Source organism: Streptomyces sp. NPDC058051 (genome assembly GCF_042885475.1).
Classification (GTDB): domain Bacteria; phylum Actinomycetota; class Actinomycetes; order Streptomycetales; family Streptomycetaceae; genus Streptomyces.
Genome location: NZ_JBHVRW010000025.1, coordinates 1 through 57,671 on the forward strand (window position 1 = coordinate 1; position 57,671 = coordinate 57,671).

Here is a 57,671-nt window from a genome sequence, read left to right on the forward strand (position 1 = left end):
TCACCGAGATGCTGCCCACCCCGGAACACGCCTGGCTCACCGACGACCAGGGCAACGCCTACACCTCCGAACTCCGCTTCGTCGCCGTCGACCAGCACGACTGAGAGCGGGAACACTCCCTGACGGGGTGCCCGGCCGCCGAGGCCGGGCACCCCGTCCGTCATGTCCGCCCTCGTTGACGGGGCCGGACCGGACCTCCCTCCGGTCCGGCCCCGTCAACGAGGGCTTCGGCGGAACGGGCCAAGGCCCCGAGGACCTCCCCGTCCGACGGCATCCCGGCCGGGCCCATCCCGGCCGGGCCCATCCCGGCCGGGCACCGAGGGAGCCGGTGGCGCGGACCGCACCTCCCGCCGTGTCCGGGCAGCAGTGAGCCCGGCCGGGGGCGCCGGCCGGGCTCTGTCGGTGCTCCCGCGAGGGTCAGCCGAGCAGCCTGGCCAGGGTGTCGGCCAGGGAGGTGACGTGCGGGAGGCGCATGACGCCGAAGTGGTCGCCGGGGACTCGGTGGGCCTCGACGGAGGCGTTCAGTTCCCGCCAGCGGTCCAGATACTCCTGGTAGGTCTGGCCGAGGGCCACCTCGTGTTCCCCGCGGGCGAGTTCATCGCTGATGACCAGGTGAAGGGTGCCGGGGTAGTAACGGTGCCGGTAGGTGAGCGTCATCTCCATCACCTCGCGCCACATCCGGGCGGACGGCAGCCAGACGTCGGCGCCGTTCCGCTCGGGGAGCACGATTCCGGTCGCCGGGTCGACGTCGTCCACCAGGTGGTTCAGCAGCTTCAGGATCTCGTCGCGCAGCGGACCGGTGTCCTCCTCCGGTCCGGCCGCGGCCAGTTCCTCCAGCTTGGCCGTGCAGCTCTCGATCAGCCGGAACTCCTCCCACAAGCCCTGCCGTTCATGGCTGTCCAGGCCCGGGTCGAGCAGGATGAAGGTCACCTCCTCACCGTCCGCCTTCAGCCGGTCCGCCACCTCGGCGGTGATCCCGCTGCCGCCGCACCAGCCGAGCAGCCGGTAGGGGCCGTGCGGGCGTGCCTGCCGGATCTCGGCGAGATACCGCCCGGCCATCTCGGCGGCGGTGGGCACCGGCCGGCCCGGGCCGGACTGGAGTCCGGGCCACTCCAGGGCGGCGACCGGCAGGTCCTCGTCCAGGTGCGGGACCAGCCGCTGGTACCAGTGGGCGCTGCCGCCGCCGGGGTGGACGCAGAACAGCGGGGCCTGTCCGCCCTCCTTGCGCAGCCACATCAGCGCACTGCGCGCGCCGTCGCCGGTCGCGCCACGTTCCGCCGCGGCGGCGATGGCATCCAGCGTCTGGTGCTCCACGAAGGCCCGTACGGTCAGTTCCAGGCCATGGCGTTCGCGCAGCAGCGCGATGGCCCGCAGGATCAGCAGGGAGTGCCCGCCGAGCAGGAAGAAGTCGTCGTGGGCACCGACCCGTTCGATGTCCAGGACCTCCTCCCAGACCTCGGCCAGAGCCCGTTCGGCGGCGGTACGCGGTGCCACCACGTCGTCACCCGTGCTGATGCCGCCGGGAGCGGGCAACGCGGCGCGGTCCACCTTGCCGTTGGCGTTCACCGGAAGTTCGTCCAGCCGGACCCAGGCGCTGGGCACCAGGAAGGCGGGAACCCGCTGCCGCAGCGTGGATCGTAGGGCCGCCGGGTCGAAGGCGGTGCGTTCGTCCAGAGCGACATAGCCGACCAGCCGCTTGTCGCCGTCGGGCCCCGGATGCAAGGCCGCCGCCGCGCCGCGCACTCCGGGCAGCCTGTTCAGGCCGGCCTCCACCTCGCCGAGCTCGATGCGGTGGCCGCGCACCTTGACCTGGTGGTCGCGGCGGCCCAGGAAGTGGATCACGCCGTCCGGGTCCTGGCGGACCATGTCCCCGGTCCGGTACAGCCTGTCGCCCGGCCAGGTGCCGGTGGGGTCGGGAACGAAGCGGTCAGCGGTCAGCGCCGGCCTGCCCAGATAGCCGCGGGCGACCCCCGGCCCGCCGAGCAGCAGTTCCCCGGCGACGCCGTAGGGCACCGGATTCAGGTCCTCGTCGGTGACCAGCGCGGTGGTGTGCGCGACCGGCGGGCCGATGGGGATGGGCCGGGCCGTCTGCTCCACGGTGATGGCGTGCTGTCCGGTGCTGAAGGTGGTGCACTCGGTCGGCCCGTACATGTTGCTGACCGGCAGCCCGTGGGCGAGCGCGGTCCGCACCCGGCCGGGGATGAGCACATCCCCGCCGGCCAGCAGCGCGCGCAGCCCGGTCAGGGCCTCGGGGCAGCTCTCCACCATCAGATGGAAGAGGCCGGCGGTGAGGAACGCGACGGTGACCCGCTGCTCGCGCAGGACCTCGGCGATGCCCGCCGTGGTGGGAGTGCCGGGCGGGGCGAACGCCAGCCGGCCGCCGTTGCCCAGCGCTCCCCACATCTCGAAGGTGGAGGCGTCGAAAGCCAGGGGAGACACCACCAGAACGGTGTCCTGCGGCCCGAGCCGGGCGTGGCTCTCGTCGTGCACCAGCCGCACCACGTTGCGGTGCGTGACCTGAACTCCCTTGGGGCGTCCGGTCGATCCTGAGGTGTAGATGACATAGGCGGTGTTGTCCGGGGAGAGCGCCGACTCCGGCTCGGTCTCCGGCTGCGCCTCCAGCTCGGCCCGGTCCGTGTCCAGCAGCACGGTCGAGGGGCCGTCCGCGAACAGTCCGGTCAGGCGGTCGGCCAGATCGCTGCGGGTGACCAACAGCCCGGCGCCGGAGTCGGAGAGCAGAAGACTGATCCGCTCCTCGGGGTACTCCGGATCGATCGGCACGTAGCAGCCGCCCGCCTTCATCACGCCGAGCAGGGCGATCACCGTCTCCGGGCCGCGTTCCAGGCACACCGCGACGGGGTCCTCGGCGCGCACCCCGCGGGCACGCAGCAGGTGGGCGAACCGGTTGGCACGGGACTGGAGTTCGCCGTAGGTGACGGTGGAGTGCGCGTCGGCCAGCGCGATGTCCTGCGGCCGGGGGTGACGGGAGATCAGCTCCGGCAGGGTCACCTCGGGCGGCAGCGGCCGGGTGCCGGGGGCGACGGTCGGCGCCGTCAGCAGCGGCGCGCGGAAGGCGGCGGGGGAGGTCTCCGGCCGCTCGGCCATGGTCCGCAACACCTCGATGAACGTGGCGGCCATCGCCTCCAGCCGTGCCCGGCCGGCCCAGCCCGGACGGCAGGTCATCCGCAGTTCGCCGGGGAACGTCCACACGTCGAGGGTGAACTCGTTGGGGCTGCTGTCGGTGACGGTGTCCGGGGCGGTACCGGGGGTGTCCAGCACATGGAAGTCGAGATAGCCGAAGACCACGTCGATCAGCGGGACACCGGTGCCCCACTCGCGCTGCATGGCGGGCAGGGGATAGCGGCGGTGCGGCCAGAGGGCCGCCTCCTCGGCGAAGACCGAGCGCAGCAGCTTCTCCCAGCTGGGCCGGTCCAGATCCACCGCGAACGGCACGGTGTTGAGGTACATACCGCGCACCTCGTCACCGTCCGGCAGTTCGGGACGGCCGTTGCAGACCGCGCCGGCGAAGAAGCGGCGCTGCCCGGAGATCAGGCCGAGCAGCTTCAGATGGGCGGCGTACAGCACCGTCTTGAGGGAGGTTCCGGTGCGGGCGGCGAGCCCGCGCAGCGCGGGATCCAGAGCGGCCCAGGAGACGCGGATCTCATGGGCGGGGCCGCCGGACTCGTCGGCCGCGGTCGGCGCGGGCAGCTCCAGCCGGGGGTAGTCGCTGATCCGTCCCTGCCAGAAAGCCCGGTCCTCGGGGGAGTCGACTGCCTGCCGCTCCAGCGCGACGAAGTCGGCGTAGCGGGCGCGCGGCGGCCGGCTGACGGGGCAGTCGGCGTCGTCCCGGATGCGGCCGTAGTCGGAACGGATCTCCTGGATCACCGAGTGGTGGCTCCAGCCGTCCAGGATCGCATGGCACTCGGTATGGGTGAGCGTCCAGGTGCGCTCGCCGGTGAGGTGCACGTGGTAGCGCAGCAGCGGAGCGTGCTCCAGATCGAACGGCAAGCGCTGCTCGGCGGCACGGAACTCCGCGAGGGCGGCCCGCCGGCCGTCCGGTGTCAGGCCACGCAGATCGGTGAACCCGACCTCTGCCTGCGCCCGCAGGTGCACCAGCTGCAGCGGCCCGGAGAAGCCGGACAGCCGGAAGGAGGTGCGCAGGATCTCGTGCCGGTCGACGAGCCGCCGGACCGCCTCGCGCAGCGCGGGCAGGGAGAACGGTCCGTCGTCGGTGAAGTCGAAACTGCAGACGTTCTGGTACGTGTTGCTCTCCGGGTCGGCCAGCAGCTCGTAGACCATGCCGGCCTGGACCTCGCCCAGCGGGTAGGCGTCGGCCAGTCCGTCCGGCAGCCGCTCCCGGTCGGCCGGGTCCAGTTGGGTGAACGGTTCCACCAGCTGGTGCCGTTGTCCCGTGGCGGAGGACTCGGCGGCCACGGTGGCGAGCCCGGCGACGGTGGGGTGGGTGAACAGATGCTGCACGGACAGGGTCAGACCGCGGCCCTGGAGGGCTCCGACCGCGCGGATGGCACGAATGGAGTCGCCGCCGAGGTCGAAGAACCGGTCGTGGACGCCGACCCGGTCCAGATCGAGCGCGGCGGCCAGCTCCTCGGCGATCGCGTGCTCCACCGGGGTGCGGGGGGCGGTGTACTCCCCGGTCCGGCTGTCGCGACTGAGGTCGGGGGCGGGCAGCGCCTTGCGGTCGGTCTTGCCGCTGGCGGTCAGCGGCAGCGTGTCCAGCACCATCCAGTCGCCGGGCACCATGGCGTCCGGCAGCCGCTCCCGCAGCCAGGTCCGGATCTTGTCGGTGTCGGGTGCGGTGGCGATGCCGGCTGCGGGGGCCGGTGCGGGACGGGCGGTGAGATAGGCCACCAGCCGCTGGTGGTGCACGGCGACGGTGGCCATGGCGACTGCGGGGTGCTCGCGGAGCACCGCCTCGACCTCGCCCAGCTCGATGCGCTGGCCCCGGATCTTCACCTGGTGGTCCAGACGGCCCAGGTAGTCGATGGAACCGTCCGGCAGATAGCGGGCCAGGTCGCCGGTGCGGTACAGCCGTTCGCCAGGTGTAGCGCCGAAGGGGTCGGGGACGAAGCGGTCGGCGGTCAGTGCCGGCCTGCCGAGGTAGCCGCGGGCCAGCTGGACGCCGCCGAGCAGCAGTTCGCCCGGGACGCCGACCGGGACCGGGCGCAGCGCCGCGTCCACGATGTGGGTGCGGGTGTTGGCGATGGGCTTTCCGATGGTGACCCGCTGTCCGGGGACGCAACGGGCGCTGGTGACGTCCACGGCGGCCTCGGTCGGGCCGTAGAGGTTGTGCGGGGCGACGCCGAGGCGCTCGGCCGAGGCGGTGACCAGGTCCGCCGGCAGCGCCTCGCCGCTGCACATGACGCGGCGCACCGAGGGCAGTCGGGTGCCGGGGCCGGAGAGGAAGGCCCGCAGCATGGACGGGACGAAGTGCAGGGTGGTGATGGACTCCTCGGCGATGATCCGGGCCAGGTAGTCGGGGTCGCGGTGGCCGCCGGGGCGGGCCATCACCAGGGTGGCGCCGGTGGCCACCGGCCAGAAGAACTCCCAGACCGAGACGTCGAATCCCATGGGTGTCTTCTGGAGCACCCGGTCGGTGGCGTCGAGGCCGAACTCCTCCTGCATCCAGTGCAGTCGGTTCACGATCGCCCGGTGCTCCACCAGCACGCCCTTGGGGCGGCCGGTGGATCCGGAGGTGTAGATGACATAGGCGGCGTCGCCGGGGCCGGGCGCGGCGCCGGTGCGCGTCCCCGGCCGGGACGGGGGGCCGTCCGGGAGCAGTCCGTCGTGGCCCAGCGGCAGTACGGTCACGTCCGCCCGGGTGTCGCCGGCCGGCCCGGCGTCGGTGCCGGTGCCGGTGCCGGTGAGCAGGATCCGGGCGCCGGAGTCGGCCAGCATGTACTGACGCCGCTCGGCGGGGAGTTCCGGCTCCAGCGGCAGGTAGGCGCTGCCCGCCTTGAGTACCCCGAGAAGCGCCACCAGCAGACCCCGGGAGCGGTCCAGGCACACTCCGGTGACGGTGCCGGGGCCCGCGCCCAGGGCGCGCAGCGCGTCGGCCACCGCGTTCGCCCGGCGGTCCAGCTCCGCGTAACTGAGCACGCCCGCCTCGTCGGTGACCGCCACGGCGTCCGGGGTGGCCGACGCCCGCGTCTCGAACAGGCCGTGCAGGGTGCCGCCCGGATAGCGGACGGAGGTGTCGTTCCAGTCGTGCAGCACCTGCTGCCGCTCCGGCCCGGACATCAGTTCCAGTCCGGCGACCGGCGCATCCGGCTCGGCGACGGCGGCGGCCAGCAGCCGGGAGAAGTGGCCGGCCATGCGTTCGGCGGTCGCCGGGTCGAACAGCGCGGTGGCGTAGTTGAGTCCACCGGAGAGCGAACCGTCCGGCCGCTCGGTGACGCTCAGCGTCAGATCGAACTTGGCGGTGGTCTCGCCGATCGCCGCCCGATCCACGGCCGGCATCCCCCCACCGCAGTCATCGGTCCGGGCGGTGTCCTGTCCGTCGACGCCCTCCCAGAGGAACATCGTGGCGAAGAGCGGGGTGCGGGACGGGTCGCGTTCCGGGGCGAGGGCGTTGACCAGCCGCTCGAAGGGCACCTCCTGGTGGCCGTAGTCGTCCAGCGCGCCCTCCCGCAGCCGGGTCAGCACCTCGGCGAATCCGGGGTCGCCGGACAGATCCGTGCGCAGCACCAGGGTGTTGAGGAAGAGCCCCAGCATCTCCTGGGTCTCCGGCCGGTCCCGGCCGGAGACAGGGGTGCCGACCGCGATGTCGCTGCTGCCGGTGTACCGGCTCAGCAGCACCTGGAAGGCGGCGAGGCAGGCCATGAACGGGGTGGCGCCGTGCTCGTGCGCCAGCCGGGTGAGAGCAGCGGCCACCTCGACGGGCACGGTGAACGGCGCGACCGCCCCGGCCTCGTCGCGGACCGCCGGGCGGGGCCGGTCGGTGGGCAGCTCCAGCGGGGCGAGCCCCGCCAGCCGCTTCCGCCAGTGGCCGAGCCCCTCCTCCACCCGTTCCTCGGTGAGCCGTTCGCGCTGCCACACCGCGAAGTCCGCGTACTGGAGGGCCGGCGGTACCGGCGGCGGCGCATCCTCGCCGGCCAGCCGCCGGTAGTGCTCGGTCACCTCGCGGACCAGCAGGTCCTCCGACCGGCCGTCCGCCGCGATGTGGTGCACGGTCACGAAGAGCATGTGCTCCTCGGCCGCGCACCGGGCCAGTACCGCCCGGAGCACCGGTCCGGCGGCCAGGTCCACCGGCTGCCGCTCCGAGGTGCCCAGCGCGGCCAGGCGGCGGGCTCGGTCCGCCGCGTCCAGCCCGGCCAGATCCGTCTCGGTGATCTCCACCGGCGCGGGCGGGTCGATCACCTGAGTGGGTTCGCCGTCGATGACCGGGTAACGGGTGCGCAGCACCTCGTGCCGTGCCACCAGGGCGTCCAGCGCTCCGCGCAGTGCCCGGTCGTCCAGGGGGCCGCGCAGCCGCAGTGCGGCCGTCATCAGGTAGGTGGTGGTGCCCGGGCTCAGCCGGTCCAGTACCCACAGCCGCTGCTGGGCGAAGGAGAGCGGCAGTGGGCCGCCGCGCGGGGCGGGGGAGATCCCGTCGGCCGGGGACGATGCTGCGGTGCCTCGCAGCCGCTGGTTCAGCAGCCGGGCGCGGAGTGTGGCGGGGTCGAGAGTCTGGTGCGTCATCGTGCGCCTTCCCGGGTCAGTAGTTCTGCGACCTCGGCGTCGGAGAGCTGGGCGATTGCGGCCTCGACGGCCTCGGTCACGGCCGCCGCGAGGGCGGCGACCGTGGTGTTCTCGAAGAGCCGGCGCAGAGGGAGATCCACCGCGAACGTCTCCCGGATCCGGGCGAGCACCCGGGTGGCCAGCAGCGAGTGGCCGCCCAGAACGAAGAAGTCGTCCTCGACGCCGACCCGTTCGAGGCCGAGCGTCTCGGCCCAGATCGCGGCCAGCACCTCCTCGGCCGGATCCCGGGGCGCCACGTGGGCGCGTTCGGCGGTGGCGGCCGGCGTGGGCAGTGCCTTGCGGTCGATCTTCTGGCTGGAGGTCATCGGCAGCGTGTCCAGGATGCTCCACAGCGCCGGGACCATGTACTCCGGCAGCCGGTCCCGCAGATGATCGCGGAGCTGGGCCGGGTCCGGAGCGGCGGCGCCGTCCCGGCCGGTCACATAGGCGGCCAGCTGACGGTTGCCCGGCGTGATCTCGGGTGCGGTGACGGCCGCCGCTCCGACGCCGGGGTGCCCGGTGAGAGCGGCCTCGATCTCGCCGAGTTCGATGCGCAGCCCGCGGATCTTGACCTGCTGGTCGATCCGGCCCAGGAACTCCAGGGTGCCGTCCGGGCGGTACCGCACCAGGTCGCCGGTCCGGTACAGCCGCTCGCCCGCCCCGCCGAACGGGTCGGGCACGAACTGCTCGGCGGTCAGCTCCGGCCGCCGGTAGTAGCCGCGGGCCAGTCGGACGCCGCCGACGCAGAGTTCGCCGGGGACGCCGAGCGGAACCGGGCGCTGCCCGGAGTCCAGAACGTAGGCGCGGGTGCCGGCGAACGGGCGGCCCAGCGGCATGGAGGCGGTGTCCCGCTGCCCGTCCTGCTCGCCGGTCTCGGTGTGCAGCAGGCAGGTGACGGTGGCCTCGGTGGGGCCGTAGCAGCAGACGAACCGGCCGGGCAGCCCGCTGTCCTTCCACAGCCGGGCGTCGGCCACGGTGACTACGTCGCTGCTGAGGTTGATCAGCTTCAGGCCGGTGAGCATGCCGGTGTCGTAGCTCATCGCCTCCCGGTAGTAGGCCGGGGTGGTCTCCATGACGGTGACCCCGTGCTCGGCGAGCCGGGCCGGGAGTTCGGCCGGGCTCCAGAAGAGCGGGTCGGCGATCACCACGGCGGCGCCGGTCAGCAGCGGGGCGGCGATCTGCTCCATCGAGACGTCGAAGGTCAGCGAGGAGAGCTGGACCACCCGCTCACCGGGACCGATGCCGTAGGCGTCGGCGGCGATCCGGCAGTGGTGGGCGTAGGCGCGGTGGTCGATCATCACCCCCTTGGGACGGCCGGTGGAGCCGGAGGTGTAGATGATGTAGGCGAGATGGTCCGCCGCCGCCGGGAACTCCGGCGTGCCCGCGGGTACGTGAACGTCGTCGTCTGCGGCGTCCACGGCGTCGACGACCAGCAGCCGGAAGTCACCGGTGAAGGCGTCCGCACGGTCGGCGGTGGTGACCACGAACCGCGCCCCGGAGTCCTCCAGGGTCTGGGCGAGGCGCCGCTCCGGATGCCGCGGGTCGAGCGGTACGTACACCGCGCCCGCCCGCAGTACGCCGAGCAGCGTCACCACGGCGTCGATGCCGCGTTCCTGGCAGGAGGCCACCACGGTCTCGGGGCCGGCGCCCAGCGCGCGCAGCCGCCGGGCGAACCGGGCGGTCCGCGCCTCCAGCCCGGCGTAGCTGAGCTCTTGGGCGCCGAAGACCAGGGCGGTGGCGTCGGGGGTGCGGGCGGCCTGCCGGACAAAGAGCTCCGGTACGGTCAGGGCCCGCTCGGCCTCGGGAACGATCGCCGGCAGCCGCGCCGCGTGCGGGTCGGGCCAGCTGTCGAGCAACTGCCGCCGCTCCGCCTCGGACATCAGCTCCAACTCGGCCACGGCGGCTCCGGGCGCGGTGGTCACGGAGTCCAGCAACCGCAGGTAGTGGGCGGCCATCCGCTCCACCGTGGCGCGGTCGAAGAGCGCGGTGGCGTACTCGAACCAGCAGTGCATCCGCCCGTCCGGGCGCTCCTTCACCGTCAGAGTGAGGTCGAACTTCGCGGTCGACGGCCCCGCGTTGAGCGGCTCGGCGGTCAGCCCGCCGAGGGTGGCGGTGAGCCCGCCCATGTGCTGGTGCTCGAACATCACCTGGAACAGCGGGTTACGGGACAGGTCGCGGTCCGGTCGCAGCTCGTCCACCAGATGCTCGAACGGCACGTCCTGGTGCGCGAACGCCTCCAGGCAGGCATCCTTCACCTGGGACAGCAGTTGCCCGAAGGCCGGGTCGCCGCCCAGATCGGTGCGGATCACCAGACTGTTGACGAAGAGGCCGAGCAGCCCTTCGGTCTCCTCCCGGGGACGGGCGGCCACCGGGACACCCACCGCGAGGTCCGTGCGTCCCGTGTAGCGGCCCAGCAGCACCTGGAAGGCGCTGAGCAGGGTCATGAACGGGGTCGCTCCGTGCCGGGCGCCCAGCTCGGTCAGGGCACGGCCGGTGGCCTTGGGCACATCGACGATGACGGTGTCGCCCTCGGGGTCACGCGTGGCCGACCGGGGCCGGTCGGAGGGGAGTTCGACAGGGGTGAGGTCGCGGAGGCGGCCCAGCCAGTAGTCGAGGTGGCGCCGGGTGTCGGGGCTGTCCTCCCGGCGGCGCTGCCAGGCGGCGAAGTCGGCGTACTGGACGGGCCCCGGGCGCAGCGGCGCCGGCTGTCCGGCGGCGAGCGCGGTGTAGGCGGTGTCCAGATCGCGCAGGAACACCTTGGTGGACCAGGCGTCGAAGGCGACGTGATGGGCGGCGAGCGCCACCCAGTGGTCCACGGGGGAGGCGCGGATCACGGTGACCCGCAACGGGTGTTCGGCGGACAGGTCGAACGGGGTGCTCAGCGCCTCGTCCAGCAGCGTACGGGCGCGGCCGGCCAAGGTTTCCGCGGTGTCGCCCGTGCCGTCGACGAGGTCGATCAGCCGGAACGCCACCGGGGCCGGCGGGTCGATGAGCTGGACGGGACCGCCGCCGTGGTCCACGTACCGGGTGCGCAGCACCTCGTGGACCCGGACCACCTCGTCCAGCGCGCCTCGGAAGGCGGCGGTGTCCAGCGGGCCCCGCAGCCGCAGCGCCAGCGGGATCAGATACTCCTGGCTGCCCGGCTCCAACTGGTCCAGGAACCACATGCGCTGCTGGCCGAAGGAGAGCGGCGTCTCGCCGTCCCGCGGCACCGGGACGATGCCGTCGCCCGTGCCGCCCGTGCCGCCGGTGCCGTCCGTGCCCTGCCCGGCCTCCGCGACCACGGCGGCGCCGGTGGCCCTGTCGATGCGGGCGGCCAGGGCGGCGGGGGTGCGGTCGGCGAAGAGCTCGGCGACCGTCATCTCGATGCCGAAGGCGCGGCGCAGCCCGAAGACCAGCCGGATGGCGAGGAGTGAGTGACCACCGAGGGTGAAGAAGTCGTCGTCCAGGTCCGGTTCGGGGATCTCCAGAACTGCGGCCATGGCCTCCACGACGGCCTGCTCGGTCGCCGTACGTGCGGCCGTGCGGTCCGCTCCCGACCCGGCCGAAGGCTGCGCGGCCTCCTCCGGCCCGGGCAGCGCGCGCCGGTCCACCTTGCCACTGGCGGTCAGCGGCAGGGTGTCCAGCAGCACCAGCCGGGACGGCACGACCGCGGCGGGCAGCCGTGCGGCGAGGTGGCCCAGCAGCTCCGTCCGCAGCTCCGCGTCGGCGGCCCGCGGCGTGGCGGGCACGGCGTAGGCGGTCAGTTGCAGATCGCCGTGCGCGCCGGGCCGGGCGACGACGGCCGCGGCGGCGGCCCCGGGATGGGTCAGCAGCACCGCCTCGATCTCGGCCGGTTCGACCCGTACGCCATGGATCTTGACCTGGTCGTCCGCCCGGCCCAGGAACTCCAGGGTGCCGTCGGCCCGCCAGCGGACCAGGTCGCCGGTGCGGTACCACCGTCCGCCGGGCGCGGTGGCGTACGGGTCCGGCGCGAAGCGTTCTGCGGTCTGCCCGGGGCGGCCCAGATAGCCGCGAGCCAGTCCGACGCCGCGGACGCAGAGCTCACCGGGGACACCGATCGGGACCAGCAGGTCTCCCGGGTCCACCACGGAGACCCCGACGCCGGGCAGCGGTCCGCCGATGGCGACCGTGCCGGAACCGGGCAGGCCACTGCCCGCGTAGCGGTGCGCGGTGGAGTCGATGGAGCACTCGGTGGGGCCGTAGGTGTTGGAGATCTCCACCCCGGGCACGGCGGCGTGCGTCTGCTCGCACAGGTCGGCGGGCAGCGGCTCGCCCGCGGAGCTGATCAGTCGCAGTGCCGTGCATCGGGCCAGCGCCGGTTCCTGGACCAGCAGCCGCAGCACCGAGGGCACCAGTTGCAGCAGCGTGACCCGGTGGCGGGCCATGGCAGCCACCATCACCGAGGGATCCCGGTGTGCGTCGGCCGGGGCCATCACCACGGTGCCGCCGGAGACCAGCGGGGAGAGGAACTCCCACATGGCGGCGTCGAACCCGATGGTGGTCTTCTGCAGCAGCCGGTCGGCAGCGGTCATGGCGTACCGCTCCACCGACCACAGCACCCGGTTGCGCAGCCCGCCGTGCGTCACCACCACGCCCTTGGGAGTGCCGGTGGAGCCGGAGGTGTAGATCAGGCAGGCCGCGTCGTCCGGGCCGGCCGGGTAGGGGAGGACAGCGGGCGGCGCCGTGGTGGCGGCCACGGCCGCACCGGACCATGCGCCGTCCAGTGACAGCACCACGGCGGTCTTCGCGAAGCGACCGCGCAGCGCCTGTTCGGTGAGCACCAGGCCCGCCGCGGAGTCCGTCAGCAGGAAGTCCCGCCGGGCGTCCGGGAGATCGGGGGCCAGCGGTACGTACACACCGCCGACGGCCAGGACCGCCAGCACCGCGGTCACCAGCTCCGGGCCCCGGTGGAGGCTGACCGCGACCGGGTCGCCGGGGCGTATCCCGGCCTCGTACAGACGGTCGGTCAGATGCCGTACCCGCTCGGCGAGTTCGGCGTAACCGAGCTCGCCGCCGTCATGGACGACGGCCACCGCGCCGGGGGTGCCGGCCGCGCGGTCGAGCACCAGCCGGACCAGGCCGCGCCCGGAATGGTCCTCCCCGGCGGGGCGTGCCGCACCGTCGCCCCAGGCGGTGAGCGTGGTGCGCTCCCCGGGGGCCGTCAGCTCCAGCCGGTCCACCGGCGTGCCCGGGGCGGCGACCACCTGGCCGAGAAGGTGCAGGAAGTTCTCCGCCATCCGCTCGATCCGGTCCCGGTCGAAGAGCGCCGTGGGGTAGATGAACTCACCCCCGACGCTCCCGTCCGGACGCTCGGTCAGGTTGAGGCAGAGGTCGAAGGCGGAGCTGCGCGCGCCGCTGTCGGCCCGGCTGACTTCCAGACCCGGCAGCGAGAACGGGCGGCGGTGTGCGTTGTGCAGCGCGAAGCTGACCTGGAAGACCGGGTTGCGGCTGGTCTCCCGCTCCGGGGCGAGGGCGGCGACCACCCGCTCGAAGGGCACTTCCCGGTGGCTGTAGGCGTCCAGGGTGGTGTCCTTCACCCGGGACAGCAGCTCGTGGAAGTCCGGGGCCCCGCTCAGATCGGCGCGCATCACCACGGTGTTGAGGAACATGCCGACCAGCTGCTCCAGCCGGGCGTCGTTCCGGTCGGCCAGGGAGACGCCGACCGCGATGTCGGGCCTGCCCGAGTAGCGGGCGAGCAGCAGCTGATAGACGGCGAGCCCGGCCATGAAGAGCGTGGCGCCCCGCTCCTTGGCGAGCGCGGTGAAGCGGGAGGCCAGTGGAGCCGGCACGGTGAAGCCGACCGTGTCCCCGGCCGCGTCCCACAGTGCCGGACGCGGCCGGTCGGTGGGCAGCTCCAGGGGGGCGGTCCCCGCCAGTTGTCCCCGCCAGTAGCCGAGCTGCCGCTCCGTCTGCTCCGGCTGCGCCCGCCACCATTCGCGCTGCCACTCCGCGAAGTCCGCGTACTGGAGCTCCAGCGGCTCCAGCGGGGAGGCGGCACCGGCGGCGAACGCACCGTACAGCGAACGTAGTTCGTCGGCGAGCAGGCCCCAGGACCAGCCGTCGAAGGCGATGTGGTGGAAGGTGAGCAGCAGAGCTGTCTCCTCCGGCGCCAGCCGGACCACCGCCACCCGCCAGGGATGGTCCCGGCGCAGATCGATGGCCGTCCGGGCATGGGCGGCGCAGAGCGAGCGCAGGCTCTGTTCCCGCTGGTCGTCAGAGACGCCGCTGAGATCGGTGAACTCGGGCTTCAGCGGCTCGGGTTCGTCGATGACCTGGACGGCGCGGCCGTCCTCGTCGACGTACCGGGTGCGCAGTACTTCGTGCCGGGCGGCTATCTCGGTGAGCGCGGCGGTCAGGGCGTCGGTGTCCAGCGGGCCCCTGATCCTGAAGGTTTCGTGCATCAGGTACTCGGCGGCATCACCCGACCTGAGCTGGTCGAGCAGCCACAGCTGTTCCTGTGCGAAGGACAGCGGATAACCGCCGTCGACGGTTGCCATCGGTCGTGTCTCCCTGAGCGAGTGGTGGTGAGGGCCAGTGCAAGGGGTGATGAGCGGCGGGGGGACGAGTCCGGTCGGGGCAGGAGTGCGGACCTGCCGGGGCGGGGGCGGTCAGCCCTGCTCGACCGGTCCGCCGGAGGGCTCGGCCATCGCGACGGCGATCTTCCGGGGACCGGTGAACGGCTCCCGGGCGTGTGCGGCAAGCATGTTGTCCACGACCAGTACGTCGTCCTGCTGCCAGTCGAAACGCCGCAGTTCGGAGCGGTAGCAGTCCCGCAGATGGGCCACCACCTCGTCCGGCACCGGGGCGCCGTCGCCGTAGTAGGTGTTGGTCGGCAGATCCGCCTCGTCGTACATCTCCCGCAGCGCGGCGCAGACATCGGGCTGGAGCGTGGTGACGTGGAAGAACGTCAGGTGGTTGAACCACACCCGCTCCCCGGTGACCGGGTGGTGGTGCACGGCCTCGCGGCGGGCGCGGGTGCGCAGGCCCCCGGCAGTCCACTCGGCGCTCACACCGTTGCGCGCGCAGTACGCCTCGACCTGCGCGCGATCCTCGGTGTTGAAGGCGTGCTGCCAGGGAACCCCGAATCCCTCGGTGAAGTTGCGCACCACCATCCAGCCGCGGGCGGCGAACTCCTCCCGCACGTGCGGATCGATGGCGGCCAGCACCCGCCGGGTGTCGGCGAGCGGAGTGGAGCCGAGAGTGTCGGGCGGGGTCACACAGAGGAAGAACAGCGTCAACGGCCAGGTGGCCTGGTAGGAGTTCTCGTTGTGAAGGAAGATCTCCTCCGACGGCGGATAGTCGGTCGAGGTGTAGACCTGGCCCTTGATGGTGGAACGGGGCGAGGAGCGCTCGGCATAGGTCAGCGGCTCACCGCCCACGGTGCGCACCGTCCGTTCGAAGCCGTCCACCCCGTCCTGCCCGAAACCGCGCAGCAGCACCGCGCCGTGCTCACGCAGCCGGGCGCGGATCTCGGGGCGGGCGGTGGCCAGCCGGGCCGTCGGGGAACCCCGGCCCGGCACCGCGGTGATCAGATGGGGAAGCGTCTGTCCGGGCGCCGGCCGCTCGGCGGCCGGCGGCGCTGAAGGGTGAGCAGTCATCCCGTCAGGGTCGGCGTACCCGGCTCGCCCCGGCAGAGAACATCCGGCGGAGTCTTTGGCAGGGCGGGGGTGTCCCTTTCTGCGCGTCCTTCCCTGGGCCGGTCCGCCGGTGCCGGGCACGCTGACGGCACCGTGCGGCTCGTCCGTCCAACCGGTGTGGCGAGCATCCCGTGCGGCTGTTGAGAGGACTGCCATGTCGGAGCGAAGGGATGAGCCGATGAGCACGGCTGCCGACGACGCCCGTGCCGTTCCCAAGGTGCCGCCGCTGCGGCGCAACCGGGATTTCCTGCTGCTGTGGAGTGGTTCAGCGGTGGCGATCATCGGTTCCACGGCGTCCACGGTGGCCTATCCGCTGCTGGTGCTGGCCGTGACGGGCTCGGCGTCCGCCGCGGGGGTGGTCGGCTTCGTGGTGCTGCTTCCGGCACTGCTCCTCCAGCTTCCGGCCGGCGTGCTCGTCGACCGCTGGAACCGCAAGCGGGTGATGATCTGGTGCGACGCCTTGCGTGCGGTCGGCGCGGCGACCGTCGTGCTGGCGTTGCTGGCGGGCGAACTACGTCTGGTTCATGTGATGGTGGTCGGCTTCGCGGAGGGCACGCTCACCGTACTCAACGGTCTGGCCTCCACCGCCGCGGTGCCCAACGTGGTGCATCCGAGCCAGCTTTCGGTGGCGCTCGCCGGGAACGAGGCGCGCGGCCGGGCAGCCACCATGATCGGTACCCCGCTGGGCGGCATTCTCTTCGGCCTCGGCCGGGTGGCGCCGTTCGTGCTGGAGACCTTCGCCTATCTCGTGTCGCTGATGTCGTTGCTGTGCATCCGGAAGGACTTCCAGGCGGCTCGCCCCGGCGATGTGGCGCGCGCGGAGGCCGTTTCGGACGACGGCGCGGCAGCGGGCAGCCGCCGTACCCGGATCCTGCGGCAGGCGGGCCGGATGGTGGAGGGGCTGGTCTGGCTCTGGAAGCGGCCGTTGCTGCGCACCACGGCTCTGCTGGTGGCCGGGAGCAATCTGGTCTTCCGCGCGCTCTTCCTGGTGATGATCGTGCTGCTCGCCGAGGAGGGCGCCGGTCCCGCCGCGGTCGGTCTCCTGATCGGCGTCGCCGGAGCCTGCGGAATGCTCGGCTCGCTGGTCGCCGGGTGGTGCGGGCGCCATCTGAGGATGAACGCCCTGGTGATCAGCGCCAACTGGATCTGGGCGCTGCTGATGTGCGTGCTGGCCTTCGGCGGCGGGCTGTGGCCGGCCGCGATCGCCTACACGGCGATGTGGTTCGTCGGACCCATCTGGAACGTGGCGGTGGGCAGTTACCAGCTGGCCGTCACCCCCGACGAGCTGCGCGGCCGGGTGCTGAGCGCCTCCAGCCTGCTCGCCAACGGAGCGCTGCCGCTGGGCGCGCTCCTCGGCGGCCTGCTGCTGGACGGCCTGGGCGTACGAGCGGCGGCGACGGTGCTGGCCGGGTGGATGGTCCTGATGGCGCTGGCCGCCACCCTCGCCGGGCCGGTACGCCGGGCCACCATGACCGTGATCGCCGACCCGTCCGCTCCGTCCACGGCCCCTTCGCCCCCCGAACCCGACACGGTCCCGTCCCGACCGTCCTCCCCGTCCGAGCCGTCCGTGCCCGTCGCGGCGGCGGACTCGCGCTGAGCGGCCGGGCACCTGCCCGGCCCCAGCGGTGCGGCCGTGTCCGACCTGACGGCGGTGCGTCCGAACATCCCCCTCCGTATCAGAGTCATCTGGAGACAAAGTCATGCTGCGCACCATGTTCAAGTCCAAGATCCACCGGGCGACCGTCACTCAGGCGTGTCTCCACTACGTCGGATCGCTGACGATCGACGAGGACCTGATGGATGCCGCCGATCTGCTCCCCGGGGAGCAGATCCAGATCGTCGACATCACCAACGGCGCGCGTCTGGAGACCTATGTGATCCCCGGGGAGCGCGGCAGCGGCATCATCGGAGTCAACGGCGCGGCGGCCCGGCTGGTGCAGCCCGGCGACCTCGTCATCATCATCTCCTACGCCTCCGTGGCGGACGCCGAGGCCAAGGCGCTGGTGCCCCGCGTCGTCCATGTGGACCAGGACAACCGCCAGGTCCAGGAGACCGGTTCGGACCTGGCGGAGCCGGCCCCGGGCAGCGGCACGCTCCGCGGCGATCTCGTCCAGCCGCGGCACTGAGGCCGGGCACCGGTCCCAGGGGGTGGTTGCCTCTGGGACCGGTACCCGGCCGGAGGCACCGGACGGTGACCGGTGCCGGTTCCCCCGGACAACGGCAAGGCGCTGTCCGGGAACGGGCGGGAGGCGGGCGGTGCGGACCGGTCAGATCAGACCGGTCCGCACCGCGCGTGCGACCGCGTGGGCGCGGTTGCGCACCTGGAGCCGGGCCATCAGCTCGTAGATGACGTTCTTGACGGTGTGTTCCGAACAGGACAGCAAGCGGGCGATCACCGCGTTGCCGTGACCCTCGGCGACCAGAGTCAGCACCACCGCCTGGCGCGGGGTGAGCGGGGCCGCCGCGTTCGGCACCCGGCCCGCGTCGAGAGCCGGTGCCACGGGCCCCCCGCCGACGTGCTGGGCGCCGCCCAGCAGACGGACCAGTACGCCGTAGGGCACCCGCCCGTCGCCGTGGTGGGCGGAGTGCACGGCAGCCATGAGTTGCACCGGGCTGGCGTCGGCGGCCCGCAGGATCGTCCGGGCGCCCGCCCGTACCGCCCGCAGCACGCTGTCCGGGGACACCAGATGGGCGGCCACCAGAACGCCCTGCCGGTCCTGATCCCGGGATCCCGGAGCCGGGCAGGACTCCACCGCCTCGTCGACGGTGCGGCCGGCGGCCAGCAGCACCAGCCCGGGGCGCGGCTCGGCCCGGTCGGCGAGCGGGATCCCGGCACCGGCGAGCCGCTGGTGCCAGGACTGCCGCAGGCCGTCGTCCGCGGCCCGCACATGGACGCTCACCGGTGCGTGCGGATGCGGTACGCGACCGCCCGGAAGGGCGCCGGTCGGAGGTCTGCCGGGGAGCCGCGTACCGGCCGGGGCGGGACGGTCCGGTGAGCGGACCTCCTGGGCCGGGCGGCCGGTCAGCGTCGCGGCGTTCACAGCAGACCCGCCCGCAGTGCGTAGGCGACCGCGTGGGCGCGGTTCTTCAGCCGGAACCGCTGCGTGATGTCGTGCAGCACCGTGGTCACCGTCCGCACCGAATAGCAGAGTTCGTTCGCTATCTCGCTGGTCTCACGGCCGTCGGCGACCAGCCGCAGCACCGCGTGTTCACGGTCGCTGAGTCCGGCCGCGCCCCAGGCGTCCGGGACCTGCGCGGCGGAGTCCTCCGCGCGGTGCTCCAGCAGTCCGTCCAGCAGGTCGGGCGGCACGGTGCAGTCACCACCGGCCGCGGCCAGTACGGCGTGTGCCAGCCGTGGGCCGCTGGTCTCGCGGCGGCGCAGCAGGCCCCGGGCACCCGTGGCGATGGCGTGCAGCGCTTCCGCCGGGGCCAGTTCGGCGGCCACCAGGACGACCTGCGGGCGGTGTTCGGCGGCCCGGGTGCGGCGCACCAGATCCAGAACCGGGTCGGCCACCCGGTCGACCACCACCACCGTGACGTCCGGCCGCTGCCCCTCGGTGACCGGACGCACTTCCGGACTGTCCTCCAGTGCGCTTCGCGTGCCTGCCTCCAGCACGGGATCCAGCGCAATGACGCTTACTCGCACCGGCTCTTGCATAGGTTCTCCCTCTCGGTTCTGCTGGCCCTCGCCAGTGACACCGATCATGGGAACCGTGGCTGCGCCCGGCATCGGTGCGCCACACCCAGATTTGCGCCATCCCGTCGGTCCGGGCGCCGCCGGGCATCTCACCGCCGGGCGAAGGACGGGGCGATGCGGGGGCGGAACTGCCCCCGCATCGCCCCGCACGTCCGAGCCGTGGATGGTGTACGGCCCCGGCACCGTCCGGTACCGAGGTCGCCCACCGCCTCGACCTCCGCGCTGACCTGCCCGGGAGTGATCTTGAGGGGAGGGGTGGGTAGGACCTGCAGCCGTATGGGGGATCGTCCCCCATACGGCCCTCGCCGGAGTCCGGTCGGCGTACGCGATGCGGCGCGCGTCGCTGCTGCCCGTACGTACGGGCAGAGCCCGGTCTGCGCGTGCCGGCCTCGCGGTGGGCGCTCGCCCGCGCCGGGGCGTCGGTGCGGCCCGTCCGGCGGGCGGTCCACCGGCGGGCCGCACCCGGTCAGCTCGCGGCGGCGGCCCCGGAGGTCCGGGGCTCCGGGAGAAAGCCGGTGACCTCGGTGCCGATGCCCGCCGCTCGGGCCTCGCTCAGCACCAGTCCGGCCAGCGCCAGATCCAGCACCCCGAGCCCGAAGGGCGAGAAGAGCGTGGGGCGTCGCTCGTCGCGATGGCCCGGCGACTCCTCCCGTAGCAGCTCCCCGAGGGTGCCGTGGATGAAGGAGCGGTCGCCCACATGGGTCTCCGCCAGATGCACCGAGGTCGCGGCCCGGCAGACGTGGTCGGGGTCGTCCACCACGTTGACGGCTCCGAGTACGCCCTCCACCGTGACGTCCCGCAGCGAGACATGGAGCACCAGCGTGCCGGGCCGACAGTCGCTCAGGTCCAGGTGGGGCACGCCCGCCGTGGTCGCCAGGCTCACCAGTCGATGCGCGCGCAGGGCCGCCCCGGCGCTCTCTGCGACCCGCACCACCCGCCCGTCCCCGCCGAACTCCGCGGCGCAACGGTCGCGGAAGGCCTCCGCCCGGCCTGCGTCCAGATCGAAGACGGTGACGTCGGTGAGTTCGGGCCGGACCGCCAGCAGGAAGCGCAGCACCTCGAAGTTGATCACACCACAGCCGATCAGCGCGACGCCGGTCTCCCGGCCGTCCTTGGGCGGCAGCGCGGCGGCTGCGAGGGCGGCACTGGCCGCGGTACGCCGGGCGGAGATGGTGGAGCCCTCCACCAGCGCCACCGGCTGGCCGGTCCGCATCGAGTTGAGGATGATCGCGGCGGACGCGCGTTCCAGGCCGTCCGCGACATTGCCGGGGAAGGAGGCGATCCACTTCATACCGGCCAGCGGCCTCGGTCCGCCCAGATAGGCGGGCAGCCCGATGATCCGGTTGCGGGTGTCGTCGGGGAATCGGAGGAAGACCGAGTGCGGCAGCGAGGTCTGCTCGTCGGCGTGGCGCAGGTACGCCTCCCGCACGACGTTCAGCACCTCCTTCTCCCGGCCGTCCAGAATCCTGCGGACGTCTGCGTTGCCGAGTGTCAGCATGGTGCCACCCCGGTCGTCTCGCTGTTCTCGGTCGCCTCGGCCACTTCGGCCACCTCGTCCTTCCACAGATGGGTGACCTCGCCGAACTGAGCCTTCACCCATGCGTCGTTGTAGATCGTGTTCAGATAGCGCTCGCCGCGGTCCGGCATGATCAGCACACACGAGGCGCCGTCGGGGATACGGCAGCTCAGCTGTTCCAGAGCGGTGGCCACCGCGCCGGAGGAGCCGCCGAGGAGCAGCCCCTCGCGCAGCGCCAGACGGCGGCATCCCACCAGACTGTCCAGATCGCTGACATGCAGTACGTCGTCGGCGAGCCCGCTCCGGTAGAGCTGCGGGCGGACCGCCGCGCCATGGCCCGGAATCAGCCGGCGCCCTGTCGGCGGTCGGAAGATGGCGCTGCCCTCGGCGTCGACGGTGACCACCCGGGTCGGCAGCCCGTGTGCGCGAATCCAGTCGCCGCAGCCGCGCAGGGTGCCGGAGGAGCTGATGGTGCAGAACAGGTAGTCGGGCGCCCGGCCCAGATCCTCCGCGATCTCCTTCATGGTGATCCGGTGCGCCCAGGCGTTGCGGGGGTTGGCGTACTGGTTGGGCCAGTACGCCCCGGGCAGCGCGGCCACCAGCTCCTGCACCCGGGCGATCCGCACCGGCTGGAACTCGCCCGTGACCGGGTCGCCTTCGGTAACCGTGTGCACTTCCGCGCCGAGCGCCCGCATGATCGCGATGTTCTGCGGATTGGTACGCGGGTCCACCACGCAGATGAACCGCAGCTCCAGGGCGCGGCACGCCTGTGCCATGCCGACGCCGAGGTTTCCGGAGCTGGACTCGACCACGGTGCCGTGGCCGGGCACCACCGCGCCGGTGGCGACGGCGTGGCTCAGCATGGTGTACGCGGACCGGTCCTTGATGCTGCCGCCGGGATTGGCCGACTCCAGCTTGGCCCACACCCGGAAGCGGGCGCCGGGCAGCAGCCGGGTCAGTTCCACCAGCGGCGTCCCGCCGACGGCGGACAGCGCCCCGGTACGGTCCGCGCCGTACTCGCTGGGTGCGGGACCGGACAGGTCGGTGGCGTCGGGCGGTACGGCTTCCTCGTCCTCGGGCTGGTCCGCCCTCGTCACGAGGGCCGGCCGGAATCTCGGCTGGGAGACGGAGTTCATCGCCGGGCTTCCCCTCAGTGTCGGTAGGCGGATCAGACCGAGGTGCTCTGTCGTCCGCTCTGACCGGCCGCCGCCCCGGCGGCCTCGCTCTCCATCCGGCGGCGCAGGCCGGCCGGACGCATGTCCGTCCACACCCGGCCGATGTGGTCCAGGCACTCCTGCTTGGTGCCCTTGGTGCCTTCGGCCCGCCAGCCGGCGGGCAGCTCCCGTTCGGCCTGCCAGATCGAGTACTGCTCCTCGTCGTTGAGCACGACGTGGAAGACGCTCTCGGTGTGGTCGGACATCGCCGTCTCTCCTCGGTCGGTGGGGGCGCCGCAGTCGGTACCGGCGCCAGCCCGAGCGTGCCCGTCGTCGGCGGCCGGCCGTAGAGACAAACGGGCAGCGGTAAAGGCGGCGGAGGGCCGCCGTTCCTTCCCCTGACACCCGGACAACGAGATCCGGAGGCTTCCGGGCCGCACGTACCGTGCCGCTGAGCCGCGTCGACTGTGGTGGACACGGTGATTCCCGTGCGGGGGCAAGAGGTGATGTCAGGCTTCGGGGATGGCACGGCCGTAGTCCGCGAGGGTGATGCTCGAAGGCTCGGGGCCGCCGCGGCGGCCGGTCTCCAGGGCGTCGAGGGCCTTCATCTCGTCCGTGGTCAGCTCGAAGTCGAAGACGTCGATGTTCTCGGCGATGCGGTGGCGCTTGGTCGACTTGGGGATCACGGAGCGGCCGTGCTGCAGGCCCCAGCGGAGCAGCACCTGGGCGGGACTCTTGCCGTGCGCCTCGGCGATGCCGGTGACGACGGAGTCCTCCAGGACGCTCCTGCGGTTCTCGCCGTACCCCGGGTAGAAGGTGATGCCGCCGATGGGGGACCACGCCTGGTTGACGATGCCGTGCTCGTCATCGAAGCCGAGGACGGCGCGCTGCTGGAAGTAGGGGTGGATCTCCAGCTGATTGACCGCGGGGACGACGCCGGTGGCGTCGAGCAGCGCGGTCAGGTGGTCGACCATGAAGTTGCTGACGCCGATGGCCCGGACCTTGCCGTCGGCCAGGAGCTTCTCCAGGGCGCGGTAGGCGGCGAGGGTCTTGTCGAAGTCCGACGGGAGGGCCTGGTGCAGGATGAGCAGGTCGATGCGGTCGACGCCCAGCTTGGCGGCGCTCTTGTCGAAGCCGTGCAGGGTCTCGTCGTACCCGTAGTCGCTGATCCAGATCTTCGTCTCGACGAAGATCTCCTCGCGGGGTACGGCGGATTCGCGGATGGCTCGGCCGACCTCGCGTTCGTTGCCGTACGCGGCGGCGGTGTCGATGTGCCGGTAGCCGAGGTCGAGCGCGGCCGTGACGGCGGCCCGGGTCTCGTCGGGTGGGGTCTGGAAGACGCCGAGTCCGAGGGCGGGCATCCGGACGCCGTTGTTGAGGGTCAGGGTCTGCATTACAGGAACCTTTCGGTACGGGTGGCCCGCGAGGGCACGATGAGGATCAGGACGGCCAGGACCGCCAGCGCGAGCAGAACGGCGGAGCCGGTCAGGGCGGCCCCCGAGCGGGCTGCGATGTCGGCGGCCTCGTGGCCGGTGGAGACGGTGGCGGCCACGGCGGTCAGGATGCTCAGGCTCAGCGCGCTGCCGATCTGGTGCACGGTGTTGACCAGGCCCGCGCCGGCGCCCGCGTCCGCCGGCGCGACGCCGTCGACACCGCTGGAGGTCATCGGGGCCAGGGCCAGCCCCTGTCCGGCGCCGATGAGCACCATGGGCAGTGCTACTCCCGTCACGTAGGGGGTGTGCAGGTCGAGGCGGCTGAGCCAGGCCATGCCGGCCATGGTCAGGGCGACCCCGGTAAGCAGCACTTTCGGCCTGCTCACCCGCTCCAGCAACCGCGGGACCTGGACCGCGAGGACGAAGTTGACCAGCGTCATCGGCAGGAAGGAGAGCCCGGCCTGCAAGGGCGTCCAGTGGTAGACGCTCTGCACGAACTGCGCGGTGAAGAAGAAGAAACCCATCATCGCGCCCATGTAGAGCATCCGGGTGATGTAGGCGCCGCTGCGCTCCCTGCTCGCGAACAGCCGCAGCGGCACGATCGGCTGTGCGGCCCACCGCTCCACCCGGACGAACAGGCCCAGCATCACGGCCCCCGCCACCAGCGGAATCAGGGTGGCCGGGGCGGTCCAGCCGAGGTCGGCCGCGTCGACGATGCCGAGGACCAGAGCGGTCGAGCCCAGCGTCGCCAGCAGCGCGCCGGGAACGTCGAAGCGGCCCCGCCGACGGTCGGTCTCGGGCAGGAACCGCAACGCCGCCACCATCATCACGACGCCGACCGGCACGTTCAGGAAGAACCCGGCCCGCCACGAGATCAGATCCGCGACCAGACCCCCGACGACCAGGCCGAAAGCGGCACCGAGACCTGCGACAGCGCTGTAGGCGGCCATCGCCCGGTTCCGGGCCCGGCCCTCGGGGAAGCTGCGCGTGAGCAGCGACAGGGCGGAAGGAGCCAGAACTGCGGCCCCGACGCCTTGCAACGCCCGGGCCCCGATCAGCCACCACTGACTCTGCGCGGCTCCGACCAGGAGCGAGGTCAGCGAGAAGACGATCAAGGAAAAGAGGAACACCCTGCGGTGTCCGAACAGGTCACCGGCCCGGGCACCCAGGAGCAGCAGACCGCCGAAGACCAGGACGTAGGCGTTGGTGATCCAGGACAGACCTGTCTCGGAGAACCCCATGGCGGACCGGATCTGCGGCAGCCCGGTGAACACGATCGAGTTGTCCAGGATGACCATGAAATAGCTGACGCAGATGACCGCAAGGATCAGCCTCGCGTGGACCGGGGCCCTGTGCGGCTGCGCCGCCGGGCGCGGTGCGGTGGCCGTCAGGTCACCTGGCGCCCCGGCGGCTGCCCGAGGGCTCGGGCCGGCGGTACGCCCGGCGTGGACGTCGCCGGTTCCGGACAAGGGTGCTGAGCGCACGGTGCTCCTTCAGATCGGTCTCTGGTTCGGCCCCGGTCGTGGTCGGCCGGGACTTCGGCCGTTTCCAGAGAACCGCGCCCGAGCACGCAGGGGGAGTCACTGCTCTTCCGGGTAATGGCAGTACCTCGCAGGCATGCGTCGTCGGATCTACCGTGAGGAGACCGGCACAGGATTCACGACGATCAGAAGGAGCCACAGCATGTCCGCCCTCACCGCCACGGAAGAAGCTGCAGGGCTTGAGCATGGCTGACACCGACAGGAAGGCTCTGGCCGCCGAGGTCCGCGAGTTCCTGAGCACCCGGCGGGCTCGGATCACCCCGGAGCAGGCCGGTCTGCCGGTCTACGGCGGGAACCGTCGTGTCGCCGGCCTTCGCCGCGAGGAGGTCGCCCTGCTCGCGGGCATGAGTGTGGACTACTACATCCGGCTGGAGCGTGGGAATCTCACCGGCGCTTCGGACTCGGTGCTCGACGCACTCGCACACGCACTCCAGCTGGACGAGGCCGAACGCACCCACCTCTACGACCTCGCCCGCGCTGCCACGCCGTCGGGCCGACGGCCCACGGTGACCGCGTCCCGCGTGCGGCCCACGATCCTGCGCCTGCTCGACTCGATGACCGACGTGCCGGCGTACGTGCGCAACGCGCGCTTCGACATCCTGGCCGCCAACACGCTGGGACGGGCGCTGTACGCACCCGTCTTCGACTCGCCGCTGTTCACCCGGAGCGGCCCGGTCAACAGCGCCCGCTTCATGTTCCTCGACCCGGCCAGCCAGGAATTCTGGATCGACTGGGACAAGGGCGCGAGCGACGCGGTCGCCTTCCTGCGCACAGAGACGGGCCGGGCACCCCACGACAAGGCGCTCACCGATCTGATCGGAGAGCTGACGACCAAGAGTGACGACTTCGCCCGCCGGTGGGCCCGCCATGACGTGAAGTTCCACCGCTCCGGCGTGAAGAACCTTCACCACCCGTTGGTCGGCGATCTCGCGCTGCCCTACGAGGCGATGGACCTGCCGGCCGATCCCGGCCTGCGCCTCAACTTCTACACCCCGGAACCGGACTCCCGGGAACGAGAGGCCCTCGGCCTCCTCGCCAGCTGGGCGAGCACCGGCACCGTCGTCCCCACCGCGAGCGACTGACCACCACACGATCGAGGAGAACCGTTTCATGCACTATCGACCGCTCGGCCGCACCGGCGTCCAGGTCAGCCCGCTCTGCCTGGGCGCGATGATGTTCGGCCCCTGGGGCAACGAGGACGAGGCCGACTCCATCCGGATCATCCACCGCGCACTCGACGCAGGGCTCAACTTCGTCGACACCGCGGACGTGTACTCCGCCGGCGTCTCGGAGGAGATCGTCGGCAAGGCCCTGAAAGACCGCCGCGAGGACGTGTTCCTGGCGACGAAGTTCTTCATGCCGATGGACGGGGACGACCCCAACCAGCGAGGTGGCTCGCGGCGCTGGATCATCCGCGAGGTCGAGAACTCCCTGCGGCGCCTCGGCACCGACCACATCGACCTCTACCAGGTCCACCGCCCCAGCCCCGACACCGACGTCTCCGAAACCCTCGGTGCCCTCTCCGACCTCGTCCACCAGGGCAAGATCCGCTACATCGGATCCTCGTCCTACTCCGGCTCCGAGATCGTCGAGGCCCAGTGGGTCTCGCGCGAACGGAACCTGGAGCGGTTCGTGACCGAGCAGCCGCCGTACTCGATCCTGGTCCGCGGCATCGAGGAGGACGTGCTGCCCACCGTGCGCCGCCATGGCATGGGCACCCTCACCTACAGCCCGCTCTCCGGCGGCTGGCTCTCCGGCCGCTACCGCAAGCACGCCACCGAGGGGCCCGCCTCTGCGGCCCGCCCCCAGGCCCGCTTCGACATGAGCACCCCTGCCAACCAGCGCAAGCTCGACGCCGTCGAACAACTCGCTGTCCTGGCGGAGAAGGCAGGCCTCACGCTCATCGAGCTCGCCGTCGCCTTCGTGATCAACCACCCCGGTGTCACCTCGGCGATCATCGGGCCCCGCACCATGGAACAGCTGGAGGCGTTCCTGCCCGCCGCCGATGTCACGCTGTCGGCCGACGTGCTCGACGCCATCGACGAGATCGTCGCCCCCGGGGTCACGGTCAACCCGGTCGACAACAGCTACGGCGACTTCGAGCTGCGCGCCGAGCAGCGGCGGCGGTGACGCGAGTCGGCTCGGCGGGGCACGGGCGGCCGACCCGCCCGGCGCGCCGCTCATCCGAAAATTCACGTTCCATATGCACGTGAGTTGGCGCCGGCCGACATATTGATCCGGTGCTGCCGCGAGGCTGATGCTTTACGGCGCGGGTGAAAATAGTTCGGATGTCTCTGCCGTGCTAGACTCGTGTTGTAGTTGCAGTTGTGGTTCCCGAAACTTCAAATGCCTTGGCGGTTGTATGTCGTTGGGCATTTTTGTATCTCCGGTGCTTATCCGGACGGGGTTCATTGTGGCAACGCAGGGGTTCACACGGTGTGGGCCCGCGGGCACTGCCCCCAAGGAGATGTGACATGGCTACTGGCACCGTCAAGTGGTTCAACTCGGAAAAGGGCTTCGGCTTCATCGAGCAGGACGGCGGCGGCCCGGATGTCTTCGCCCACTACTCGAACATCGCCGCGCAGGGCTTCCGTGAGCTTCAGGAAGGCCAGAAGGTGAATTTCGACGTCGTGCAGGGCCAGAAGGGTCCGCAGGCGGAGAACATCACTCCCGCCTGACGTCGAGCGTATGAGACAGCCGGGGTTCCGCCTTTCGGCGGGGCCCCGGATTTCTTCTTTCTGAATTCCGGTGGAATTCTTTTGGTGTCGCATTCGGCTCGTTCTTGCAATTCATCCGGCTCATCCTGTCGGGAATTCCTCGATGCGTGCCCCGTTGAGGAAGGTTCTCCATGAGCCGTTCAGCTCGCACGAACGACCGTTTCCGCTCACAGGACCAGAGGCGCTCCGGCGCCGGCCCGGGCGATACCGGGCGCCGCTCCTCCGCGCCACAGGGAGAGTTCGCGCTGCCGGTCACCGTCACCCCGGCCCTCCCCGCGGCCGCGACCTTCGGTGAGCTGGACATGCCAGTCGAGTTGCTGAAGATGCTCACCGACCTCGGCCTGAACGAGCCGTTCCCGATCCAGGCCGCCACGTTGCCGAACTCCCTCGCAGGGCGTGACGTCCTGGGCCGCGGGCGCACCGGATCGGGCAAGACGCTCGCCTTCGGCCTGGCGCTCCTCGTACGCACGGCCGGGCAGCGTGCCGAGTCGCGGAAGCCACTGGCCCTGGTCCTCGTCCCCACGCGCGAGCTGGCCCAGCAGGTCACCGACGCCCTCGCCCCGTACGCCCAGTTGCTGAAGCTGCGGCTGGCCACTGTGGTCGGCGGCATGTCGATCGGCAGGCAGGCCGGCGCACTGCGTGCCGGGGCCGAGGTGGTCGTTGCGACTCCTGGCCGCCTCGCGGATCTCATCGAACGCAAGGGCTGCCGCCTGGACCAGGTGAACATCACCGTCCTGGACGAGGCCGACCAGATGGCGGACATGGGCTTCATGCCGCAGGTCACCGAATTGCTGGACCAGGTGCGTCCCGGCGGCCAGCGCATGCTGTTCTCGGCCACGCTGGACGGCAACATCGACCTTCTGGTCCGTCGTTACCTCCATGACCCGGTGGTCCATTCGGTCGACCCGTCGGCGGGAGCGGTCACCACGATGGAGCATCACGTGCTGCAGGTGCACGGCGCCGACAAGTACACCACCGCCACCGAGATCGCTGCCCGCGACGGAGGCGTGCTCATGTTCCTGGACACCAAGCACGCTGTCGACCAGTTCACCAAGCACCTGCTGAGCAGCGGCGTGAAGGCCGCGGCGCTGCACGGCGGCAAGTCGCAGCCCCAGCGCACCCGCACCCTGGCACGGTTCAAGGCCGGCGACGTCACGGCGCTCGTGGCCACCAACGTCGCGGCCCGGGGCCTCCACATCGACGACCTCGATCTCGTCGTCAACGTCGACCCGCCCGGCGACCACAAGGACTACCTGCACCGCGGCGGCCGTACAGCCCGCGCCGGCGCGTCCGGCCGCGTCGTCACGCTCGTCCTTCCCGGCCAGCGCCGGGACATGGCCCGTCTCATGTCCGAAGCGGGCATCAGGCCGCAGATCACACAGGTCCGCTCCGGCGAGGCCGAGCTGAGCCGCATCACTGGTGCCCAGGCTCCCTCCGGTGTCCCCGTCGGCGGCAGCGGGCCGGTCGCGGAGAGCCCGAAGCGCGGCGGCGCCCCCTTCCGCGGTCTGGGCACCCGCCCGGGGCGGGCCGGCGGTGGCGAGTCTCGCCGGTCTGCTGAGGCCCGCCAGATCGCCGAGGCCCGGATGGCCGCCCGGGTCCGTCGTGGCGCATAGCTCGGCAACGGTGCTCTCGTACGCTGTGTGCGTGACTCAAGCCGGCTTGCGCCACAGGGAGATGTGCTTCTCGGAGTCGTAGCGGTCGGCGGTCGGCGGTCGCACGGCTCCACAGCTCACTGCTCGTGACGGGCGGCCACTTCGCCGGGCACGGCGGGGCGCTGTCGGCGCATTCACGTGCTGCCGTGTACCGCTCCTCGGCGAGGAACGTGCCGCGGGCCGCGAACTACGCGGCGGCGAACCGTCGACGGGCCGCCGCCGTGGTCGACGCTTCGTCATGTGCGCACGGGAGCAGCCTTGGGCTCCCTGTTCGTCACCCGCTTTGCACTGCCGTACTGCCCAGCGGCTAGTTTGTGTGCAGGACAGGTACGCAGGCCCGTGCGGCAGAGGTGCACGGGGGACGGGAGGTCGGGAAGAGTGTCGCTGCGCGGAGGTGATCCTGCCGAGATCGGCGGTTATCCGCTTGAGGCGCGTCTCGGCTCGGGTGGCATGGGCACGGTCTTTCTGGCCCGTACGAGCTCGGGGCGTCCTGTCGCGATCAAACTGATCCACCAGCAGTTCGCGGGGGACGACGAGTTCCGTATCCGTTTCCGGCAGGAGGTGGCGGCGGCCAGGCGGGTGAGCGGCGCGTTCACCGCCGCCGTGGTCGATGCTGCCCCTGAGGCCGAGCAGCCGTGGATGGCGACGACCTATATCGAGGGGCACACGCTCGCCCAGCGCATCGCGGCCGAAGGCCCGCTGAACGGAGCGGAGCTGAGGAGGCTCGCCATCGGGCTGGCGGAGGCGCTGCGCGACATCCACCGGGTGGGGGTCGTCCACCGTGACCTGAAGCCCTCGAACGTCGTGCTCTCGCCCGAGGGCCCGCGCGTCATCGACTTCGGCATTTCGCGCGCCGCGGACCAGCAGACGCTGACGATGACAGGGCGGGTCATCGGTACGCCGCCCTTCATGTCGCCGGAGCAACTGCAGGCGCCGCGTGGTGTGGGACCGCGGTCCGATGTCTTCTCGCTGGGGACGCTGCTGGTGTACTCAGCGACGGGCCGCGGGCCCTTCGACGCGGACAGCCCGTACATGACGGCGTATCAGGTGGTGCACGAGGAGCCGTCGCTGGATGCCGTGCCGGTGGGTTTGCGCGCGGTCGTCGAGTCGTGCCTGGACAAGGAGCCCGAGGGGCGCCCCTCGGCGGACGAACTCCTCGTGCTGCTGCGGGACCTGCCGGCCGACCTCGGTGGGACCGACGCGAACGGGGTCGGCGTGGGCCGCACCCGCGACGTGATCACCCAGCATCACTTCGCGACGCGGGCCACCCCGGCGCCGACTGCCCCGGCCGGTCCCGATACAGGGAGCACGGGCACCCTCATCGGCCGCCGTCTGCGTCGCCGTTGGCGTCCGGTGCTCGCGGCCGCGGTCGCGGTGGCAGCGATCGGCGGGGGAGCCGCCGCGCTGAAGGCCGGCGGCTTCGGGGGGAACAGCGGCGGCGACAAGGTCAGCGGCGGCGACAAGGGCAACAGCGTTGCGGCCCCGGGTGCCGCACTTCCGGACGGCTTCGGGCCGTGGCACGAGACTGTGCAGGGCGGTCGCGAGGACATCCCCGACGAACTGCGTTGCGTCGCGCGCGGCGACGCGCTGTTCTGCGGGGGCGGCAGTGTGGTCGCGACCCGTATCAGGGCCCAGGACGGCTCGCGGGTGTGGACGGTGAAGAGTCCGGGGGTTCCCGTCCAGGGCATGCACATGGTGGGCGCCACCGACGACACGGTCCTCGGCTACCGCTTCGCCGCCCAGGACGCCCCGCAGGACCCTCCCAGCGAGGTGGTGGCCGTCGACGCGAACAACGGCCGGGAGCTGTGGTCCGTGCCGTCCGGCGCCCAGTCGCAGGCCGTCACGGGTCGGAGTCAGGACGCCGTCGTGGTCGGCTCCGCCGTCGTGACGGTCGACGCCTCCAACTCCCGCTTCGAGGCCCGGGACGCGCACAGTGGTGAGGTCACCTGGACGACGTCGTTCCCCGCGGGTACGCAGTGCGCTCCCGTCCCGGAGGGCCCGCAGCTCCTCGCGATGTGCGCGACGGACGCGGAGGTGGATGCCTTGGAGGTGCGCCACCCCACCCTGTACACGCTCGACCGCGCCTCGGGAACACTGGGCAGGCCCATCGCGGTTGACGGCCCCGTCGTGCCGATGGGCGTCGCCGACGGCATGCTCGTACTCGTTCAGGGGCGCATGGAGGGAACGGCGCTGGCCGGGTACGACGGGGTGGCGCGGGTCGATCCGGCCTCGCGGAAGGTCACGTACTCCCGACTGGCCATGACGTACGCGGGGACGCCCGGCATGGTGGGCGGCACCGTCTACGTGAGCGGGCAGACCGGTCTCGTCACGGCGCTCGACCCCGCGACCGGACGGGAGCGGTGGTCCCGGCAGACGAGCGTGGAGGGCGCGTCGGGTCCTGTGGCGGGGGCCGACGCGCTGTATTTCAGCTCGGCCACCGGCCGGGTGGTCGCGCTGTCGCCGGACGATGGCACATCCCTGTGGACAACGGATCCGCAGGCCGACGGTTTGACGGGCGAGCAGGGCGCAAGCCCGCGCGTGACCGTCGTGGGGGGTGCGGTGATCGTGGCCGCGGCCAAGAACACTCTCTTCGCCTTCGACGCGCAGAAGCCGCCGACGTCGGGCTGACCCCGGCGGAACCGGCTGCCGGCCGCCCTCCTTCCGCGACTACCGCCCGGCTTCCCCGTCCTGGCCCTCGGACGCGCTCCTTGCCGCGTCCACCCGGAGGTGCTCGGAGAGCCAGGTGTGGAGGGCGAGGGCGGTCGTGCGGGAATGGTCCTCCAGAACGGTGAAGTGGTCACCGGGCACGGTGATCTCGGAGTGCGGCAGGCTCCATGGCTCGGCCGCCTCGATGCCGGGCAAGCGGTCCCCGGCCCGGACGAAGAGGGTGGGGGCCGTCAGGGCCGTCGGCTTCCAGCCGGCGTAGAGCTCCAGGTAGCCGGCCATCGCAGTGAGCCGGTCGGTCTCGGCTGAGGCGAACTGTGCGGAGTTGTCCAGCATGCCGACGGTCATCGCCGAGAGCGCGGGTCCGTCGCCACTCCTGCCGCCGAGGCCGCTGTCCTCGCCGGGGTAGGTGTCGATCAGGACGACGGCGGACGGAACCAGGCCCGTGCTCTCCAGCTTTTCGGCGACCGCGTGTGCCGCCCATCCGCCGGCCGAGCGCCCCAGCAGGACGAACGGCTCGTCGCCCGCACACGCGCGCACGGCGGCGGCCTGCGCCGCCACGAAGGCGTCCAGGGTGGCGGGCAGCAGCTCCTGCGGCAGGAAGCCGGGGTTCGGCAGTACCGAAACCGGACGCAGGTCCTGGAGGGACGGCCCGAAACGGGCGTACTCGTGCGGCCCTGACAGTGCGCTGAGGGCGGGGAAGCAGATCAGGCGGGTGGCGGAGCCCCCTGTCGCGAGGGTGACGGCCGAAGGTGGTGAGCCGAGGTCCTCGGCGTCCTCGAACACCTCACGGAAGCGTGCTGCGATCGTCAGGAGGGCCATCCCGTCCCATGCCTTGCCACGGGCGCACGCCGTACGGAAGAGCGCGGACAAGGAGTCGGACCCTGTGCCCTTCGGAGCCGACGTCCCTCCCGTCGCACCGTCCTGCCACCGGGGGGAGGCCCCGCCCGGGGCGGTACCGGCTGCTGCGGTGCCGGTTGTGCCGGTTGTGCCGGTTGTGCCGGGTGCGGCCAAGGGGCCGGGCGCTTCAGGGGCGCCGTGGGACCAGCGTTCCTCCAGGTGGGCGGCGACCCCGCGCGGCGTCGGATAGTCGAACAGGAGCGTGGCCGGCAGGGCGAGTCCTGTCAGCGCTGCGAGCCGGTTGCGCAGCTCGACCGCGGCCAGTGAGTCGAGGCCCAGCTCCGCCAGCGCGCGGTCCGCGTCGACTGCGGAATCCCCCGAGCCGTGGCCGAGTGCGAGGGCGGCTTCCGCTCGGACCTGCGAGAGGAGCAGAACACCGCGTTCACCCGCGGGCACGGCGGCCAGCCGTCGGCGCAGAGAGTCCTCGCCCTCGGTGCCCGGCCCCGTGAGCGATGCGGAGGCCCTCCGTACGGGCCCACGGCCCGGTACACGGGACAGCGGCGCCTCAGGTGCCCCGGTTGCCGCCGGGTCGAGACGAGCTGCCACCAGGACGGGGTCCTGTCCTTCGACGGCGGTGTCGAAGAGCGAAAGGCCCTCCTCGGTCCGCAGCGGGACGAATCCGGAACGGGCCATCCGGCGCAGGTCCGTGTCCCGGAGCCCGGCCGTCATCCCACCGCTCTGCTGCCACGGCCCCCAGGCGAGAGAGGTGCCGGGCAGTCCGAGTGCCCTGCGGTGCTGTGCCAGCGCGTCCAGGAACGAGTTCGCCGCCGCGTAGTTGCCCTGGCCACCGGAGCCGAACACCCCGGCCACCGACGAGAACAGGGCGAACACCGCCAGGTCGTTGCCCCGGGTCAACTCGTGCAGGGCGAGGCTCGCGTCCACCTTCGGCCGCAGCACGCGGTCCAGCCGCTCCTGGGTGAGTGCCGGGACCACGCCGTCGTCCAGGACCCCCGCGGTGTGCACCACGCCGGTCAGCGGGTGTGCCTCCGGCACGCTCGCGAGCAGAGCGGCGAGTGCCGTACGGTCGGCGACGTCGCAGGCCGCCACCGTCACCTCCGCGCCTCGTTCGGTGAGTTCCGCGCACAGTTCGGCGGCGCCGGGCGCATCGGCTCCGCGCCGTCCCACGAGCAACAGGTGACGCACTCCGTGCGCGACCACGAGGTGACGGGCGAACGCCATGCCCAAGGAACCGGACCCCCCGGTGACCAGGACGGTGCCGTCCGGGTGCAGCCGACGTGGCGCACCATTGGCCGTGGCCGTGGCCGTGGCCGTTGCCGTTGTCTTTGCCGTTGTCGCGTGGGATGCGCGGACCAGTCTCGGTACGTACGCGACACCGTGACGTACGGCCGTCTGCGGCTCGGGGCTCGTCAAGGCTCGGGCCAGGGCCCCTGCGGACGCGGGATGGTCGTCGACATCGATCAGTGAGAAGCGGCCCGGGTTCTCGGTCTGCGCCGAGCGGAGCAGCCCCCAGACAGGTGCGAGGACGAGAGCGGCATCGTCGTTGCGCATGCTTCCGTCCGGCTCCGCTCCGAAGGCGACGACGCCCGAAGTAAGGACGACAAGACGTGAGTTGGCGAGCCGATCCTCGGCGAGCCAGTCCTGTACGAGCCGCAGCGCCCAGCCGGCCGTACGGTGTGCGGCCGATGCGCGGTCCGGTCCGTCCACTCCGGTGAGCGGAGGGCAGGCGACCACGACGGCCGGTGCGTCGGCTGCCGCCGAGGCCGGATCCGCGTAGACCGTCGGCAGGACGCCCGACCTCCGGAGTGTGTTGCTCAGCGCCTGTGCGGGCTCGCCCAGGAGTCCGCACCGAGGCGGCTGCGCCGACATCGCGGCGGGGGAATCCGGCAGACGTGTCCAGTCCAGTCGGAACAGACAGCCACGGTGGGCACGTGCACCGCTCAACTGCTCGCGGGAGAGAGGCCGCAGGGCGAGCGAGCGCACCGTGGCCACGAGGGCCCCGGTCCCGTCGGTCAGCTCCAGCCGGGCTCTGTTCCCCTCTGCCCGGGACACCCGCACGCGCAGGGTGCGGGCGCCGGACGCGTACAACCGCACACCGCTCCAGGCGAACGGGAGCGACAATGCCGCCCCGCCTCCGCTGCCGTCGTCGCCGTCCGGGACGGCCTGATCGAGCGTCAGCGTGTGCAGCGCCGAGTCCAGCAGGGCCGGATGCAGGGTGAACAGGCGGGCGTTTGCGTGCTCTTCCTCCGGGAGTCCGACCTCGGCGAGGAGGTCGTCGCCCAGGCGCCAGGCCGCCCGCAGGCCCTGGAAGGCCGGACCGTAGCGGAGGCCGCCGTGCGCAAGTCCCTCGTAGAGGCCGATACCCGCCTCGGCGCCCAGCGGCAGCGGAACGGCGCTCGCCGGAGGCCATGGAGACGGCGCGTCCGAGGAAGGCCGCAGTTCCGGAGCGCCGAAGTCCGCAGAGGTCAGGACTCCGGAGGCGTGGCAGGTCCACGGGCCGTCGTCGAATCCGGGAGCGTGCGTCCGTGCGTGGAACACCACGGCCCGGCGCCCGTCCGTGTCCGCTCGCGCCACCTTCACCTGAAGCTCGACCGTCTCGTCGAGGGACAGCACAAGCGGTGCCGTCAACGTCAGTTCCTCCAGTACGGAGGCTCCCGCCCGGTCCCCGGCGTGGATCGCCATGTCGACGAAGGCCGTCGCCGGCAGGAGCACCGTGTCCAGCACCGCGTGGTCGGCGAGCCAGGGCTGCTCACGCAGGGACAGCCGGCCGCTCAGCAGCAGGCCGTCGTCGTCCGCCGTCGGCGTCGCCGCTCGCAGGAACGGGTGGGACGAGGCCGCGGGCTCCGCCGCAGACCCCGGCAGGTCCGCCTCCAGCCAGTACCGCTCGCGCTGGAACGCGTAGGTGGGCAGCGCCGTACGCCGTGCGCCGCGCCCGGCGAAGACCGCGTGCCAGTCCACGTCCACACCGTGGGCGTGGAGTGCGGCCACCGTGGTGAGCAGCGCGCCGGCCTCCGGCCGTGGGCCGCGTAGCGTCGGGACGACCAGAGGCGCGGGGCCGTCCGCACCGCCACCGGGCGTGGTCGCCGCCGTGTTCGCCGTGGCCGTCGGGTGGCGGTCGGAGAGGCAGTCGCGTGCCAGGCCCGCGAGCACACTGTCCGGGCCGAGCTCCACGAAGTGCGTGGCGCCCCGCTCCCGCAGGTACCGCACCGTGTCGGCGAAACGGACCGGTCGGCGTACATGGTCCGTCCAGTACCGGGGCGAGCAGATCTCCTCGGTGGTGGCGGGCCGGTCCGCCACCGCGGTGACGAGGGGAAGTTCCGGCCGGGAGTAGGCGACCCCCTGCGCGACCCGGCCGAAGGCGTCGAGGATGGGTTCCATGTGCGCCGAGTGGAAGGCGTGGCTCACCCTCAGACGGGTGGTCCCGCGTCCCTGTTCGCGCCAGTGGGCGATGGCCCCCAGCACTGCGGATTCGTCCCCGGAGACAACCACGGAGCGACCGTTCACGGCCGCGATGTCCACCCCCCGCGCCCTGTCCGGTCCGCCCGCCAGGTACGCGATGAATTCGCTCTCGTCGGCCTGTACCGAGGCCATCGCCCCACCGGTGGGCAGCGCGTCCATCAGACGGCCCCGTGCCGCGACCAAGGTGCAGGCATCCGCAAGAGACAGCACCCCGGCGACGTGCGCCGCCGCCAGTTCGCCGACCGAGTGCCCTGCCACCATGTCGGGGCGTACGCCCCAGGACTCCAGCAGCCGGAACAGGGCGACCTCCAGAGCGAAGAGCGCGGGCTGTGCGAAGCGCGTCGTGTGCAGGAGCCCGCCCGCTCGCGAGCCCCCGGAACCCCCGGCACCCTCAGAATCCCCGGCACCATCAGAATCCCCCGCACCCTCAGCACCTTCGGCGCTCCCCGTGCGTCCTTCGGCACTCTCGGCACCCTCGGCGTTCTCGGCGGCGAACACCACGTCCCGTAGTGGCTTCGGTAGAAGTGGGTCCAGCAGTGCGCAGATCTCGTCGAAGGAACGGGCGTAAACGGGATGGGTCTCGTAGAGTTCCCGGCCCATGCCGGCCCGCTGGCTGCCCTGCCCGGTGAACATGAAGACGACCGTGCCCGCCGGGCGGGGGCCGCTCGTGCTCAGGCCCGGCCGGTCGTGGCCTTCCGCCACCGCGTCGAGCGAGGCGAGCAGTTCTTCGCGGTCAGCGGCCACCAGCACCGCGCGATGCTCGAAATGGGCGCGCGTCGTGGCCAGGGAGAAACCGAGGTCCAGCAGGTCCGGTCCGGGGCGTCCGCCCACGTGGGCGCGCAGTCGCCGAGCCTGCGCCCGCAGCGCCGGGGCGCTCCTCGCCGACACCGGGAACGGCACGGCTGCCACCGGGGCCGCGGCCACCCGGGCAGCCGCGGATCCGCTGTCCGGGCGGCCCGGGGCGCCCGGCTCCTCCACCGGCGCCTGCTCGATCACCACATGCGCGTTGGTCCCGCTGATGCCGAAGGACGACACACCCGCCCGCCGGGGCCGCCCGGTCCGGGGCCAGGGCACCGAACGGGTCAGCAGCGACACCGCACCCGACGACCAGTCCACGCCGGGGTTCGGCTCCTCGGCGTGCAGCGTGCGCGGCAGTACGCCGTGCGCCATCGCCTGGACCATCTTCATCACAGCGGCCATACCCGCCGCCGCCTGCGTATGCCCGATGTTCGACTTGACCGAGCCCAGCCACAGCGGGTGGTCCCGTGTGCCGGCCTGCCCGTAGGCCTCCAGAAAAGCCTCCGCCTCGATGACGTCGCCGAGCCGGGTGCCCGTGCCATGCGCCTCCACGGCGTCGATCTCCGTGGGTGCCAGCCGGGCATCGGCCAGAGCCTGGCGGATCACCCGTTGCTGCGCCGGTCCGTGCGGCGCCGTCAGACCGTTGCTCGCGCCGTCCTGGTTCACCGCGGAACCGCGCACCACGGCCAGGACCCGGTGGCCGGCCCGCCGGGCCTCCGAAAGCCGGGTCAACAGCAGCATGCCCGCGCCCTCGGCCCACCCGGTGCCGTCCGCCGCCGCCCCGAACGCCTTGCAGCGGCCGTCGGGGGCCAGCGCGCGCTGCCTGCTGAACTCGACGAAGGAGAGGGGCGCCGACATCACGGTGGCACCCCCGGCGAGCGCCAGCGAGCACTCGCCCCGGCGCAGCGCCTGGGCAGCCAGGTGCAGGGCCACCAGGGACGACGAGCACGCCGTATCCACAGTGACCGCCGGCCCCTCCAGGCCCAGGGTGTAGGCGATACGGCCGGAGGCGACACTGCCCGCGTTGCCGATGCCGAGGTAGCCCTCCACACGTTCCGGTGTGCGGGCGAGACGGCCGGCGTAGTCGCTGTACATGAGTCCGGCGTACACACCGGTCGGCGTGGAGCGCACCGTGCCGGGATCGATCCCCGCGTGTTCGAAGGCTTCCCAGGCGACTTCGAGCAGCAACCGGTGCTGCGGATCCATGGCCAGGGCCTCGCGGGGCGAGATCCCGAAGAAGACCGGGTCGAAGCGGTCGACGCCGGACAGGAAGCCTCCCTCGCGTACGTAGGTGCGGCCTGCCCGCCCGGGGTCCGGGTCGTACAGCCCGTCCACGTCCCACCCCCGGTCGGTGGGGAAGGGAGTGATGGCGTCCGTCCCGTCCTCGACCAGCCGCCACAGGTCCTCCGGGGTCTGCACGCCGCCCGGGAAGCGGCACGCCATGCCGACGACGACCACGGGGTCCTCGTCCGGACCGGCCCCTTCCGGACGGCTGGGCGCGGCAGTCGCCGCCCCACCGGTGAGCCGCGCCCGAAGATGCGCGGCGAGCTCGGTCGTGGTGGGGAAGTCGAAGGGTGCGGCCTCGGACAGCGGGAGACCGGTCGCCGCCGACAGACGGTTGCACAGCACCGTCGACGTCAACGAGTCCAGCCCCAGGTCACGGAACGCGGTGCCCTGCTCCACCTCGTCCACGGCGCAGCCGAGCACGGCGGCGACCTCGGCCCGCACCAGAGCCGTCAGGTCCACCGTCTCCGCATCCGTCAGCGTGAGGGCCCCGGCCGGCAGGGGACGCGCGGACAGGCCGGCCAGCGCGTACCGCCTGACCTTGCCCGAGGCGGTACGCGGGATCGCGTCCACCTCGTAGAGGGCGGCGGGCACCTTGAACGGTGAGAGTTGTTCCCGGCAGGCGGCGAGAATCGCCCTCCTGTCGAGGACACCGGCGTCCGCCGGGACCAGGTAGGCGGCCGGGACTTCACCGAGTACGTCGTCCGGGAGGCCGGCCACGGCGGCGTCCCGGATTCCGGGCAGCGCAAGCAGCACCGCCTCCACCTCGGAAGGATGGATGTTCTCCCCGGCCCGGATGATCAGCTCGCTGACCCGGCCCGTGAGGGTGAGTTCACCGTCGGCGCCGATCCGGGCCAGGTCACCGGTGCGGTACCACCCGTCGCGCAGGACCGCGGCGGTGTCGTCGGGCCGCTGGTGGTACCCGGCCATGACACCGGGCCCGGAGACCCACAACTCGCCCTCGCCCGAGGTCTCGACGCCGCTGCCGTCGCCGATACGCGCCCGCGTGCCCGGCAGCACCCGGCCGCAGGAACCGGCCGACCGGGCGGCACCCGGTGCCGTCATGGTGACGGGCCCCGCCTCGGTGCTGCCGTAATGATCGAGGAACGGAGCCCGGCAGATTTCCTCGAAGGCCCGCTGGAAAGCGGGAGAGGCGGCCGCGCCTCCGCTGACGCAGCCACGCAGCGCGGGTGCCCCCAGCCCGTCGTCCCCCACGGCGTCGACGAGCTTGGCGTACGTCGCCGGTACACCGGCCAGCAGCGTGAACGGGTCTTCGGTCCGGCGCAGTTCACCCAGTACGTCCGTCGCGGAAAACCGCGGCAGGAGCATGGCGGACGCTCCGGTCGCGGTCACCCCGAGAACGCACAGGAGCTGCCCCATGGCGTGGTGGAGGGGGAGGGGCCAGAGCAGACGGTCGTCCGCCGACAGGCCGAGGACGGCGACGAACCCGGACGCCACCGACGACAGCCGGTTGCGCTGGGTGGACAGCACCCCCTTGGGCAGGCCGGTCGACCCGGAGGTGTAGAGGAGCCAGGCCACCTCGTCGAGCCCGAGATCATCCGGAGCCGGCACGGGCGGCTCGGTGGCGGCCAGAGTCGCGTAGTGGAACATGCCCGCTTCGTCGGCCGAGCCGCCACTCGCCCCCGCCGCGGGGGGTCCGTCTCGCTTCCCGGCGTCCTGGACGAGCACCACGCTCAGCCGGGGGCGCTCCGGCAGCAACGGCAGTAACTGACCCAGGGACGACCGGTCGGTGAAGACGACCCGGGCCCCGCTGTCGTCCAGCAGGTGCGCCAACTCGGCGGTGGTGCTCCGCGGGTCCATCGGCACACCGACCGCGCCCGCCCTGACGACGGCGAGCACGCTCTCCACGGCCTCCACCCGGCTGCCCAGAAGGATCGCCGCTCGCTCCCCGTGCCGCAGACCGAGGCTGACGAGATGTCCCGCCAGCCGGCCGGTTCGCAGTTCCAGCTCCCCGTAGGTGACACGGGAACGGTCGTCCTGGAAGGCGGTCTTGGTACCGAGACACCGGGCATGCTCCCGGAGCAGATCCGGCAGAGGACGGAGGGTGGCCATGTGCGCTGTCACCAGGATGAACGCTTCCTCTGGGTGCGGGAGTTGCCGCTGATCACGATAGACGACCGGCGTGCCGGGCCGAGGGAGCGGCGCCCGGCGAGACCTGCAACGGATCGCACTGCGCCGCGAGTTGCGAACCCTGAAGGGCAGACCCGCCTGCGAGGTTCGGAGACTGCCGATTCGAGCGAGAAACACACACTCCGAAGCCACGCGTCGTCGCGTGGGGGACCTGAAGGATGACCACGGAGGCCGGGGGGATGAAACCAGCCGCATGGCCACGGGGGAGGGCCCGTTCCGTCGGAGCGGGCCCTCCCCCGTCAGCAGGAGGTCAGACGCGGTCGGCCGCGATGAGGAGGTACTGGAAGGACCCGTCCTTGTAGGAGTTGATGAACGCGTCCTCAATTCCCGTGACCAGCGAAGACGTGGCCCGCAGCTCCCAGTAGGGCAGGGTGTCGGGAGTGAGGTCGACGATGGCCTGGGGCACGAGGCGATTGTCGGCCATGGCGCGCAGGTACTCTCGGCGCGAGTGGATGTTGCACTCGAAGTGCGCGTTGATCTGCGAGACCCACTTCGAGGGCTGGCCGTACCGCGGGTTCCAGCAGCCGGTGATGGTCACGTAGCGACCGCCGACCGAGAGAATGCGGGAGTGTTCGGCGAAGAGGTCGTGCAGGTCGACGTACATGCTCGACTCGTTGTTCCACGAGGCCGCGGCCGACCCGGTCTCGAAAGGCGTGGCGAGCATGTTGCAGACGCGGGCGCGGACATGGTCCTGGAGGCGGAGTTCACGGGCACGATGGTTGGCGAAGTCGGCTTGCTTGGCCGACAGCGTGACACCTTCGACCTTGCAACCGAAGCGCTGGTGCGCCATCACCATCGAACCGCCGCGGCCACAGCCGGCGTCCACCAGGGTGTCGTCACGCCCGATGTCGCCGAGGTGTCCCAGGAGGAAATCGGCCTGCGCCGACTCCAGTCGGTGGAGCTCGGCGATCAGCCTCTTCTCGCTCGCGCTGTCCTCGCCGTCGCCGAGGGCGGCGCGGTCGACCTCACCGATGCCGTAGTGGTGGTGGTAGAGACCGTCGACATCGCCGAGCCGCAGGTTCACGGGCCTGGCCTCCCCGTCCCAGTAGCGGGCGATGTCCCCCTGGTAGGGCGTCGCCGGGCGCGGGATGCGCAGGGAGGTGGAGAGGGAGGTGGCGGTGAGTTCGGTGTGGGTCACAGATGAGTCCATTTCTCTTACCAGAAGTTGGGCAGGCTGTAGCGATAGGTGTTGGACCGGTGCCAGTAGTGGTTGCCGTCGACCCATGCGGCCACGCCCCGTAGGAAGCGCTGCACGTTCGGGACGGGGCACGCCTCGGCCAGGGCGGAGGCTTCGCGCTCGAAGTGGTGCATGAGGTCGTTGTGGACCTCGACCGACTTCAGATAGGCGTCCCGGTCGGAGAGGCCCTCCCGTTCGGCGATCACGACGGGCAGGTTCAGGTGGTGGCCGGGAGCGTCGAGTTCCTTGGTGTACGAGTACAGGTCGTTCACGATGGTCGTCGCGTTTCCCGCGAGAGCGATGACCTTCTGCATGGCGGCCTGGGCGTGCAGGTCCGCCGGCAGTTCGTAGCCGCCGACGGTGTCGGTGATGGTCGGGCAGGGGCGGAAGTTGTTGAACTGGCGCATCGCCAGGTACTCCCACACCTCCGGGACATGGTCCAGCTGGGCCCAGGCCGCTTCGGCGAGATACCCCATGTGCAGCCGGGCCATGTCGTGCCGGAGCCGGTCCGCCTGAGAGGGGCCCGCCGCCCGGACGAAGTACTCCATGGCGGAGCGGTAGGCGCGCCGAGGCGCGTCCGCATGGAGCGACTTCGCCCATTGCGGCTGGTACTCCTCCGTCGTGTGCAGGGGGTCGAGGGCGGTGTGCGCCAGCAGAAGGCGTTCGCCGAGGCCGATGGGCGAGCCTCCGTGGTCCTCGCAGTAGCAGTCGTCCACCGCGTTCTCGGCGACCATCAAGCGTGTGGCGAGCATCAGGTGGTCGACCGTGGGCGCGTCCGGATGGCAGCCGACCATGTAGCGGCCCACGGAGAAGCCGTCGAACTCCTCCTCCCAGTCCTCGGGATACAGGGCGACCTCGTCCAACGCCCAGGACTTGATCCTTCGGCTGACCTCCTCGACCCGCACCGGGTCGGGCTCGGGCACCGGGTGGTAATAGAGGCCCGGGACCGGCATGCCCTCCGCTGCGTCCGCCGGCGGGTCCGAGGGCGCCGGCGGCTCCTCCCGCAGGATCAGGCGCAGGCCCGCCGTGCCCAGGCCGCTGGGGCCACGCAGGATCCGATCCAGGTCACCGCTCGCCGCCGGCACCTCGGCTGCCGGGGCGCCGAAGGGCGGTGGGGAGGGCGCGGAGATCGCAGACGGGGAAGGCGCGGAGATCGGAGGTGGGGAGGGCGCGGAGATCGCAGACGGGGCGGGCAGGGAAGGCGCGGCGGGTGGGCCGCCGGTGGCGGCCTTGATGTCGCCGGCGCGGGCGGCGACGGCAGCGAGTACGTGCGCCCCGAAGTGGGAAGCGGCCTCTGGCAGGCTCGACTGTGGCGGTGGCAGCTCAGGCGCGGGCATCCATGGCTCCTCGGTGGGGTGGGCGGCTGTCCCGAAGCCCTTCGGGCATGCGCGGCCTCCCCTGAGGGTCCGGGTGTCGCACGCAGCCGATCGGGCCGGGTCCGCTACTTGGGCCAGCGGGCGATCTGCACGTTCTCCAGCACGCCGACCGCGTCCGGCACGAGGATCGCGGCGGAGTAGTAGGTACTGACGAGGTAGGACGTGATCGCCTTCTCGTCGAGGCTCATGAACCTGACCGACAGCCCCGGTTCGTACTCGTCCGGCAGCCCGGTCTGATGCAGGCCGATGACGCCCTGGTTCTCCTCGCCGGTACGCATGGCGAGGATCGAGCTGGTCTTCTCCTTCGTGACGGGGATCTTGTTGCAGGGGAGGATCGGAACCCCACGCCAGGCCGGGACCTGCTGGCCGCCGAGGTCGGTGTGGTCCGGATAGATCCCACGCGCGTTGAACTCACGCCCGATCGCCGCGATCGTCCGGGGGTGCGCGAGGAAGAACTTGGTTCCGCGGCGCCGACAGAGCAGTTCGTCCATGTCGTCCGGGGTCGGCGGGCCGGAGTGTGTCTGGATGCGCTGCTTGAAGTCGGCGTTGTGGAGCAGGCCGAACTCCCGGTTGTTGATCAGCTCGTGCTCCTGGCGCTCGCGCAGCGCCTCGATGGTGAGCCTGAGCTGCTCCTTGGTCTGGTTCATCGGCCCGTTGTAGAGGTCGGCGACCCTTGTGTGGATCCGCAGAATGGTCTGGGCGACCGAGAGTTCGTACTCGCGCGGTTTCAGTTCGTAGTCCACGAACGCGCCGGGCAACTCGTGCTCTCCGATGTGGCCGGCCGACATCGCGATCTCCGCTTCGCCGCGATGGTTCTGCCGCCGGCGGGAAAGCGATGAGAACTCTGCGACGTGGTCCCGGAGGCTCGGCGCGGCGGACAGCACGGCGGCGAAGTCGGCGCGTGACAGCGTGAGCAGCGTGCCCGAGGTTTCGGCGGTGGCGGTGTGCTCCCACCGGGCGTCCTCGTCCAGGAGGGCGTTCTCCCCGAACCGGTCGCCGTCGGCGAGTACGTCCAGAGCGACCTCGTCGTCATAACTGCCGGCGGAGGTCCGGTTGATGCGGCCGTGGGCGATCAGGTGGAGCTGGTCCGCGGGCGTCCCGCGCTCGACCAGTGTCTCGCCGCCCCGGAAGTCACGTTGGACGCACCGATCGGCGATGGCCGTCAGCACCTCCAGGTCGTCGAAGCCGCGCAGCAGAGCCAGTTCACCGAGCTCACGGGGGATCACCCTGACGTCGGCGCCGTCCTGGACGAACTCCACGCTCCCGTCGCCGACGGTGTAGGACAGGCGACGGTTCACCCGGTAGGCCCCGCCCTGGGTCTCCACCCAGGGGAGCATCCTCAGCAGCCAGCGAGAGGTGATCTCCTGCATCTGCGGGGCGGATTTGGTCGTGGTGGCGAGGTTGCGGGCAGCCGCCGTGCCCAGGCTGGATTGCCGGGGCAGCTCCAGCCCCGCTTCCGGGCTCGATTCAACAGTCATCGGGCAAGCTCTCCTTGGTGAGGGCGGTGACGCGCGTATGTGGACACAATCGGGCAACGGGAGGGGAAAGGGGTATGTGACCGGGAATCCGTCCAGATCCAGGGGAACACTAATGGCCGCTTCGCCCTCTGGACCAAGGAAAGTCGTCGACATTAACTCGATACGATGATCGCGTCCGCATGATGTTTGTCCGAGTGGCGACGGGATCCAGCCGCGATCGGAGGCGCGTCCCGGCGAGCGGCCGGTTCCGCGGTCGTCGCGCCGACGCGGAGACGGTGGGTCAGGAAAGTGAGCGGCCAGGCAGCCTCGTTGGGGTCCGGGGCCGTCGAAGGTGTGCCGGGTGCATGGCCTGTCGAAGGGGTGCCGGTTCCACGGCCCGTCGAAGCGCCGGGCGCGGTCGGCCTCGTCGGCGAGTTCGCCGACGGTGCGGCGTGCGCCGCGGCTCGGGGCGTCGTCGCCGGACGAGCGGGGTGATCCGCAGGACGGCCGCGACCGGCAACCGCCCCATGCGAACGGACCGGCTCCGGCTCCTCAGAGGGAGGCCGGAGCCGGTCCGATCCGTGTCCGGGCTAACCGGCCAGCAACTGCGGCGGTACGAAGCCCTCCTCGGCGAGCCGGAGCCACAGCTCGTCCGGGATCGGGAACCGGGATGCCGCGGCGTTCGCCGTCACTTCGTCCGCCGACCGGCAGCCCATGACGACCGACGTGACCGCGGGGTGCAGGTACGGGAACTGGACCGCGGCCGCGGCGAGCGGCACATCGAACTCGGCGCAGAGCGCGCGGCACCGCTGCGCGCGGGCCAGCTCCTCGGCGGGCACCGGGTGGTAGTTGAACATGGCGTCGTCCGACGGGTCGGCGAGCAGGCCGGTGTTGAAGACCCCGCCCACGACCACGGCGGTGCCGGTCTTCGCGCACAGGGGCAGCAGGGTCGTCAGCGCCTCGTGGCCGAGCAGGGAGAACCGGCCGGCGATGAGGACGACGTCCACCTCGAACTCCGCCACGAGAGCGGCCAGCTTCTCGCTGTGGTTCATGCCGAACCCGATCGCCCGGACCAGCCCCTCGTCCCGCAGGCGGCGTATCGCGGGATAGGCGGTACGCCGGACCTCGTCCACGTAGTCGTCCGGGTCGTGCAGGTACAGGACGTCGACCGACGATCGCCGCAGGCGGGTCAGACTCGACTCCAGCGACGTGCGGATCCCGTGCTCCGTCCAGTCGGTCACCACAGTGCCCGGCGAGCCGTCCGGCGCGGGCCGCAGCAGCCACCCCGTCTTCGTGGAGATCACCGGCTCGGTGATCCCGGCCGGGGCCAGCAGACGGCCGAGACGCTCCTCGGCCTGCCCGTGCCCGTAGCGCGGGGCGGTGTCGAAGTAGGTGAGGCCGGCCCGGGCCGCGGCCTCCAGCGTCGCGGCCGCGTCCTGTTCGCTCACCTCCTCGAACAACCCGCCCAGCGGGGCCGTGCCGATCCCGAGCCGGGGCAGGTCGAAGGGCAGCCGGGAAGGTGCCCCGTGCACCGGCGCGCCGGTCATCGAGCAACCTCCCACGGGGACCTGGCAGCCGGTCGGCCGTCGTGCAACGTCATCGTCAGGGTCAGCCGCACCCGCGTGGCTCCGGGCAGCTCGACCCGGCAGTACGGTCCACCGACGTCCTGCACCTGCCCCTCGTCGACACGGACGGTGTGCACGAGGTGTTCGGCGAACGAACCCGCCTGCACGACCACCGAGCGATCGGTGCTGCCGAGATTGACCAGTTCCACCACGGTGTGGTCCGGCCGGATGTCGGACACGAGCGCGGCGACGTCCGCGGGCAGTCCGGGCCGACGGTCGACGGCGTCGTGATAGCGCAGATGCAGCTGGGTCAGACCGCCGTTGTAGAGCACCTGCGGGGATCCGGTGGTCAGTTGCAGCAGGGCCTCGGTGACCACGGGATTGAGGTGCTGCCAGTGATGGATGTCCAGAGCGTCGGGGCCCACGGCCGGATCCACCGGGTCGTTCTCGATGGCCTCGACCCGCTCGGCGCAGGTGGCGAGGGCGCTGCGCAGCATCCGCTCGGGGAAGTCCGGGTTGCGGCCCTGGAGGAACTCGTACCACGGCTCCTCGTGCCCGGCCTCGTCCTTGATGCGCTGGGTGTGCACCGCTGTCCAGTCCCAGTTCGATCCGGCCCGCAGCTGCTCGATGCGTTCCTGGTCCACCCTGTCGCGGCTGAAGTGCCATAGAGAAAGGGGAAGTTGTCCCGGCATGACCGTGAAGTCGAACCAGCCGGAGTCGTTGTGCCGCTGGGGCACCATGAGCGTGCGCTCCTCGGCCATCGCCTCCAGATGCGGCTGCCAGCGCTCGCCCAGCGTTCCCATCTCGTCCGCGCGCCGGTGTTCGGCCTGACGCAGCACCGCGTCCAGCGGATTGCGGGCCAGGTCGAGGAAGGACCGGTCGCCGGTCAGCAGCGTCGCGTTGGACGCCCCGACGAGGGTGGCGCTCCCGACCGGGGAGAGCCCGTGCGGCCACGACCATCCGTAGTGGCCGCCGTACCACCGGCCGTCCAGATACTCGCCCACCACACCGTGCAGTCCGGCGTTGTCCGGCACGACGTCCTGGCCGTCGAGCCGCTCCCGCCACACGCCGACGTACTCGGCCACCCAGTCCGCGTAACGCCGGTCACCGGTGAGCAGGTGCGCGTTGGTGGCGAGCCCCGTCGCGGCCAGGTTCACGAGCGTGTCACCGCGGCCCATCCGGTCCCACATCGCCCGGCCGTAGGCGCGAGCACGCGCGGGGGAGGCGGCCAGCTCGTCGAAGGACGTGACGTCGTCCATCCCGTCGAGCGGCAGCCCGTAGGGGTGCAGGGCGAGACTCCACGGAAAGTACGTGTCGTGGTCGCTGAAGCCCCAGCGCGGGCCGGCGGAGCCGTTGTGCGGGGCGCGGATGACGCGGTGCTCGGCGTCGTAGTTGGGGCCGTCCGGCAGATAGAAGTCGGCGAAACGACACGCCAGTTCGCGCAGGTGCGCGTCGCCGGGGTCGGCGAGGCACAGCCCGTAGAAGAGGAGCAGCCCCTCGCCCTGGTGGAACCAGTCGTAGCCGCGCTCCAGACCGTTCTCCAGCATGCCCATCTCCGTGAGCTGCTCGGAGACCCCGTGCCAGTGCCGCCGCGCCGCGGTCAGGAGATCCGCGCTGCCGCCCAGCAGGTACAGCGTCGGCCAGTTGAAGAACGGTTCGTAGAAGTCGTCCACGCCGTCCCGGCCGTCGAGTCCCTCTCCCAGTGTGCCGCGGAAGACGAGGCGGCCGTCGCGTTCGGTGTAGCGGTCGGCGAAGACGCGCCATGCCTTGTCCTGGACGGCGAACAGTTCCCGTTCGAGTGCGGCCCATCGCGGGATGTCGGCGACGCGGCGGGTCGCTCGCACTTCCGGCACGTGCGCGGCGTCTGCGGTGGTCGTCATCGGCGCGCCCCTCCCGCCGCGAACGTGCCGCCGATTCGCCCGGTTATGAGCATCAAGAACACCCGGCCCCTCACAATCGCCCATCGATTACCGATGGCTAGACTCACTGGCGTGGGCTGACGTGTCAATACTCGGCAACGCCCCGGGAAGGATGCCGTTCGTGATCGACTGCCATGCTCATCTGTGGAACCCGGGGGAGGGGTTCCCCTGGATCCGTCCGGGTTCCGTGCACCACCGGCCGTTCTTCCCCGGTGATCTGGAGGACGCGGGTGCCGGCCTCGGCCTGACCGGAACCATCCTGGTCGAGGCGTCCCGCGGTGACATCGGCGAGACGCTCGCCCTGCGCGACCTGCGCCTGCGCCGACCGGATCTCGTCGCCGGATACGTCGCGAACCTGCACGTCCACGGGGACGGCGGCCCGGATCGCTTCCGGGCGCTCCTGGCGGACCTGGGAGACACCCGGCCCAACGGGATGCGCCTGGGCGGGCCGGCCTGGGCCGACACACCGGCGCCGGCCCGCGCGCTCGTCGCGGTGCTGGCCGAGGCGGGCATGGTGCTCGAACTCAACCTCGGCACCGGCGCCCTGCGGGCCGCGGCCGACGTGGCCGCCCGGCATCCCGGGCTGACCGTCGTCGTCGACCATCTCGGCAATCCCCCGAACCTCCTGACGGATCCGGGCGATTGGTACCGGGACGTCGTGCGCGCCGCCGAGACCCCCGGCGTGGTCGTGAAGATCTCCGGACTGCTCACCCAGCAGCAGGGGGTTCCGGCCGACCGGGTGGCGCACCTGGTCCGGCACGCGGTGGACGCCTTCGGCCCGGACCGCTGTGTCGTCGGCTCGGACTGGCCGATCTGCCTGCCCCGCGGCTCCCGGGCCGACTCGCTGGCGGCGGCGCGGCTCGGACTGGCCCATCTCCCCGCCGATCAGCGGGAACGAGTGCTCCACACCACCGCTGAACGCGTGTACGGACTGTGTGGTTGACAGCGCTCAGAGTGCCCTGCTTCGATTCATGGATGATCGATAGGCGATAAGTGGTCGCCTCCTTCCGGCCGAGCCGGCCCCGACCTCCGCGGAGACCCGAAATGGCTTTCTTCGACCTGCCCCTGGACGAGCTGGAGAGATACCGCCCCACCCTGGCCGAGCCGGTCGACTTCGACGAGTTCTGGCAGCAGACCCTCGGGCAGCAGGACGCGTTCGACCTCGCCGCGACGTTCGAACCGGTGCACAACGGGCTGGCCACGATCGACACCTTCGACGTGACGTTCGCCGGCTACGGCGGGCACCCGGTCCGCGGCTGGCTGCAACTGCCCGTGACCCGCACCGGGCCCCTGCCCGCCGTCGTGGAGTACCTGGGCTACGGCAGCGGTCGCGGGGCCCCGCACGAGAAGCGGCTGTGGGCGTGCGCGGGGTACGCGCACTTCATCATGGACACGCGCGGCCAGGGTGCCGAGACGCCCGACCCGGACCCCGCCACCGGCGACATAGCGGCACCGGGCTTCCTCACGCGCGGCGTCCTCGATCCGCACCGCTACTACTACCGCCGCCTGTTCACCGACGCGGTGCGCGCCGTCGCGGCGGTCCGCACCCATCCGGCTGTCGACGCGTCACGCGTCGTGGTCACCGGCACCAGCCAGGGCGGCGGGATCGCACTGGCCGCGGCGGGTCTCGTCCCGGACCTCGTCGCCGTCATGCCGGACGTGCCGTTCCTGTGCCACTTTCCGCGCGCCACCACGATGACCGACCAGCCCCCCTATGTCGAGGTCTCCCGGTTCGTGAAGCTGCACCGGGAGCACGCGGCCACAGTGGCCCGCACCATGTCCTACTTCGACGGCGTGACCCTGGCCCGCAGGGCGAACGCGCCGACGCTCTTCTCGGTCGGGCTGATGGATCACATCTGCCCGCCCTCGACCGTGTACGCCGCCTTCAACCACTACGGCTCGGAGCGCCAGGTCGACCAGGCGGACAAGCAGATCAGTGTGTATCCGTTCAATGACCACGAGGGGGGCGGACCGGCGCACGAGGTGGTGAAACTGGAATGGCTGGCGAAGCAGCTGGAAACCGCGGTGTGAGAACCTCCACGACCTAATGGACCGTGTCATGGAATCTCGCCATCGATAGACGATGAGCGCGTATCATGGCACAACTGGCTCTCCCCCCATCGCAGGATTGGGAATTCATGGCATCGAATGCGTCGGCTGGATTCGTCTCCACGCTGGCCACCAATAAGGACCGTTTCCGCAAAACCCTGATCTCCGACCAGGTGTACGAGCTGCTCCGCAAGGCGATTGTCGAGGGCGACCTCGCGCCGAACGAGCGCGTGGTCGAATCGGAAATCGCACGGCGCCTCGGGGTGAGCCAGGCGCCGGTGCGTGAGGCGGTCAAGCAACTGGCCCGTGAGGGCCTGCTGATGCACGTCCCGCGCAGGGGCCACTTCGTCATCGAGATCTCCTCGCAGGACGCGGAGTACGCCCGTCAGGTGCGGGAACCGCTGGAGCGGTTGGCGGCGCAACTCGCCACCGAGCGCATCACCGAGGAACATCTGACTGAGCTCGACACGCTCGTGGATCAGATGCACGAGGCCGTTGCCGCCAATGACGTCAGCCGCTTCCGCGACGCCGACATCGAGTTCCACACCTTGGTCGCCCAGATCGCCGGCAACCCGTTCCTGGCCCGGATGTGGGAGGTCATCGAGCCGAGCCTGCGTGCGCTGCGCGCCATCTCCGACCCCCTCTTCGAGGGCGACCGGCACGCGATGGCGGACGAGCACGGCCGCCTCGTGAATCTGCTGCGCGAGGGCGACGCGGACAGGGCGGCCGCCGCGTTCGCCGACCACGCGGCCGGCCGCGGACCGGTGCCGGACGCGCGGGCGGCGAGGAAGCCGCGGAAGGCCACCGCGGCCAAGAAGAAACGCTGACGGCTGTCCCGTGATCCCCGGTGGACGAGCGTGCGGCGTGCGGCAGGCACGGGCACTGGTCAGCCCGGGGGGCCCGGGAGAAGCGGCCGAATGTGTGAGGGCCCGAGCCGGACATCCGGCTCGGGCCCTCGCTTCTTGCCGCTCGGCCGTTACCGGCGGGCGCCCGCCGTCCACTTCGGCGCACCGTACTGGTAGGCGCCGAGGCTCGGGGTCGCGTCCGTCGACCCGTCGTTGATGCCCGGCAGCGCGATCGCCTGGTTGCGTGCGGGGGATCCCTCGGACAGCCGGTAGTCGTGCTGTGCCGCGTCCACGAACAGCGGATCGGTCTCCGCGGGCAGGTTGTTGGACAGCACCAGCCCGCCGTCGGTGGCACCGGTCAGGCCCCGGATGGCACCGATGTTGTTGTAGATCTTGGTTCCGGTGGACTGCCCCGGTTCCTTGACGTAGAACAATGTCATGCCGCCGGTGTTGTTGTACACGAGGTTGTCGTGCGACCCGGTGCCGAGGCCGTTCAGCATCACCGTGCCCTCAAGGTTGTTCCAGCCCACGTTGTTCGCGATCACGAGGTTGCTCTGCCCGTTGTCCGCGTAGACACCGGCGACCGCGAACGACGTGACGCCCGGGGTGGGCGTGCCGTCGTGCAACAGGTTGTGGTCGATCGACGACCCCATCATGTCGGCGCTGCAACAGGTGTAGATCGCCGCGGTGTCGAGGCTCAGCCGGGCGTACTGGGAGATGTCGTTGTGGGCGATGCGGTCCGGCCCCGGCGTGAGACCCGCGGTGGTGTCCCACTGCAGGTTGATCCCGCTGCGGCCGACCCGGTAGATGGTGTTGTGCATGACCGTCTGGCTGTTGCCCATCACAGCGATGCCGGCCGCGTACGTACCCAGGTAGTCGACATCGTGGATCACGTTGTCCGTCGCGGTGTTGTTCTGCCCGCGCAGTGCGATCCCGTTCCCGGCGCTCAGCGACAGATCACTGTTGACGATCTTGTTCTGCGTACCGTCGATCACGATGCCGGTGTCGCCGACACCGCGGGTCACGGAGCTGCCGCAGTCGGTGGTGCCCCGGGTGATGTCGGTGTAGTGCGACAGGTACTTTCCGGTGATGCGGTCCAGCGTCACATCGGTGCTGGACGGGCCGGTCCTGATCGTCGAGGCGAACAGGCCGATCCCGGAGACCGTGGTGTGGCTGGTGTTCGTCAGGTCGAAGGCGAGCGACCTGGTCTTCGCCTCGATCGTGTGCAGAGCGGGGCTGTCGGTGCTGTACATGTACAGCCGCTTCGCGGCCGGGTCGTAGAACCACTCCCCGGGGTTCGCGAGCTCCCCGATCTTGCCGGTGAGCGCGTAACGGGTGTCCGTCGGCACGACCTTGTGGACACACGGCGGCGCCTCGTCCAGTACCACCGACCCGACGGCGGAGCTCTTGACGGTGGTGGTGGCGGACACGTACCAGTAGCTCGTCAGCGCACGCGCGCCGTCCCAGTACCCCGCCGGGCGGGTCAGATCCGCGTCGGCGATCGTGGCGTCCGCACTGCCCGGACCGGCGTACTGCAGTTCCGGGTCGAGCAGGTCGAGACCGGGATAGGGCCACTGGGCCTCGATCCCCATCTTCTTGTCCGTGAAGATCTGCACGGTGGAGACGTCGGAACCGAGGTCGACGTCGGTGCTGTAGACCCGGCCCGCCCCCACGGCCTCGCTGAACGCCGAATCCAGTGCGTAGGGGTCGGTCTTGCCGATCTCGGCGACATCGTCGCCGGTCACCGGCGACCAGCCCTGGACCCGTGTGGCGCCGCTCAGTGTCACCTGGGCGCCCTGGGCGGCGCGGTAGGTGATCGGCTGCTCCGCCGTGCCCGACCGGGCCGGCACGACCGTCTCCTCGTACGTGCCGGACGCGATCACGCAGGTGTCGCCGGGAGCCGCCGTGTCGGCGCACCCCTGGATGCTCCGGAACGGCTTCAGGAGGGTGTGGCCACCGGCGGTGTCCCGTCCCCACGGTGCGACGTAATAGGTACGGCCGTCCTTGCCCTTGGCCGGATGGGCGCCGGCCGGGACGGCGGACGCCACCACGCACAGGGACGCGAGTACGGCCGCGGCCGCGGGCCACAGCCCCCGGCGGGGCCGTGACCATCGGTTTGTCAGCACTCCATTGTCCTCTCTCCTCTGATGGATGGATGGGAACCGTTTCGCCCGGATCAGCCCTTCACCGCACCGACCGTGAGGCCGCTGATGATGTGGCGCTGCATGTAGATGAAGAAGATGATCACGGGCGCGATCGCGAGCAGAAGGTTGGGGAACACCTTCGTCAGGTCCGTCGAGTACTGACTGATCCCGGCGTAGATCGCCGTCGTCACCGTGTAGTGCTCGGAGGACGGGCTGAGCAGGATCTGCGGGCTGACGAAGTCGTTCCAGATCCCGATCGAGTTGAGAATCAGCACCGTCACGACCGCCGGGCGCATCAGCGGGAAGATGATCGTCCAGAAAGTCCGGTACCTGCCCGCGCCGTCGATCGTCGCCGCGTGGTCGATGTCCACCGGGACGGTGCGGATGAAGCCGACGAACAGGAAGATGCTCACCGGGAGTGTCGACGCCACGTCGTGCGCGATCAGTCCGGTCACGGTGTTCGCGAGACCGATCTCACGGAGCACGTAGATCACCGGGATGATCACGGCGGCGCCGGGGATGAAGGTGCCGGCCAGGAAGTACAGCAGCACCAACTGCGTGCGCCGTTTCAGGCTGCGCGCGATCGCGTACGCCGCCGGGCCGGCGAGCAGGATGCACAGCACGTCCACCATCACGACGAGGAACAGGGTGAACCCGTAGCCGCCGATGACGTTGTACTGGGGGCTGTTGACCGCGGCGGACAGGTGCTCCAGCGTCAGATTGCCCAGCGGCAGCGAGAACGGGTTGTTGAGAATGTCGTCCTGTGACTTGAACGCGTTCACCAGGAGCAGGTAGACCGGCACGATCATGATCACGAACAGCAGGGACAACATCACCCAGCGCACGACCGAGCGTGACTCCGGCTTCTCCGTGCCCCGGGGAGCGTCGTCGGGATCCGGCTGCCGCCTGCGCTTGCCGCGGATCTCCGCCTCTAGTACCACCACCACCGGCTCCTAACCTGTCGCAGCTTGATCTTGTCGGTTGCGCAGCGCCGTCACGAGGAGTGCCAGCACGGCGGACACGACCATCAGGAACACTGCCTGAGCCGTCGCGTAGCCGACCTTGGTGCCCTCGAAGGAGCGGGCGAGAATGAGGTAGGTGAACGTCTGCGTCGATCCGGCGGGACCACCGCCGGTGAGGCTCACCACGATGTCGTAGGCCCGGATCAGGCCGACCAGGTTCAGCACGGTCGCCACGGTCACCACCGGCGCGATCATCGGGATCACCACGCGCAGGTTCGTCTGGCGCTTGGTCGCGCCGTCGATCGCCGCGGCTTCGAGCAGTTCGGCCGGGACCGTCTGGAGGGCGGCCACGAACAGCACGACGTTGAACCCGAACCCGGCCCACACGATCACGCCGATCAGCGTGACGAGTGCGAACTTCTCGTCGAAGAGGAACCCGACCGGTTCGATATCGAACTTGGCGAGCGTGTTGTTGATGGCACCGTTGGTGCCGAGGATCGCCGCCCACAGGTACCCGAGGATCAGGGCGCTGATCACGTGCGGGAAGTAGGCCACGGCGCGGAAGAACGAGTTCGACCGCGACCGTCCCTTCAGGACCAGCGCGTACATCAGGCCCAGGCCGACCATGAGTACGGTGCCCGCCCCGGCGATGATGGCGGTGACGTACCAGGAATCGGTCGAGCTGGGATCGTCGAACAGGTGCCGGTAGTTGTCCAGCCCGATGAACTCGGCCGTGGAGAAGCCGTCCCAGTCCGTCAGACTGAGATACACCGCGACGCCCACGGGCACGACGGTCATCACCGTGTAGAGCAGCACGGCCGGTCCCATCAGCCCCAGGGAGACGGCCGCCTCACGGAACCGCGCACGCCGGCGTTCCGCCTCGTGCCCCGCCGGGGCGGGGGCGGCACCGGTCCGCCCCCGCCGGGTCAGCTTTGCGAGTTCCACCACTTGTCCAATCCGCCCGCGGCATCCTTCGCGGACGCGCCCGTGTAAAGGGACTGGATCTGCTTGTTGAGCTCGTCGCTGAAGCCGGCGATCGGCTGGCTGGGCCCGGCCTTCACGAGCACCGACGGAGCCTTGTCCAGGACCTTCTGCACCGAGGTGCCGAGGCTGGACATCGGGTAGCTGAAGCCGCCCCGCAGATTGCCGTCGGCGGCGAGCTGGCTCTTGATGGCCTCCGGGTCGGTGACCAGCCACTTGACGAACTCGGTCGCCTCGGTCTTGTGCCGCGACTTGTTGACCACGACGTACGGGTTGGAGATGTTGCCGAACTGGCCGGAGGGGTACGCGCCGTCGGTCGGCATGCTGAACACACCGATCTCGTCGCTCTTCTTCGCGGCGTCCGCGGCGGGCACGAAGTACGAGCCCATGATGTACATCGCGGACTTGCCGTTGAGGAACGCCGTCTGGCCGTCCGCGTAGGTCAGGCCCAGGGCGCTCTTCTCCAGGTAGCCCGAGTCGATCCAGCTCTTGTAGTGCTCCAGGTAGGGCACATAGCCGCTGTCGGCGAAGGAGCCCTTGCCCTCGTTGCGCTTGACCGTCCACTTGGGGTCCGCGGTGAGGACTCCGGCATCGGCCATCATCGAGAACTGTGCGCCGGTCACCCACTGGCCGGCCGTCTGCAGCGGCTTGTAGCCGGCTGACTTCAGCTTGCCCATCGCGGTGGTGAACTGGTCCATGGTCTGGATCTTCGTCGCGTCGACCCCGGCCTTGGTGAAGGCGGCCTTGTTGTAGAAGACGAGCGACTGGATCTGCTCGCCCACGCCGACCATGTACCGCTTGCCGTCGATGGCGTACTGGTCGACCAGCGGGGTGTCGCTCGTCCAGGGCTGGTCCGACAGGTCGGTGAACAGGGAGGCGTTCTCCGCGGTCAGCGAGATCTGCTGCGCGATGTCGGGCGGGTCGCCCGCGGCCAGGTCCTGGGTCAGCTTCGCGTTCGCCGATATCGTGCCGGTCAGCTCCAGCTTCACCTTCACGTCGGGGTGGCTCTTCTCGTACCCCGCGAAGAGATCGGACCAGTACTTCTCGGTCAGGTTCGGCGTGATGTTGACGATGACGCGGAGGGTCGTGCGTCCCGCGGAATCCTCGGAGTCGTTGCCACCGCAGGCTGCGGCCGACGCCATCACCATCGGAGCCACTGCGAGTGCGCAGGCGCGGCGCCACATTTTTCTCATTCGGGACACGCTCCATTGCGTAGTCAATTAATAGTCGATTGTCGAGATCGAAGCACAGGCGTTTCGGCGAGGTCAACAACGAAAAGGAAACGGAGACCACGCCCGGTGGCGACCGGAAATTGGCACGTCACATCGTTTTGACGAAACCGCAGATCAAGTGCGGGTTCCCAGGGAATAGTGATTCCCGATGTGGCGTCCACGCATTTCCGACATCACCGCTGTCGCAGATGATTTCCATGCCCGGAGTTCTGGTGATTCCGGGCATGTGTGCCCCGCCTCGTTCTACGGGCGTGGCGGTCTGCGCTCACCGATTGTCTGCAATCGCCCCGGTCGGGCGGCGCAGCAAGAATGTCTTGTGGGTTTTCGGCGGCTCTTCCGGGTCAGGAATTCGGTCCTGCCCGGTTTTGGTACAGATATCGGCCGCCGCGGGCCATCGGCCCCGCGGCACCGGACGGACGAGAACGCTGCCGACGGCGAAGCGCCGGCAGCGCCGACGTTCCCCGATGGCGGAACGCGACAGGGGGCCGCATCGGAGTCGGCCGCCGCTCTCGCGGCAGCGTTCCCGGTGACGCGGTGACAGCCCGCCACTCCCGAAGGCGTCGCATCGGTCATCACCTCCATCGCTATCGTCTATCGATTACTGATGCTATGTGGGTCACCCCGGATGTTTCAAGAGTGCTGCGGCAACCCTGTCCTCACCCGGTTCGCTGCCACCGCACGGCGACCCGGCCTTCGGCGCCGGGCCGGCCGACCGTCAGCGTCAGGCGGCTGAGTCGGTCGCCCCAACTCCGCCTCAGATGCGGATCGTCCAGCGCCCGGTGTTCGACCGAGGCGACGGCGGTACGCGGATCCCAGAGCATCCGCAGACCGCCGCCCCCGGCGGCCGTGACCGTGGCCCAGCCCTCGCCGTACTCGACGTCGCCGGCCAGGACATGGTGCAGCCGCACCGATTCGGCCCGCCCCCGCCACCGGTCCTCGACGACCGCATGAGCCGGCTCGCCGTCCCCGGCGCGCACCAGTTGCAGCACCCGGTCCCAGCGGGTGAGCAGGCCGTGTGGGTAGGCCCCGCTCAGGTCGGCGTGCAACGCGCTGACACGTTCGCCGAGTTGGACCGCCACGTCCTGCGCCCGGTGATCCGCGCCGGTCTGCTGCCCGCAGCCGGGGTCCGGCACGTTGTGCCAGGTGCTCTGGAACGGCCAGGCGGCGTAGCGGTCCGGCCCGAAGGTCGCGGTGGTGTACGTGGGCCTGCCGACGTCCACGACCAGCGGACGGCCGTCCGCGGCCACCCAGTACGAACCGACGTCGAGGTGGTTGTGGTGCTCGCCGTTGTGGCCCGCCTTCATCGCCACCGCCAGCCCGGACGTACGCGCCGCCGATTCCCGCGCCACCAGGATCTGCAGGCGTGGAAGCCAGCACTCGCGGGCCAGCCAGGGAGCGTCGTCCACCGGGCGGTCCTCGCCGACGGCCCGGCACCACCGCTGATCCGCCAGCGCGGTGAGCGCGCGCCCGAGTCCGGCGCGCGGCGGAGCGACGCCTCCCGACTCCCGCGCACCCGCCACCGCGTACGCGGCCGTCTCCGGTTGTCCGAGCCGTTCGCCCCACCGGAACGGCACCTGCCAGGGCTGGTCGCCGGACAGCCGCGCGGGGGCGTCACCCACGTTGACGTAGCGGTCCGTGCCGAAGTGCATGCGCTGCGGGTAGC

The 57,671-nt window shown here is 71.2% G+C and carries 31 protein-coding genes (1 of these 31 running past the window's edge); 10 read left to right on the plus strand and 21 right to left on the minus strand.

What is annotated here, in order from left to right:
* Nucleotides 1–417: 417 nt before the first annotated feature.
* The 3 genes from ACFVUT_RS29975 to ACFVUT_RS29985 all read right to left on the minus strand — a co-directional run bounded on the left by ACFVUT_RS29975 (nt 418) and on the right by ACFVUT_RS29985 (nt 15,269).
* The gene (locus ACFVUT_RS29975) at nt 418–7,698 is read right to left on the minus strand and encodes an amino acid adenylation domain-containing protein (protein WP_389655735.1); all 7,281 of its coding nucleotides are present in this window, start codon (nt 7,696–7,698) and stop codon (nt 418–420) included.
* Nucleotides 7,695–14,237 carry an amino acid adenylation domain-containing protein gene (locus ACFVUT_RS29980; RefSeq protein ID WP_389655737.1) on the minus strand — a complete coding sequence of 2,181 codons (6,543 nt, stop codon included), beginning with the start codon at nt 14,235–14,237 and terminating at the stop codon, nt 7,695–7,697. The genes ACFVUT_RS29975 and ACFVUT_RS29980 overlap by 4 nt, the downstream gene beginning before the upstream one ends.
* Before the next feature lie 111 nt (nt 14,238–14,348).
* Nucleotides 14,349–15,269 carry a TauD/TfdA family dioxygenase gene (locus ACFVUT_RS29985; protein WP_389655892.1) on the minus strand — a complete coding sequence of 307 codons (921 nt, stop codon included), beginning with the start codon at nt 15,267–15,269 and terminating at the stop codon, nt 14,349–14,351.
* Nucleotides 15,270–15,555: 286 nt separating this feature from the next.
* On the opposite strand from ACFVUT_RS29985, the gene ACFVUT_RS29990 reads away from it, so the two are divergent.
* Together ACFVUT_RS29990 and panD are read left to right on the plus strand one after the other, a co-directional pair.
* Nucleotides 15,556–16,974 (plus strand): MFS transporter, encoded by a 1,419-nt coding sequence (locus ACFVUT_RS29990; RefSeq protein WP_389655739.1) that lies wholly within the window; start codon nt 15,556–15,558, stop codon nt 16,972–16,974.
* Between the two features lie 103 nt (nt 16,975–17,077).
* Nucleotides 17,078–17,503, plus strand: a complete 426-nt coding sequence (gene panD, locus ACFVUT_RS29995; RefSeq protein ID WP_389655741.1) for an aspartate 1-decarboxylase — start codon at nt 17,078–17,080, stop codon at nt 17,501–17,503.
* A gap of 141 nt (nt 17,504–17,644) precedes the next feature.
* On the opposite strand, the gene ACFVUT_RS30000 is transcribed toward panD, so the two are convergent.
* The 7 genes from ACFVUT_RS30000 to ACFVUT_RS30030 form a co-directional block, all read right to left on the minus strand.
* On the minus strand, nt 17,645–18,418 hold the full coding sequence (locus ACFVUT_RS30000; protein ID WP_389655743.1) for a LuxR C-terminal-related transcriptional regulator: 774 nt from the start codon (nt 18,416–18,418) through the stop codon (nt 17,645–17,647).
* A complete protein-coding gene (locus ACFVUT_RS30005) occupies nt 18,415–19,035 on the minus strand; it encodes a response regulator transcription factor (protein WP_389655745.1) in 621 nt (206 codons plus the stop codon). The genes ACFVUT_RS30000 and ACFVUT_RS30005 overlap by 4 nt, the downstream gene beginning before the upstream one ends.
* 505 nt (nt 19,036–19,540) lie before the next feature.
* Nucleotides 19,541–20,572, minus strand: a complete 1,032-nt coding sequence (sbnB, locus tag ACFVUT_RS30010; RefSeq protein WP_389655747.1) for a 2,3-diaminopropionate biosynthesis protein SbnB — start codon at nt 20,570–20,572, stop codon at nt 19,541–19,543.
* Nucleotides 20,566–21,726 (minus strand): 2,3-diaminopropionate biosynthesis protein SbnA, encoded by a 1,161-nt coding sequence (gene sbnA / locus ACFVUT_RS30015; protein WP_389655749.1) that lies wholly within the window; start codon nt 21,724–21,726, stop codon nt 20,566–20,568. The genes sbnB and sbnA overlap by 7 nt, the downstream gene beginning before the upstream one ends.
* Nucleotides 21,727–21,758: 32 nt before the next feature.
* Nucleotides 21,759–22,010, minus strand: coding sequence for an MbtH family protein (locus ACFVUT_RS30020; protein WP_389655751.1), 252 nt, complete (start codon nt 22,008–22,010; stop codon nt 21,759–21,761).
* A gap of 243 nt (nt 22,011–22,253) precedes the next feature.
* Nucleotides 22,254–23,138, minus strand: a complete 885-nt coding sequence (locus tag ACFVUT_RS30025; RefSeq protein ID WP_389655753.1) for an aldo/keto reductase — start codon at nt 23,136–23,138, stop codon at nt 22,254–22,256.
* Nucleotides 23,138–24,661 (minus strand): MFS transporter, encoded by a 1,524-nt coding sequence (locus ACFVUT_RS30030; RefSeq protein WP_389655755.1) that lies wholly within the window; start codon nt 24,659–24,661, stop codon nt 23,138–23,140. The genes ACFVUT_RS30025 and ACFVUT_RS30030 overlap by 1 nt, the downstream gene beginning before the upstream one ends.
* Before the next feature lie 242 nt (nt 24,662–24,903).
* Here ACFVUT_RS30030 and ACFVUT_RS30035 point away from each other — a divergent pair, with 242 nt between their 5' ends.
* From ACFVUT_RS30035 to ACFVUT_RS30055, 5 genes are all read left to right on the plus strand, one after another.
* Entirely contained in the window at nt 24,904–25,800 is an 897-nt protein-coding gene (locus ACFVUT_RS30035; protein ID WP_389655757.1) for a helix-turn-helix transcriptional regulator, read from the plus strand.
* A 28-nt stretch (nt 25,801–25,828) separates the two neighbouring features.
* Nucleotides 25,829–26,848 carry an aldo/keto reductase gene (locus ACFVUT_RS30040; protein ID WP_389655759.1) on the plus strand — a complete coding sequence of 340 codons (1,020 nt, stop codon included), beginning with the start codon at nt 25,829–25,831 and terminating at the stop codon, nt 26,846–26,848.
* A 344-nt stretch (nt 26,849–27,192) separates the two neighbouring features.
* Nucleotides 27,193–27,396 (plus strand): cold-shock protein, encoded by a 204-nt coding sequence (locus tag ACFVUT_RS30045; protein ID WP_389655761.1) that lies wholly within the window; start codon nt 27,193–27,195, stop codon nt 27,394–27,396.
* 170 nt (nt 27,397–27,566) lie between these two features.
* Nucleotides 27,567–29,048, plus strand: coding sequence for a DEAD/DEAH box helicase (locus ACFVUT_RS30050; RefSeq protein WP_389655763.1), 1,482 nt, complete (start codon nt 27,567–27,569; stop codon nt 29,046–29,048).
* Nucleotides 29,049–29,465: 417 nt separating this feature from the next.
* On the plus strand, nt 29,466–31,715 hold the full coding sequence (locus ACFVUT_RS30055) for a serine/threonine-protein kinase (RefSeq protein ID WP_389655765.1): 2,250 nt from the start codon (nt 29,466–29,468) through the stop codon (nt 31,713–31,715).
* A 39-nt stretch (nt 31,716–31,754) separates the two neighbouring features.
* On the opposite strand, the gene ACFVUT_RS30060 is transcribed toward ACFVUT_RS30055, so the two are convergent.
* The 6 genes from ACFVUT_RS30060 to ACFVUT_RS30085 form a co-directional block, all read right to left on the minus strand.
* A complete protein-coding gene (locus ACFVUT_RS30060) occupies nt 31,755–40,223 on the minus strand; it encodes a type I polyketide synthase (protein WP_389655767.1) in 8,469 nt (2,822 codons plus the stop codon).
* A gap of 328 nt (nt 40,224–40,551) precedes the next feature.
* The gene (locus ACFVUT_RS30065; protein ID WP_389655894.1) at nt 40,552–41,439 is read right to left on the minus strand and encodes a geranyl diphosphate 2-C-methyltransferase; all 888 of its coding nucleotides are present in this window, start codon (nt 41,437–41,439) and stop codon (nt 40,552–40,554) included.
* A gap of 17 nt (nt 41,440–41,456) precedes the next feature.
* Nucleotides 41,457–42,815: a family 2 encapsulin nanocompartment cargo protein terpene cyclase gene (locus ACFVUT_RS30070; RefSeq protein ID WP_389655769.1), complete on the minus strand. Its 1,359-nt coding sequence runs from the start codon at nt 42,813–42,815 to the stop codon at nt 41,457–41,459.
* A 104-nt stretch (nt 42,816–42,919) separates the two neighbouring features.
* Complete coding sequence (locus ACFVUT_RS30075) at nt 42,920–44,332, minus strand: family 2B encapsulin nanocompartment shell protein (protein WP_389655771.1); 1,413 nt, start codon at nt 44,330–44,332, stop codon at nt 42,920–42,922.
* A 569-nt stretch (nt 44,333–44,901) separates the two neighbouring features.
* Entirely contained in the window at nt 44,902–45,858 is a 957-nt protein-coding gene (locus ACFVUT_RS30080; protein WP_389655773.1) for an aldo/keto reductase, read from the minus strand.
* Nucleotides 45,855–47,756: a hypothetical protein gene (locus ACFVUT_RS30085; RefSeq protein ID WP_389655775.1), complete on the minus strand. Its 1,902-nt coding sequence runs from the start codon at nt 47,754–47,756 to the stop codon at nt 45,855–45,857. Before ACFVUT_RS30085 ends, ACFVUT_RS30080 begins: the two co-directional genes overlap by 4 nt.
* Nucleotides 47,757–47,916: 160 nt before the next feature.
* Between ACFVUT_RS30085 and ACFVUT_RS30090 the strand changes: the two genes are divergently transcribed.
* The 3 genes from ACFVUT_RS30090 to ACFVUT_RS30100 all read left to right on the plus strand — a co-directional run bounded on the left by ACFVUT_RS30090 (nt 47,917) and on the right by ACFVUT_RS30100 (nt 50,671).
* The gene (locus ACFVUT_RS30090; RefSeq protein ID WP_389655777.1) at nt 47,917–48,738 is read left to right on the plus strand and encodes an amidohydrolase family protein; all 822 of its coding nucleotides are present in this window, start codon (nt 47,917–47,919) and stop codon (nt 48,736–48,738) included.
* Nucleotides 48,739–48,839: 101 nt separating this feature from the next.
* Complete coding sequence (locus ACFVUT_RS30095; protein WP_389655779.1) at nt 48,840–49,826, plus strand: acetylxylan esterase; 987 nt, start codon at nt 48,840–48,842, stop codon at nt 49,824–49,826.
* Between the two features lie 107 nt (nt 49,827–49,933).
* On the plus strand, nt 49,934–50,671 hold the full coding sequence (locus tag ACFVUT_RS30100) for a GntR family transcriptional regulator (protein ID WP_389655781.1): 738 nt from the start codon (nt 49,934–49,936) through the stop codon (nt 50,669–50,671).
* Nucleotides 50,672–50,820: 149 nt separating this feature from the next.
* Here the strand turns inward: ACFVUT_RS30100 and ACFVUT_RS30105 are convergent, their stop codons facing one another.
* From ACFVUT_RS30105 to ACFVUT_RS30125, 5 genes are all read right to left on the minus strand, one after another.
* Entirely contained in the window at nt 50,821–52,815 is a 1,995-nt protein-coding gene (locus tag ACFVUT_RS30105) for a right-handed parallel beta-helix repeat-containing protein (RefSeq protein WP_389655783.1), read from the minus strand.
* Between the two features lie 50 nt (nt 52,816–52,865).
* Entirely contained in the window at nt 52,866–53,777 is a 912-nt protein-coding gene (locus tag ACFVUT_RS30110) for a carbohydrate ABC transporter permease (protein WP_389655785.1), read from the minus strand.
* 9 nt (nt 53,778–53,786) lie between these two features.
* A complete protein-coding gene (locus ACFVUT_RS30115) occupies nt 53,787–54,743 on the minus strand; it encodes a carbohydrate ABC transporter permease (protein ID WP_389655787.1) in 957 nt (318 codons plus the stop codon).
* Nucleotides 54,722–55,969 carry an ABC transporter substrate-binding protein gene (locus tag ACFVUT_RS30120; RefSeq protein WP_389655789.1) on the minus strand — a complete coding sequence of 416 codons (1,248 nt, stop codon included), beginning with the start codon at nt 55,967–55,969 and terminating at the stop codon, nt 54,722–54,724. The genes ACFVUT_RS30115 and ACFVUT_RS30120 overlap by 22 nt, the downstream gene beginning before the upstream one ends.
* Nucleotides 55,970–56,664: 695 nt before the next feature.
* A protein-coding gene (locus ACFVUT_RS30125) for a heparinase (protein ID WP_389655791.1) crosses the window boundary here: on the minus strand, nt 56,665–57,671 show its 3' portion. 940 nt of this gene lie beyond the right edge of the window; only the last 1,007 of its 1,947 coding nucleotides appear in the window; its start codon lies off the right edge, out of view; the stop codon is at nt 56,665–56,667.

Excerpts from the sequence above, each read along its gene's own strand:
- ACFVUT_RS29975 (WP_389655735.1), bottom strand. The coding sequence starts at position 7,698 with ATGACGCACCAGACTCTCGACCCCGCCACACTCCGCGCCCGGCTGCTG.
- ACFVUT_RS29980 (WP_389655737.1), bottom strand. The coding sequence starts at position 14,237 with ATGGCAACCGTCGACGGCGGTTATCCGCTGTCCTTCGCACAGGAACAG.
- ACFVUT_RS29990 (WP_389655739.1), top strand. The coding sequence starts at position 15,556 with ATGAGCACGGCTGCCGACGACGCCCGTGCCGTTCCCAAGGTGCCGCCG.
- panD (WP_389655741.1), top strand. The coding sequence starts at position 17,078 with ATGCTGCGCACCATGTTCAAGTCCAAGATCCACCGGGCGACCGTCACT.
- ACFVUT_RS30005 (WP_389655745.1), bottom strand. The coding sequence starts at position 19,035 with ATGCAAGAGCCGGTGCGAGTAAGCGTCATTGCGCTGGATCCCGTGCTG.
- sbnB (WP_389655747.1), bottom strand. The coding sequence starts at position 20,572 with ATGCTGACACTCGGCAACGCAGACGTCCGCAGGATTCTGGACGGCCGG.
- sbnA (WP_389655749.1), bottom strand. The coding sequence starts at position 21,726 with ATGAACTCCGTCTCCCAGCCGAGATTCCGGCCGGCCCTCGTGACGAGG.
- ACFVUT_RS30020 (WP_389655751.1), bottom strand. The coding sequence starts at position 22,010 with ATGTCCGACCACACCGAGAGCGTCTTCCACGTCGTGCTCAACGACGAG.
- ACFVUT_RS30025 (WP_389655753.1), bottom strand. The coding sequence starts at position 23,138 with ATGCAGACCCTGACCCTCAACAACGGCGTCCGGATGCCCGCCCTCGGA.
- ACFVUT_RS30035 (WP_389655757.1), top strand. The coding sequence starts at position 24,904 with ATGGCTGACACCGACAGGAAGGCTCTGGCCGCCGAGGTCCGCGAGTTC.
- ACFVUT_RS30040 (WP_389655759.1), top strand. The coding sequence starts at position 25,829 with ATGCACTATCGACCGCTCGGCCGCACCGGCGTCCAGGTCAGCCCGCTC.
- ACFVUT_RS30045 (WP_389655761.1), top strand. The coding sequence starts at position 27,193 with ATGGCTACTGGCACCGTCAAGTGGTTCAACTCGGAAAAGGGCTTCGGC.
- ACFVUT_RS30050 (WP_389655763.1), top strand. The coding sequence starts at position 27,567 with ATGAGCCGTTCAGCTCGCACGAACGACCGTTTCCGCTCACAGGACCAG.
- ACFVUT_RS30060 (WP_389655767.1), bottom strand. The coding sequence starts at position 40,223 with ATGGCCACCCTCCGTCCTCTGCCGGATCTGCTCCGGGAGCATGCCCGG.
- ACFVUT_RS30070 (WP_389655769.1), bottom strand. The coding sequence starts at position 42,815 with ATGCCCGCGCCTGAGCTGCCACCGCCACAGTCGAGCCTGCCAGAGGCC.
- ACFVUT_RS30075 (WP_389655771.1), bottom strand. The coding sequence starts at position 44,332 with ATGACTGTTGAATCGAGCCCGGAAGCGGGGCTGGAGCTGCCCCGGCAA.
- ACFVUT_RS30080 (WP_389655773.1), bottom strand. The coding sequence starts at position 45,858 with ATGACCGGCGCGCCGGTGCACGGGGCACCTTCCCGGCTGCCCTTCGAC.
- ACFVUT_RS30085 (WP_389655775.1), bottom strand. The coding sequence starts at position 47,756 with ATGACGACCACCGCAGACGCCGCGCACGTGCCGGAAGTGCGAGCGACC.
- ACFVUT_RS30095 (WP_389655779.1), top strand. The coding sequence starts at position 48,840 with ATGGCTTTCTTCGACCTGCCCCTGGACGAGCTGGAGAGATACCGCCCC.
- ACFVUT_RS30100 (WP_389655781.1), top strand. The coding sequence starts at position 49,934 with ATGGCATCGAATGCGTCGGCTGGATTCGTCTCCACGCTGGCCACCAAT.
- ACFVUT_RS30120 (WP_389655789.1), bottom strand. The coding sequence starts at position 55,969 with ATGAGAAAAATGTGGCGCCGCGCCTGCGCACTCGCAGTGGCTCCGATG.